Raw genomic sequence first — 57,671 nt, 5'->3', positions numbered from 1 at the left:
CCCGTTGCGCCGGGCGTCGAACGGCCTCGACGCGTGCTCCGGATCGTCGTTGTTCGGCGACGTCGCCTTGATCGCGTCGAAGCACGCGGACGTGATCGGTGAGATGGGCGCGTCGGTGGCGCCCGCGATGACGACGTCCGCCGCGCCCTCACGGATGATCTCCACACCGTGGCCCACCGCGTCCAGGCCGGACGTGCACCCCGTGGAGATCAGCGCCGTCGGCCCCTCCGCGCCGACCTCCCAGGCGACCTCGACGGCGAGCGTGCTGGGCACCATGTACCCGTACAGATGCGGGACGCCGTGGCGGTGGTCCACCAGCCATTCGCGTCCCTCGTCGGAGAGCACGGCGTACTCGGTCTCGAGGCCCATCGTGCATCCGACCGCGCTACCGATGCTCACCGCGATCCGGCCGGGGTCCAGCGCCGCCGGTTCCAGGCCGCTGTCCGCCACGGCCTCGCGGGTGCAGACCACGGCGAACTGCGCGGCGCGGTCCATCCGGCGGATCTCCCGTCCGGTGAGGCCGGCCGCGCGCGGGTCGAAGTCCACCTCCGCCGCGATCCGCGACCGGAACCCGGAGGGGTCGAACAGCGAGATCCTTCGCGTCGCCGTACGGCCGGCGGTGAGCAGTTCCCAGAACGCCTCACGCCCGACCCCTCCCGGCGCCACCGTGCCGATCCCCGTGACGGCGACGCTCCGTGACATCACGATCCCCCCACGACCGGATCGGCCAGGTCGGGCCGGGGCAGCGTCTCGGTGTCGACATGGCCGAGCTCGGGCCTCGGCGCCAGCGGGGACAGGTGGAACACCACGTGGGCGGTATCCGCGCCGACGTTGCGCAACCGGTGCCTGGTGCCGATCGGCACCAGGAGAGAGTCCCCGGCGCCCAGCTTCACCGGCTCGCCGTCCAGGGCCATCTCCAGCTCCCCGGAGACGACGTGGAGGAACTCCTCCGAGTACGGGTGGTAGTGCTCGGCGACGAACTCGTCCGGCGAAAGCCGCAGCACTCCGCCGAATCCCGATGTGCAGCCGACGGTCCTGGGACTGAGCGTCACCCTGATGTCGCCGCCGCGCCGGCGGTTGGCCGCCACGCTCTCCAGATTGATCGGCAGCCCGCGTGATTCGTTCACTGGATCCTCCCCTCGTCCGCCGTCCACACGTAGAACGACGTGGCCATGGCGTCCTTCGGCTCCTTCCAGCCGGGGTCGTACGGCGAGACGAACTCCGTGAGCCTGGTGTTGATGTCCTGGTAGAGCGGGTGGCTCCGCGCCTTGTACAGACGCGGGGAGATGTCCTCGTCGGCCTCCACGAGGTGGAAGTACAGGTCGTGGAAGGCGAAGAGCGAGCGTCGCGACACGCCGATCATGTGGGGCAGCCCCGTCGCGTCCGATTCGGCGAAGACGTCCGCGATCCGGCCGGGATCATCCGTCTTCAGCCTCGCCACTATCAACGTGCGATGCACCGTGACCTCCTGTGGGTCTCTACCAGCGGTGCGGTCAGTGTCGCCACCGCCGCTGGAGACCGGCTCGAACCGGGCTAGACGGGCGATGGAGCGGCGCCGGGGCATCGCCCCACCGGCCGTCAAGCACGCCTCGAGCCGCCGACCCGACCCTCGGAGGACGCACTCGCGCCGATCGGCGTACGCGCGACGACAGGAGATGTGATGGCCACCCATCTGGTGACGACCCTGCTCATCGGCCTCGCGGCGATCGTCGCCCTCGCCTCCGCACTGGGCGCCGTGGCCCGGCGTGTCGACCTGCCACCGGTGATCGGCGAGGTGTTCGCCGGGATCCTGCTCGGCCCGACGCTGTTCGGCGGGGCGGTGACGGAGACTTTGTTCCCCACCGACATCCGCCCGTTCCTCGCCGCGCTCGCCAACGTCGGCGTGGTGGTGTTCATGTTCCTCGTCGGCCTCGAACTGAACCACGGCCAGCTGCGCCGCGGCCTCGGGGTGGCGGCCACGGTGTCGGCCGGTTCGATCGTGGTGCCGTTCACGCTGGGCGCGGTGCTGGCGCTGGCGCTGGCCGACGGTCACCCGGCCCCCGACCGTCTGGCGTTCGTGCTCTTCATGGGCGCCGCCATGTCCGTGACCGCGTTCCCCGTGCTCGCCCGGATCCTCACCGACCGGAACATGCACCAGACCCCGACCGGCGGTCTCGCCCTGGCGTGCGCGGCCGCGGACGACGTGCTCGCCTGGTCGATCCTCGCCGTCGTCGTCACCGTCGTCGGCACGGGCGGCGAACAGTGGCGGATGCTGCTCCTGGTGCCCTATCTGGCGCTGATGTTCGGCCTGGTCCGCCCGCTGCTCAGGAAGCTGGCGGCCGCCGGCGGATCACCCGGCCGGCTCACCCCCGCCAAGCTCGGCGCCGTACTCGTCGGCCTGCTGCTGTCCGCGTGCCTGACCGAGTGGATCGGGCTGCACTTCATCTTCGGCGCGTTCCTCTTCGGCGCCGTGATGCCGCGTGAAGCAGCCGAGCGGATGCGTGCGGAGATACTCGACGGCCTCGGGCAGTTCACCGGCGTCCTGCTTCTGCCGATCTTCTTCGTCGTCGGCGGCCTCAACGTCGACCTGTCCCGGATCGGCGCGGCGGGCGTCGGAGAGCTCGGCCTGATCCTGCTGGTCGCGATCGGCGGCAAGTTCACGGGCGCCTTCCTCGGCGCGCGCATCCACGGGCTGCGCGCCCGCCAGTCGGCGACCCTCGCCGCGCTCATGAACACCCGGGGCCTCACCGAGCTCATCATCCTGAGCGTCGGTCTCCAGCTTCACCTGCTGGACCGCACTCTCTATTCGTTGATGGTGGTCATGGCCCTGGTCACGACGGCCATGACCGGGCCGCTGCTGAGGCTGTTCCACCCCGTGCCGTCCACGCCCGAGGTGGCGGACGTCCGCCAGCCCGTGTCGTGACGGCCCGCGTCACGAGGCCCGGCCGGCTCCCATGACGTGAAAGCCGGCCGGGCACCCGCGTCGTGAAGACCGGCTAGATGTTCCCCGACATCGCGCGTCCCAGGCCGGCCAGGGCCTCATACGCGCTGCGTCCCTCCGCGACGGCCTCCAGCTCGAAGACGCCCACCGATGTGGGCGGGTAGCCGATGAGCTCGACCGCCCTGCTCACCCGCGCGGGACCGTCCATGTGCGCGGCGGAGTCCCACAGGTAGATCGCCCCCCACACCTGGCGATCCGGATTGGCGAACCACAACTTCAACCTCATGCCGTCGAGCACGGAGTACGCGTCCACCGCGTAGTCGCGCAGGTACTCGCGAAGGCTGTCCACGGTCTGGGCGGATCGGCTGAGATCCCACGCGACGATCGAGACGTACATTGCCGTGCTCCTCGCTCAGGGGAAGGGATGCGGGTGGGGGTTGATACCGGCCGCGCCCCCTGCGGGACGCAGCCTCGGCAGGCCGTGCACCCGCCGGTACGCGTGTCCGAAGGTCATCGGCACCATGCCGGGGATGACGACCTTGACGCAGGAGAGGCCGCCGATCCGGTGCTCGGGCGTGGTCTGGTCCACGACGACCACGTCCAGGCCGCTCGCGAGATAGCGGTCGAGCAGCGCGCCCAGATCGTCCCGGAGGTCGGCGTTGCGGAAGGCCGCGGTGTCTCCCACATCGGCCGTCCGGCGTACCTCCGGCGAGTCGAGGAGGAACCCGAGCCGCGCGGCCGCCCCCGGGTCCCCGTAAAGAGTGGAATGGTGCGCCATGTCCGTCACCAGAGACGGGTCGTCCGCCATCCTCCGCGCGAGGTCGCGCTGGGCAGGATGACGGCGGATCCGGTCGGTGAGGATCGGGCCGAGCTCGCTCAGCGCGTTCTCCACCGCGCGTTCGGGATCGAGATGGGCGCCCGCGGCGCACACCGCCGCCGGCCGCTCCCCGTCCCCGATCGGGTCGACCGCCATCGCCCACACGCACGGGACGCCCTGCTCACGCGTGGTGTCGAAGGCCATGATCCGGTAGCCGGTCTCATGCTCGATCGCCTCGGCGACCAGGGATGTGGACTGCCCGGCGGAGCCGAGGTCGATCCGGGGCGCGGGCGTGCGGAGATACCACGTCATGAGGAAGGCGTCCCGCTCGGCGACCTCCAGGACGCCGTGCAGGATCGCCTCCTCCAGGCAACCGCCGAGCGCGCACCCGTTGGAGGTCTCGTACACGAAGGGCCCGTCCGGGTCGCCTACCGGACGCGTCCGGTAGTACGCGTAGGACTCGGGGACCAGGATCGGTTCGCGGCGGGCGAAGGAGTACCCCCACACCCACGGGATGGAGGTGGTTTCCCGGAACGGCGGATGGCGAAAGCCAGGCGCCCGGTGCCATTCCTCCGGGTAGAGCCCGAGAAGCCGGGGATCGAGCGCCCGGTCCGCGATGTCGGCGTACGCGGCGCGGACGGCGGTGCGTTTCCCACCGGGACGCATGCCGCCGTAACGCTCCAGGGCCTCAAGCAGCGCGGTCAACCGACTGCTGCGATATCCGCGGCTGCGGCCGTAGCCGTGCTCGACCCCGCCGTCCCGCAGCCCCATGGGAGCTCCGGCGACGGGGAGACCGCCGTCGTCGCTCTCGACGACCTTCCGGATGAGGCCCGTCTCCTCGTCGACGTAGAGCGCGAGGAGGTCGTCCAGCTCGTCGGCCACGTCCCGGATCCGGTACGCCCGTGGGCCGCGTTTGGGCTGCGGCACCGGCGTGATCTCCGCGAGCGCCGCCGCGTCCACGGGCAGGCCGCCGCAGTCCGGGCAGAGCGGATCGGGCAGGACACGATGCTCCCCGACCCGCAGAATGTCCAGATCGACATAGAGCAGCGCCCCTCGGGTGCGCATACGCGCCGGATCCACGGCCAGCAGCTCCAGCTCGCCCCCGACGAGGGCCGCCACGAGGAAGGCGGCCTGCGGGGTGAGCCACGATGACGGCCGCTCCGCGAGCTCCGCGCCGTGCCGTTCCCGCACGGCCGCGTGACCGAGGGAATCGGGGCGGGCCAGCCGGCGGCGAAGCTCCGCGCAGCTCCAGCAGCCCGGTACGCCGGGGAGTTCCACGGGACCGAGGACGACCCGGCCAAGCTCGGCATGGACCCCGAGCCACGGCACTCCCACTTGGGCGCACGCTTTGCGCAGGCCGGGACGGCCGCCGACGTCCCAGGCGTCGCTCGCCACGACGACCGGAACGCCGACGCTCGCGACATCCTCCGGCACGGGACGGGGACGTCGAAGAACCTCACCGGAACCGGACAGCACCTCGGCGATCGCGTCGGCGATGAGCCCGTCGCCGAGCAGGACGGCGCGAGGCCCGTGCTCACTCATGCCCCGGCACCTCACGCCCTGCCATCACGTGCCCCGGTACCCCACGAGCCTGCGCCCTACGAACTGACACCTCAGGAGCCGGCATCCCAGGCCCCGGCACCACGTGGACGGCGTACGGCATGACGTCGGCGACCTCCGGATCATGGTCGAGCGGGACCGCCACGGGCCCCATGCCCCGGCGCTCCAGCGCGGCCACGATGTCCGCCACGGAGACGGGGGGACGGACCTGTCGCGTGATCCCGCTCGTCGTTCTCTCAGGAAGGCGTGCCGGCGCTCTCTCAGGGAGGCGTGCCCGCGGTGTGGGGGCGTATCCCGGTCGTCCGTCGGCCTGGGACTGGGATGTGAGCACCGCCTGTTCCAGCGCGTCGCGTACGGCGTCCTCCATCGTCAACCCGGCGGCCTCGCCCGCCACGGAGCCGTCCAGACTGCACACCACGGCGGGCACCCCGAGCGGCCCGGTGATGTCGTGGAGCGCGACGGCCCGCCCCGTCGCCGCGAGGATGGTCCGATATCGGTCACCCCGCGCGTCCAGGGGCATGGCGGTGAGGTCGAGCCGCGAGCGGAAGGCGCCAAGCGCGTCATCCTCCGAGTGCAGGTCGTCCAGGGTCAGGTTGAGGCACAGACCCAGCAGGCCGGTCACGATCGCCTGCCGCCAGGCGTACCCGGCCGCCACTCCGGAGGTGACCGGGGCGGCGGCGCCGAGCCCAGGGAAGACGGCGAGGGCGTTCACGAGGATCGGCTCTCCGTCAACGAGGCCACTCCCCCATACGTATCCCGTGACCCTGCCGGATCTCAGGTTCGCCAATGCCTCCCAGGGGTCGTCGTCCGGCCCCACGAGCGGTTGTCCGTACGCGTCGACGAGCCGCCGTGGATCGACAGCCAGCGCGCCGTACATCGCGAACGCCTTGAGCGCGGCGGCCATGCGTGCGGCGGGGAAGTCCACGCCCGCTCCCGTGACCACCGGCCTCGCGGACCGGACATCCGCGCTCACCCCAGAGACCACCGGCCTCGCGGACCGGACATCCGCGCTCACCCCAGGGGCACCCGGCCTCATGGACCGTACGTCCGATGAGGTGAGGAGGCGGCCCGGGTCCGACACCTCGATCTCGCAGACGTGCAGGGGAATCTGTGCGTACTCGCGTTCGGTCGGCCGGCCGAGCACGCCCGCCCGGGGTCCCACGTAGGCCATCGTCCGGCGGGCGAGCGACTCGGCGTCGAGGGCGGGGCCCCGGACGAGGGCGCTGACGCGCTTCACGAGGTCCTCGGCCGTTGCGGGCTCGACCGGCACGGTGAACGGGTGCGGCACGAACGCGTGCGACTCGGTGCGCAGCGTCATGAGGTCCGTCCGCGTCATGCGCGCCGCCTCGCCCGCGTCGAGAAGGCCGGTGACCGCTTGGAACGCCCGGTGGACGAGCTGGGCGGCCAGGACGGCGGCGACCGGCCCCTCCAGTGCCGGGTACGAGGCGGTGCCACCGTCCGCGAAGGCGAACCCGCCCTCAGTCGAGGCGGTGCCGCCGTCCGCCACGACCGCGCCGCCGTCCGCGTTGGCGTGCTGCCGGGACAGGACGCGGAGCCAGCCTGCGGTCCAGCTCGGTCCTCCGACGGTCACCCGGCCGATGGGCCCCATCCACGCGGCCTCCCCCACGACGACCAGTTGGACCAGCCGCGCTCGCCCTCCCGTACAGATCCGGTCGACTTCCCTCGCGCGATCGGGGCGGTCGGAGACGTGAACGACCAGGTCGGCATCGCTCAGCCGTGCGGCAAGCGACCCACCACACAGGTCATCTGGCGGCATCACGAACGACCCGCCACGCATGTCGCCCGGCGGTGCGGCGAACGACCCGCCGGAAAGGTCGTGCCGGGGCGGCCGCTCGGCTCGCTCACCGGGCTCCGGCGGCACATCACCGGAAGGAGGATCTCGGAGGTCGATCACCCGTACCGATCGCAGGCCGGACCGGAGCGCCGCCCGGGCCGCGGCCGCGAGCAGAGGGCCCTCACCCACCACCACAACGGACTGGTCGCGATAGCCGCGCAGCGTACGGGTGCCGGAGCCGGTGAAATGGTCCAGATACCTGTGGAGCGCCGACTCCCTGTCCGGAGGCGGAGCCGGCGGAGCCTCGCGCGCCCTCTCCGTGACCACGTCGCGGGAGATCAGGTCGGTCAGGAAACGCTCGACCGTCTGACGCCGGTCCGGCGCCAGATCGGCCGTCAGTTCCGCCATGGTGAACCGGCCGTCCAGGTACGGCGCGAGCCGTACCAGCAGCTGGTGGACGGACCCGCCGGTGAAGGAGACAGGACCCCGATGGGTGAGGACGTGGAGCCCTTCGGGAGAAGCGGCGTAGTAGACGTCGGGGCGTAGGAGCAGGCCCATGTTCTCCTCCACAAGGTGTGATCAGGTGAGGGGACGGCTGCCGAGCGCGAACTCGCCGACGCTGCCCTCGTCAAGGTCCTCAAGCCCGGTGGCGGCGGCGAAGGCCGAGGCGTCACCGCCGCCCAGCGCGCACGCCGCCAGTCCCATGGCGGTGGCCGCGAGGTACATGGTCTGCTGCAGCACGCCGACGTGTTTGAGTACCAGCGAGTACGGCATCTCCTGGTAGGTCAGCATCAGGCGGCCGAACCGCGCCGCCATGATGATCAGCACCTGGGGCCGCGTCTCCGTCCCGGCCGCCCAGCCCGCCGCCATGAGCAGCCGGTCCACGTCAGGACCCGCGGGCCGTACCAGCCGAAGCCGATGTTCCTGCGCGTCGTAGTGGTACATCCCCGGAGTCAGACCGGAGGCCAGGCGGACGACGGGATACAGCTCCAGCTCGTGTGCCGCGCCGCCCGAAGGATAGGGGCGGTCGAGCTTCTCCTCGCCCTCCTCCATGCGGCTCCCGCGGATCCGGGCGCATCGGTAGAGCAGCTCGCCGAGCTGGGCGACCGTGATCGGGTTGCCGTCGTCGTGGACGCGCGTCGATCGGCGGTCCTCGACGACGGCCGCGAGCGGAGGGTCCAGGCGCCGCAGCGCGTCCACGTCCGGCCGGGGAAGATCGACGGAGATACCGGAGTACGCGGTACGACGAGCGGGCAACGGGTCGAAGACGCCCTTTCCCCAGGACGTGCGTCCCCAGCCCCGCTCGGGCGGCAGCCGGTCGCGCATGCGGGTCCGCTCGTGGAACCACAGCTCGTGCGGGGTCCACTGCCGGAGGTTCCTCGTGGTGTCCTCCGAACCTCCCGCCGGTACGACGAGCCCGGCCCAGCGTAGGTCCCGCAGCGTCCGTGCCACCGCCGGAGCGGGCAGCGATCCGACCGCGTCAGCGGCCGTCGGCTGCGCCAGCCCGCCCAGCAACGCCATCACGCGGGGATCGTGCACGCGGACCCGCCCCCACGCCAGCGGCGATTCCAGTGTCATCTGCCGCTCATCCCTGCGGATGACCGCGAAGCGTGACAGGACGAGTTCCTCCCCGGCCGCCTCCATCGACGACGGAGGCGGTGGAGGCGGACACAGCGCGCGCAGGGTGTAAAGAGGACGGCCCTGGTAACCGACGGTCGTCTCCAGCCAGCCTCCCCTGAGCAGAACGTCAAGGAGTTCGCGAGTGGTGCCGCCGACATCGTCGAGAGCGGTGACGCCGTGGCGGGCGCCAGTGACACCGTGAGCCCCACCGACGACACCGTGAGGCTCGCCGATGACACCGTGAGCACTGGAAGCAGCAGTGGAGGCGGTGGTGGTGTCGGTGTCGGTGTCGATGACGTCGTGCCGTGCCGCCAGGTCGAGCAGTTCCTGGACCGTCGCCGTCTCCGCCGCGAGCCTACGCAGCAGCGCACGCCGTCCCACGTCCAGTCGCCCCAGTGACTGCCCGCGGCCCCAGCGCTGCACGAGATGCACCGTCCCACGATCGTCCACGACGCTCCACACACCGGGTCGCAGCCGCAGCCTCTCCTCACAGTCGTCTGTCGTCACGAGGACGCCTCCCGGTGAGTGTCGAATCGGGCACTGTCGCCCTGGGCGGTATCCACGTGGCCGGAGCCGAGCCGGTCCGCGTCCACCTGGCCGGAATCGAACCGGCCAGTGTCGAACCCGGCAGAATCGAACCGGCCAGTGTCGAACCCGGCAGAGTCGAAGACGGGCACCCGCTCGACCGGCACCGAGGCCACGTCGAGCGCCGAGACGCCGAAGTGGTCCTCAACCGTGCCCGCGATCAGATGGCACAGCAGATATCGCTCCACCGGCGTCACCCCCAGCCGTGTCAGGTGGAGATAGGTGTAGTTCGTCATGAGGCGGTACACCGTGAACCAGGTGGCCGAACGGGTCTCGGCCCAGGCCGGGGTGGAGTACAACTCGCGGTGGAACGGGCTGTCATCGGACGTTCCGGTCCAGGTCGACCGCCGGGACGCGCCGTCGGGATCCAGAGAGAGCCGGCCCTCCTCGATGTATCGCGCCGCCCTCGGCCGGAACGGGGCGAGCGCCTCCACCCAGGCACGCGCGTACGGCGTGGCCAGAGCGCTCCGGTCCGGTCTCGCTTCGGGTCGCGGCGCCCGCCCGTCGGGTGCCTTCGCGTCCAGCACCGCGAGCACCGCCCGCAGCCGTGCCGCGAGCTGCCCCGCGTTCCTCCGCCGGTGCTCCTCCCAGCCGTGCCGCACTCCGCGCCCTTCGGGATGCAGTTCGAGGAACGCCTCGGCGTGCGAGCGGAAGGAGACGAACCCGTTGGCGACGCCGATCCCGGACAACGCGTGCGCCGTGGCCACCATGAGGTCGAAGGCGATGCCGAGCCGCTGCCCGCCCCGCCTGACGGCATCGGTCATCTGGAAGGCCAGATCCGTCGTGACGGCGTAGAAGTCGGCCAGCAACTCCGCCGCCTCGACGCCGCCCAGCGTGTGCAATCGCCGGTCATACTCGGCGCGCCGTACGGAATTGTCCTGATACCAGGGCAGGAGCGGCCCCGGCTCGTCCTCCAGGTCGGCGAGCCGCCGGTGGAGGGCCAGGTGTTCCTCGGGGACGAGCCGGGCCGTGGACGGGTGTCTCTTCAGGAAGCCGCCGATCACCTCCTGTACGGCCGGCCACACCAGGCGGTCCACGGTCCGCGCGTCGGCGTGTACGTTGACCCGCACATGCGGTCCGCGCTTCCAGTGCCGCACGTAGAAGGCGCCTTCGACCTGCCCGCGAAGCCGGGCGAGGAGCGGGCGCACGCCGTCCAGGATCAGGTCGTCCTGGACGCCGTGATAGTGGATGTGGAAGCTCTCCCAGCTCATCGCGGCACTCCATCACCTCGAACGGCCGCGTCGCCCACACTGAGCTCCACGTCCACGGCGCGTTCTGTCATCCCGGCGGACCCCGTCTCTCCGGCGAGTTCGCTCCTCCCAGCGAACCCCGCCTCCTCGGCTGGTTCTGTTCTCTCGGCCGCCCCCGTCTCTCCGGCGAGCGCCGCGACGGCGCGGGCGGCCATGCCCCGTACGGCGGCTTCCTCGGCCGGTGAGACGCCGAGCCGGTTGCACACCAGATGGGCGCAGATGTCCGTCACCGCGACCGCACGTACGCGGGGGATCTCGGCCGTGACCTCCCCGGATCCCTCCCATCCGCGCTCCGGGGGGACGAACGCGCGTGCGGCGATCTGCGCCTCGAGCACGTCGGTGAGGGTCCGGACCGACCGGGACCAGGAGGCGAGCGACCCACCGTCCGCCAGCTCCGGCGCGTGCCGGGCCAGCCGGGCCATGTCCCGCGCCAGGCTGAGAAGCGGACCGCGCCGTGCCTCGAAAGCCGCGTCCGGCCGCCACCCCACCTCCCCCAGCGTCCCGGCGGCTCTCGTTTCGCCCGCCTCCCCGAGGCCACTCGCCCGCACGAAGGCCGCCGCGTCCCTCGCCTGCACGAAGGCTTCCGTTTCCTCCGGCTTCGCGACGGCTTCCGCGTGGCCCGCCTGCACGAAGGCGCGCACGTCCGTGCCGCCTCTGCCACCTCCGGCGCGTCCGAAGGCAGGGACGGCGAATTCGGCGACGTCAGCGGGATCGGGCCGGCACGCGAACCACGCGAGCAGGATCATCGCGAACGCCGCCGTGGCGCGCCGGGCGGGCGACGCCTCCCTCCGCAGCACCGACATCGCGATCGCGCTGGACTCCGTGAAGTGCCGCTCCACGGCCTCCATCGAGGCTCCGTCGCCGTACCGCCGGTGTTCCCGCCGGTACGGCACGAACCCGAGCGTGTCGGTGGGCCACAGGCGCGGCGAGTACGACGACAGCCCCTCCCATTCGGCCAGAGCCCGCGCGAGCCGGCCGTAGTCCGCCTGACCGATGCGCTCCGACGAGGGGTGCACCCGGACGTACGTGTCGAAGCGGGCGGTCAGCAGTCCCTCGATGTCCGAGCGGGCGCGGCCGGGAGTGGGCAGCACCCGAACGCGTACGTGCGGCCCGCCGTCCCAGTAACGCAGGAAGAACCACTGTTCGACCAGGCCGTCCGCCACGAGTTCCGTGATCAGCGGATCGATCAGGTCCACCAGGAGGCGGTCCAGGTCTCCCTGGTAGAAGGCGTGCGCGCTGATCCAGTCCCGTTCAGGCCGCACGGCGATCCCCCCGCTCCGAGATCTCCAGCAGGAACTCCGAGACGCTGGGGTCGGCGGGATCGCCGCCGACGGCGTCCTCCGGCACCGGCAACGCCTCCTCGAAGATCACGGCACCGGCCGCTCCGGCCACCGCGCGCTCGAACACCGTCACCAGCAACCAGTTGGTGAAGTCCACGTAGAACGGCTTGCGCGACCGGTCGAGATACCACGCCGCACTGGCCCCGCCGTGCTCCTGAACCCGTACGAAGCACCGTGCCGGAATCCGATGGTCCGCGAGCCACTGCGCCATCCTCAGCAGATGGCCGGCGTCGGACTCACCCTTGCCCCGCGCCGGAACCTGTTCGATCGGCGCCGTCCACCGTGCCCGGCGTACCACCAGACGGCCGATCTCCACGCGCGGGAGGGCGATGACCGGGCCGGACGGCGCCTCCGCCCCGTCAGCCAGCGGCGAGACGCTGGGGTGGAGGTAATAACTCCCGCCGAAGCCGAGTGCGAGCAACCGGGCGAGCGGCGGCAGCAGCGCCTCGGTCATCATGCCGACGTGCAGCGGCCGCACCTCGGCATTCAGCCTGTCGGAGAACAACCGCGCCAGGCCGGTCAGCGGGTCGTGCGCCACCGTGAGCTCGCCCGGCGCCACGCGTTCGGCCTCGGGCCGGGCGCTGACCGTGAACGGATAGTCGATCTCGTACGGCAGTCCGGCCCGGCGCACGTTGAGCGGAGTGCCGAACAGCCCGCCCAGCTCGGCGGGAACCGGCTGCTCCGCACTCCAGCCGCCCTCGGACGGCACGGCGCCGCCCGCCTGCTCGAGCAGGTGCGTCAACCGGGTACGGCCCCTGCCGTACCCGGAGTAGGCCACGTTGAGCACCAGCCGCAGCGGGTGCTCCGCCCGGACGATCTGGAGGTAGCAGGCGAGCGACCGGGTGGGCTCGATCCATTCCGGCCAGGATCCGGCGGCACCGGCCATCGCCGCCGGATCGACGCGGACGACCCCGTCCGCGTCCGGCGCTCCGTTGATCACCCGTAGAGCCTCGCGCCGGAGCCGGTCCAGTTCCCGGAGCCGCGGCAGGCGCCCCTCCGCCCGCACCGCCGTACGGGGAGACGCGTTCTGGAGCAGGCGACGCAGGTCCCACGCGGCCCCGCCGAGGTCCACGCCGTCCCGCACACCCGCGCCGAGGTCCACGCCGTCCCGCGCGGCCATCTCTTCCTGGACCACCCGGTGGAAGGTCAGGAGGGGCACCCGCGCGCCCGGGCCGAACCGCTCCTCGCAGAACGCCCCCAGGGCGACCCGCAACGGCAACATGCCGTCGAAGACGGCGAGCCAACGCCGTACGGCGTCCAGGTCCTCCAGTGCCGGCCGCCAGCGCGGTAACGAGCACGTCACCCGAGGCCCGACGTAGACAGCATTCTCATGAAATATGTGCTTATCGGGTTCGACGCCGGGATCGTCGATCATGCCCGTGCGAACCGCGAGGTCGCCCACTGTCCGCCGCAGTGCGCGCTGCCGGTCGTCGTGTCCCACGACGTCGTGCACCGGGACGGGCCGGCGCAGTTCCGCCCTGGCCCGGTCCACGAGGCCGACGACGTCGTTCCGGACGTCGGCCCGGACGTCGGCCCGCGCGGCCAGCCAGCCGCTCCACTCGCCGAGCGGGTCCCCGGAGAGGTCGGGCACCGGCGACTGCTGTTCCAGCAGGCCCGCCCGTACCAGCCCGGCGAGGAACCGCTCGACCCGCTCGCCCGCCCCGTGCCGGGTGGTCAGGTGGTCGCGGAGGCCGGTCAACGTCCATCGGGGATTCTCCGCGACGGCGGCGAGGCACGCCTCGATGGCCGGGGTGACCGGCAGCGTCACGATCGGCTCGTCCGGTGGACGGCCGACGAAGCTCAGCGTCTCCCCCGTCACGGTGACGCTCGGGTTGACACGCAGCCGCAGCGAGGCCGCGAGCGCGGCATCGGCCCCCACCACCCGGCCGAAGCCCTGAGTCACGAGAGCGCTGAGTTCCAGCACGCCGCTGACCTCGGCCGGCCCCTCGAACCGCAGCGGCGCGTCATCCGCCGCCCAGCCGGCCGCGCCGCTGACGGTGAAGGTGCTGTACGGGCTGGTCCTGGCGGCCGCCCGCGCCACGTACTTGGCCAGGCGGACCAACGACTGCCGGCGCGGACGATCGTTCCCGTCCGCCAGCCACTTGGTCAGTTCCCCGAACAGCGCCGGGCTGGCCTGCGACAACGCCCGGCGGAACGCGGGGCTGGCGGCGGCATCCCTGATCACGGCCATCGCGTCCACCGCCTCGGCCGCCAGCACGTCAGGCAGTCCGGCTCTGAGCCGTTCGCTCTCGTCCAGAGTCGCCAGCCACGTGGTCACCCTCCGGCCCACGTCCTCCGGCAGACACGCCGCCACGCTCTCGTTCCATTCACCGGCCCCGGGCCTGCGCCCCCGGTGCAGCGCCCGGCGCAGGCCGACCAGCCGGGGTTTCAGGTCGCCGTCCAGCGGTGCGCCGATGATCTCGTACAACGCCGCCGCGAGTGCCTCGCCCTCGCTCGCGGTCACTCTCCTCAACCGGATGAACCGCTCAATCCGCGTGGACAGCCCCGTGGACCGCAGCCGGGTCAGGACCGACGCCGGCAATCCCGCCGTCCGTATCACCAGCGACGGTTCCACCCGTACGCCATCGGACAGCCTCAAATCGATGCTCATCGTGTTCCGCCAGGCCTCTCCGCTCATGCCCGCCCGCGTGCCCCGACCGCGGGAACGGCCCCGCACGGCGTCACGGTGCCGCACGGCGTGAACGGTGCCGCCGGATCTCCCCGGCGGCACCCACGCTCAGCTGCTGCTACTGCTGCTGCACGCGATGCTGCACGAGCAGAGAGCGCACCCGGAGGCTCCGCCCTCGACCAGGCCGTGTCCGGCCGTCAGCGACTCGATCGTGAGACCGCTGTCGGCCAGTTCGAACACGTCCATCGGCAGATTCTCGAGATCGAAGTCGAGCGCCTTGGAAGCACCCATTCCGGTTCCCCTTTCGTAGCCGGCTGCCAACGACCTGGATCGTGACCCGGCGCACTCAAGCTCCGCTCAACCCCCGCTGAACGCGGACCCCCACCTGGAAGGGCGCTTCTCGTGTCGATCAACCGGCATGACGGCGCCGCGGACGGCTTCGTCCATTCGGTCGACGACGAGGTGGTCCTGCGGTTTACGCCGTTGGCGCGACGGGGTCGGAAGGGCGCCGACCCCGAGCGGTGGAAGGCCGTGATGAAGCAGGTCGGCCTGGGGCGTCACATGTCCGATCCTCCGATCGCGTGCGCGTTCGCCCTGGCCGAGAAGATCACCGGTGTCGCCCTCTCCGAGGACGTGCTCGGCATGCGGTTCCTCGTCGCGAGGACCGTCGCGGACGAGCACTGACCGTTCTTTTTGATGCGCGTATACCCTCTCACCTGCGCATACGACGAGCGGACCCGACCGATCTGAATTTTCTTTTCCGAATGGCCGCCGGGATGTCGAGAATGGGACCACGTGCTTCGACCTGTGGGTGAAAGCGTCGAGGAACGTAAGGAGCGAGACATGAAATACATGCTGCTGATGCAGTTCAGCGAGCAGACCGACCTTCCGCCGATCCACACCTGGCCCCCGGAGGACGTCAAGGCCCACATCGAGTTCATGCACGCCACGAACAGCAAGTTCGTCGCGGACGGCGTGTTCGTGGACGCCCAGGGACTGGCGGGTCCGGACCAGGCCAGAATCGTGCGGGCCGGCGGCAGCGCCCCCGTGGTCACCGACGGCCCCTTCCCCGAGACGAAGGAGTTCCTGGTCGGCTACTGGATCGTCGACTGCGAGAGCCCGGAGCGGGCGGTCGACCTCGCCGCGTACGTCTCGGCCGCGCCCGGCCCCGGCGGCAAGCCGCTGAACATGCCGATCGAGGTCCGCCAGGTGATGTCGGGCCCGCCTGAGGAGCTGTGACCCCTGGCTGGCCCCAGCGTCGACGACCTGCTGCGCGAACTGGCGCCGCAGGTCGTCGGTGTGCTCACCCGCCGTTTCGGGGACTTCGACGCCGCCGAGGACGCCGTACAGGAGTCCATGCTGGACGCCGTGGCCCAGTGGCCGGAACAAGGCGTTCCCGACAATCCACGGGGCTGGCTCATCCAGGTAGCCCACCGCCGGATGGCCGATCAGGTGCGCAACGAGCAGGCGCGCCGCCGCCGGGAGGAACTGGTGGCCGCACAGGCTCCCCCGGAACGGCGTACGGCCCCACCGGCCGAGGACGCACGCGAGGCGGAACGGGACGACACACTGATCATGTTGTTCCTGTGCTGCCATCCCGCGCTGACCTCGGCCTCCGCGATCGCCCTCACTCTCAGGTCCGTGGGCGGCCTCACCACCGCCGAGATCGCCAAGGCGTTCATGGTGCCCGAGGCGACGATGGCCCAGCGGATCAGCCGGGCCAAGCAGCGCATCAAGGCGTCCGGCGTCCCGTTCCGGATGCCGGACCCCCAGGACCGGGCGAAGCGGCTCGGCTCGGTACTGCACGTGCTGTACCTGATCTTCAACGAGGGCTACGCCAGCAGCGTCGGTCCCGACCTGCACCGCGTGGAGCTGTCCCGCGAAGCCATCCGGCTGGCCAGGATGGCCCACCACCTCCTCCCCGACGACTGCGAGGTGGCCGGCCTTCTCGCGCTGATGCTGCTCACCGACGCCCGGCGCCCCGCGCGGGCCGACGCGGCAGGCACCCCGATCCCGCTCACAGAACAGGACCGGAGCCTCTGGGACGGCCAGGCCATCGCCGAGGGGATCGCGCTCGTCACCCGCACTCTGGCCAGGGGCGCCGTCGGGCCGTACCAGCTGCAGGCGGCGATCGCCGCGCTCCACGACGAGGCGACGACGGCCGAGGAGACCGACTGGCCGCAGATCCTGGCACTGTACGGCCTGCTGGAGCGGATGTCCGACAACCCCGTGGTCACGCTCAACCGCGCCGTCGCCGCCGCCATGGTGCACGGCGCCGCGACCGGCCTCGACATGCTCAGGGCACTCGACGGCGACGGCCGCCTCACGGGGAACCACCGCTTCTACGCCGCACGGGCCCACCTACTGGAGATGGCCGGCGACCGCCGAGCCGCCGTCGAGGACTACCGCGCGGCGGCCGGCCGGACGACCAGCGTCCCCGAACGTGACTACCTGACCACCCGCGCCGCCCAACTCGCCCGCGACGCCGCCGCGAGCGGATCCCCTTGAGCAGGGGCACCCGGCCCGCTTCGGCGATAAGGGGTCGCGGGCGGCCTACTGTCCGGACGGGCGCACCAGCCCCGTCTCGTACGCGAAGACCGCGGCCTGGGTCCGGTCACGTAGGCCCAGTTTGACCAGGATGCGGCTCACGTGTGTCTTCACGGTCTGTTCCGCCACCACCAGCCGCTCAGCGATCTCCGCGTTGGACATGCCCTGCGCGATCAGGGACAACACCTCGGACTCGCGTTCCGTCAGGTCGCCGACGCGCTCCTTGAGCGGGGCGCGGGGGGCACCGGTCATCCGCGAGAACTCGGCGATGAGGCGCTTGGTGATGTTCGGGGCGAGCAGGGCGTCGCCTGCCGCCACCACCCGTACCGCCTGGGCGAGGTCCGCGGCCGAGGCGTCCTTCAGCAGGAAACCGGACGCCCCCGCGCGCAGCGCCTCGTACACGTACTCGTCGAGGTCGAAGGTGGTCAGGACGAGGACCTTGACGGCGGTGCCGGCCGGCTCCGTGATGCGGCGGGTCGCCTCGATGCCGCCGAGTCGAGGCATCCGGATGTCCATCAGGACGACGTCGGGCGCGAGTTCGGCGACCTTGGTGACGGCGTCGAGGCCGTCCACGGCCTGGCCGACGACCTCGATGCCGGGTTCGGCGTTGAGCAGCACCGTGAAGCCTTGGCGGACCATTATCTGGTCGTCGGCGATCAGTACGCGGATGTTCCTCATGGGGAGTCCTCAACCGGGGTCGGCGGGCAGTTTGGAAGGGGTGGCGGGCATAATCGCGGTCACCTCGTAGCCTCCGTCGGGTGTGGGGCCGACGGCCAGTTCGCCGCCCAGCATGGCCGTGCGTTCACGCATGCCCAACAGTCCGTGTCCGGCGACCGTGGAGGACGGCGCGGGCTCGTCCGGCGCGGTGTTGGTGACCCGGATGGTGAGAGCGTCCGGCTGGTACCCGATCTCCACCCGTGCCTCCGTTCCGGACGCATGCCGCATCACGTTGCTGAGCGCCTCCTGAACGATGCGGAACGCCGACAACTCGACGCCCGGTGACAGCGGACGCGCTTCACCGGTGGTCCGGGTGGTGACCGTCTGCCCGGCGTCGCGCACATTGCCGACCAGCTCGTCCAGCCGGTCGAGGGTGGGCTGCGGGGTGTGCCGCGCCCCCTCCGACTGGGGGTCCTCCGACCGCAGCACACCCAGCACCCGGCGCAGCTCGGTCAGCGCCTCCACCGCGTTCTCACGGATCCCCGCGAGGTTCTCCTTCAACTCCTCGGGCGGGTCCTCGACCAGGTGCGGAGCGACCTGCGCCTGGATGGAGATCAACGACATGTGGTGGGCGAGCACATCGTGCAGTTCGCGGGCGATCCGGTTGCGCTCCTCCAGCAGGGTGCGCCGGGCCCGCTCCTCGGCGGTGAGCTCCTCCTGGATGACCAGTTCCGTACGGGCCACCCGGCTGCCGCGCAGCGCGGCGCCGACCACCACCACGGCGGTGAGGATCGCGGCGGCGACACCGGCGTCGTCGTTGTGCGGCCCGGACACGAACGCGCCGCAGGCCAGTCCCGCCAGAATACTGATCGTCAGCGCCTCTACCGCGGCCCGGGGGCGGACCCTCAAGGCCAGCAGGAGCAGCACCCCGGCCTGCAGTGCGAGCCCGGGGCCGGTCCATGGGAACAACCCGTCCGGGGTGCGCGGCTCCGCGACCACCGCGATGATGACCATGGCGATGGTCACCGCCCACCACGCCGGCACCGGCCGGAAGAGCGCGAGGACGAGCGCCACCCCCTGGAGCCCTCCGAGCAGCACGGCGTACGACGTGTCCAGCCCGTAGAGCGAGCCGAGCTGATTGACGGCCGGGATGACGATGGACGCCGCGGTCATCACCAGCAGCATCACGAACGCCGGCATCCAATCCAGCCAGCTGGGCCGCTGCGTACGCGGTAGCGGGTCGTTCGCCGTCGTCCACAGGTCGTCGCGCAGGTTACGCGGCACCGCCCGCAATGCCGCCACCAGCCGCGTCTTGGCGCCCGTCTCCTCCTTTTGCACGGGAATCACCCTAGGCACGCCGCACCCCCAGCTCCCGGGCGGGCCGACTCTCGCTTTCGGCGCCGCCGGGACGCCCACGCTCGTGGGCGTGGAACGCGGCCCAGCACACCAGCAGGGCCAGCATGAAGGCCGGTAGCCAGGCCAGCCGGGCGAGCAGCCAGCCGTAGCCGTCGGGGACGGTGTGCAGGCCGGGCAGGGGCCTGTCCGCGAGCAGGCCGAGCGCGGTCACCGCCATCATGGCGGTCTGGTGCCAGAGGAAGATCGTCATCGCGGACAGGTTGACCATGGCCACTGCCGCCCAGACGGCGGGGCGGCGCAGCGTCCTCCGCAGCGGCCCGGCCAGCAGCAGCGCCGCACCGCACTGGGCCAGCCCGAAGGTGACGGCGGTGAGGGTGGGCGGGTCGAGGTTGGAGACGGCGGCGCCGGGCACCCCGACCATCGCGGCCGGATAGCCCGCCCACAGGACGAGCGCGGAGGTGGCCGCGGCGCCGCCGAGGAGTAGCGCCCATCCGGCCCCGCGACCCCGCGGCCCGCGCAGCCTGTGCAGCCTGTGCGGGTCGCGCAGCGCTCCTCGACCGGGCAGACCACGCAGGTCGCCGCGCTCGTGCAGGTCGTTCCGTGCCCAGGCCGCGCCCAGGCAGTATGGCACCAGCCACCCCGCCACGACATTGATCCAGCCAAGCCAGGCGGGCCCGCCCAGCCCGAACCGGGCCAGGTCCACCAGCGCGACGACGGCGAGTGGCCACAGCGGGTGCAACCGGACCGCCAGCGGGGTCACCGCCGTCAACACCGCGAAGACCAGCAGGAACCACAACGGGGAGTACACCAGCTTGACGAGCACCCGCACGGTCTCCAGACCGGCCCCGGAGGCGAGCATCGCCACCGCCGCCACGCTCCAGACCACCAGCACGGCCGTGACCGGTCGCGACAGGCGGGTCAGCCGCCCACCCAGCCACCGTCCATAACTCACCCCTCGACCGCGGGCCGAGGCGTACCCACTCGCCCCGGTCCGCCCGCCCACCAGGAAGAACACCGCCAGCGTCTGGAACGCCCAGGACAGCGGAGCAAGCTGGGGCAGGTACTGCAGCGGGCTCGCCCCGTGCACCGCGCCACTGTCGACCACCAGGCCGGTCACCAGCCAATGGCCCACCACCACACCACCGATGGCCAGGCCACGCAGCGCGTCCACCGCACGGTCGCGCCCGGCGGGAGTCACCGCGTCGATCCCCGCGACCAGACCGCGTAGCAGCTCCACCGCACGGCCACGCCCGGCAGAAACCGTGCCCCTCCACACGACCAGGTCACGCGGCATGACCCACCCCCGGCGGGAGCTGCCCGCGCACGATCCTGGCGATGTTCACCAGCGCCGGCGACCCCGCCCTCAGGTAGTCGCTGTGCCCCCCGTCACCCGCCGCGAACACCCGCGCACCGAACTCCGCGGACACCGGATCGGCCCCCAACCCGACCGTGACGAAGCCGAGCCCCACCCGGACATGCGGCACACCCGCGATCCAGTCCCCGGCCCCCCGACCGGCCCACACGCTCGCCCGCGTACCCAACGCGGCGACACTGCCGACCCCCATCCCGGCACTGCCGTACACGACGATGTCCGCCACATCCAACCCCGGCGCCGCCCGGCCGCAGACCACACTCCCGTAGGAGTGACACAGCAACGACACCCGCGCGCCGGGCCGGGCCGCCCGCAACTCCCGCACGAACCCACGCAGCCCCGGGGCCGCCTCCTCCGCACGACCCGACGTCAACGCCTGAAGACTCACCGTGCTGGGCGTGCGATACCCCAGCCACGCGATCACCGCCGACCCCTCACCGAGCTCGCGCAGCAGCCGCAACGCACCACCACGCAGCAGCCCGTACTTGTCGAGATTGGTGTCGGAGCCGGGAACCAGCACGGCGACCCGCTCCGCCACCGACAGGTCACCGTAGACCTCGACCGCACGCCCCCCGTCACGACCGTCGAAGGACAGGAACTGCCGCCCCGGATCGGCCATGCCCCGCAGCATCGCGGCCCGCCACCGGTCACCGTGACCGGCGGCCACCCGCTCGGCCGCCCGAATGGCCGCACGCCCGGCCGCGTACCGACCGGCCAACGCCGCGAACGTCACCACCCGCAACGGAACCGAGGCGGCGGAGACGGCGGGGGCAGGGGCGGGAACAGCCGCGGAACAGGCCGCACCCGACACCGGCACCGCCACCGCCCCGGCGACGAACGCGGCCAGCAGCGTACGGCGCAGGCGACTCCCGCGCAGGTTGGGCACCATGGGGGATGGTCCTTCCGTAGTGGATCTCTTGCCTCGGGTACCGAAGCTATGGATCACCCCTCGTGGTCGGCGTCCTGCCAGGGATTGCACTTCTCGCGTAGCTCTGAAGTACTACGGGTAGGGGTGCCGGGTCCGGTCGGTCGCTCCCGTCGACATCCTGATCGACGCACACCCGTGGAGAAGTCGACGCCGCTTCGCCGACGCCCGCGCTCTGCAGGCTTACGCCGGCTCAGCGCCCATCGCCCGCGCCTCCGGCGAGAACCTGTTCGTCCACCATCGCGAGGAGGTCAAAGACCAGCGCCCGGCCGCCGACGGCCATGTGTGAGGCGTCGCCTCCCTACGAGCACCCGGCCCTTGAGCACACGACGACCGCCGCCCACCGCCCCATCGTCAATCGACGCGACTCAGCCACGCGTCCTGAGCGTCGGCCAACCGCACTACCAGCGGCATCGGGACGAAGCGGCACGCGAACTCAAGACCGGCGTCCTCGCCGTCACCGCGAACATGGTGGTGCCATGCGTCGGCGCCATCTGTGTGGACCGTGAGCTGGAAGAACGTCGTCCGCCGCGGTTGCCCGGTATCGGGGTGAGGACTGTCGTCCACCGCAATGGGTCGGACGACGGAGACTTCGGTCAAGCCGGTCTCCTCTGCGACTTCTCGCAGGACGGCCCGTTCCAGGCTTTCATGTGGCAGGACCCCTCCCGCCGGCACTTGAGTGCCGGCGTCGGGCATACCGACGTGATCGAAGACAAGGAGCTCCGGGGCGGATCGGTAACGGATCACGTAGGCGGCGACGCGGATTCGCGGACGAGACATCCCTTGACCACTCTTAAATGATCTTGAAAGCATTCCCATCCAGTGCGCCTCGCTCGCAGCGCGACGGCATATCAGGCTCGGGAGCCGTAGGCCGGGCCGAACACGACCAGCAGTGCCAGATTCTCGGAGATGTCCACGAAGCGGTGCTCCTCACCTGCCGGGACGAAGATCACCGCGCCGGGGCCGACCTCCGCCTCACCGCTCGACGCCACGATCCGGGCTCGCCCCGCGGTCACCACGTAGATCTCGTCCTCGGTGTGGGGACTCTGGTTGTCGACCCCGCCCGCCGGGATGCAGTACGTCCCGACGGACAGCTCGGGCACCCTGAGCTGCTCGGTCCAGTCGTTGGCGCCTCCGGCGGCGGGCTGCGCCCACTCTCCCGCACCCTTGATGATCTCCATGACGGCCAGCCTACTGTCAGCCCGGCCCCCCGGGGCGCCGGCAGTGGTATCGCGATCCCAGGTCGAGCCGGCGGGTCGCGGCACGTGGGACGTTCGTCGCGAGCGCGGCCGGGTGGCGGGGGTGGCCGGCCGAGGTGGTCCCGTTGGAGGTGATCGTGTTCTTCCGTGTGCTGATCGCCTGGGCGAGTTCGGCGTTCAGGCGGGCCCGGCGTAGGGACGACATGCCTTCCGTCAGCGTTTCCCGAACCACGGCGTGGGCGAAGCCGAAGCGCCCGGGGGATCGTTCGGCGATGAGGGCGGCGGCCATGGCGGGTTCCAGCCGGTCGAGTGCCGCGCCGAGGGACAACCCGGCGACCCGGGCGACCTGTGCCAGGTCGAACTCCCCGCCGGTCGTCGCGGCGAGGCGCAGTAAGTCGGCGGTGAGCCGGGGCAGGCGCCTGATCCGGCCGAGCGCCACGTCGCGCACCCCGGGCGGGAGCGCGCGGGCGGAGCCGACGGCCCGGTGGTCGACGAGTTCCTTGGCGAAGAAGGGGTTGCCGCCGGTGCGCTCGTGCAGGGATCGCACATCTTCTGGTGTGTCGGCGGGGACCAGTTGGGCCAGTTCGGGCAGGGTGAGGCCGGCCAGCGGCAGCCGCACGGCCCGGCGCCGTGCCAACGCCTCGAAGGCGTCGCTGAGCGCTCCGGCGGAGGTCGTACAGTCGCGTGCCGTGCCGACGACCGCCACGCGACCGCCGGTGAAGGTCTGCGCCAGGTGGCTCAACAGGCGCAGCGAGGAGGGGTCGGCCCAGTGCAGATCGTCCAGGACCACCAGCACGGGACGCTCGCTCGCGGTGGCGGCGAGCAGCCGCGCGGTGCTCTCGTACATGCGGAATTCCGTCTCCTCCGGACCGGCCCCCGTGGTGAGCCGGCCCAGCAGGTGCGTCCAGGCCCAGAACGCGGGGCTCGCGGCCGCCGGGCAGCGCGCGATCGCCACCCGGTGGCCGCGCTCACGCGCCCGGACGGCCACCTCCTCGGCGAGGCGGGTCTTGCCGATCCCCTGCTCCCCGGTGATCAGGGCGAACCCCGGCCGCCCCAGCGACACCTTCTCCAACAGGTGATCCAGCGCGGCGAGTTCCTCACGCCGGCCCGCCATCACGCGTCCGCTCGCGCCCGCCCCCTGGGGGCCCGTGCCCCGCGCCCCCTCCCGCGCGGGGACCGTCGCGAGGCCGAGCGTGGGGCGAGTACGGTCCGGCCGCAGGTGGGACGCCTGGCGGAGGATGTCGCGCTCCAGGTCGCGCAGCTCGTCGCAGGGGTCGATGCCGAGCTCATCGGTCAGGATCCGGCGTGCCGAGCGCAGCGCGTCCAGGGCCTCGCCCTGCCGCCCGCACCGGTACAGCGCCAGCGCCCGCAGCGCCCACAGCCGCTCCCGCAGCGGATGCTCGTGCGTCAACGCCTCCAGTTCCCCCACCACCTCGTGATGGCGGTTCTGGCCGATGACGGCCGACACCCGCAGCTCGCGGACCCGCACCCTGGCCTCCGTGAGGTGGGCCAGGGTCGCGGTGAGGTACTCGTGCCCGGCCAGGTCGGCGTACGGCTCGCCCCGCCACAGCCGCAGGGCCCGGGTCGCGGCCCGTTCCACCTCGGCCGGATCGGCGGCCTGCTCGGCCTCGGTGACCAGGTCGAGGAACCGGGTGACATCCAGATCCCGCGGGTCGACGGCGAGCCGATATCCGGCCGGACCGAACGTCAGCACGCGGCTCTGTGCGCGGGGGCGGCGCCCCGGCTCCAGCGCCCGGCGCAGGTTGGACACATACACCTGAAGCGCTCCGAGCGCTTCGGCGGGCGGGGTGTCGCCCCAGATCCTGTCGATCAAGGTTGCCGCGGGCACCGGCCACCCGTCGGCGAGCACCAGGATGCTCAGCAGCATCCGCTGCTTGTGCGTACCGACCTCGCGGGCACGGCCGTCGTCACCGACGACCTCCAGTTCGACGAATCCGCGAATCTCACCTGCGCAGGAGCGTGACCAGGCGGAGCCCGGCGAACACGCCCATGGCCAGATGTCCCGCGACGAGCGCGACCTGGAACACCCTCTGGGCGGCGGTGAGGTCGGCGGCGTAGCCGCCGTCGGAGAACCCGGACAGGAAAGCCAGGATCCCGGCGATCATCAGCAGGACGGCGGCCGGAGCGGCGACGGAGCGGCGCCGCCGGCTCACGGCGAAGGCGAGGACCACCTGGGCGATCATCATCGGGATCGGCGCCGACAGCCGCGCCTGCGGCCCGAGGGCGTCCAGGAAGGTGGGGTTGAGCCCGGCCGACAGCGATATCAGCGCGCCCGCCACGTCCATGACGAGCAGGATGCCGACGGTGGCGACGACGGCGCGGGCGAAGGGGCGGCCGGCGGACGCGGACGTGGCCGGCGGGGTCAGGGAAGGGGACGGTACCGATGACATGGGTTCTCCTCGAAGGGTCGGATCCCGGCGGAGGACGGCCGTGTACGAACACGGACGGTTCGTCCAGCGACTCGGGAACGGCGGGCACGGACGGTTCAGGCGGCCCGTCGTGCGCGGGCCGCCGCGACGACCCCCCGGAGGAGGTGTCTCGGTGGCGGTTCTTCGAGCATCCAGGCCGGGACGATCGGGCGTCGTGAGGCGCCGGTCCCGACGTCGACGGGACATCTCGTCCCGTGACGTCGGGACTCGCGGATGGCACCATCACCTTCGTGGCGGACAGAACGGCCTGGCGCGTGATCGTCCCGGTGACCGTGTTGGTGCTCCTGGTGGCGATGGCGCTCATCGTCGAGCCCCGGCTGCGGCATATCGGCGTGACGGGAATAGTGGAGCGTTTCGACGCCTTCCGATGCGTGGCCGGCCTGGCGTTCGGCGTGCCCGGCGTGCTCGTGGTGGCGCAGCGGCCGGCGAGCCGGGTCGGGTGGCTCATGGTCGTCGTCGGTGCGGCCCAGGCCATGGGCGTCGCCCTCGGGGCGTACGGGCTGCTGGGTATCAACGACGGCGGGCTGCCCGGCGACGACTGGGCGATGTGGGTGTCGAACTGGGTCTGGGTGCCGGCCTACCTCGCTGTGCCGACCGTCCTGTTGCTGCTCTTTCCTGATGGGCGGCTGCCCTCGCCTCGATGGCGGCCGGCGTTGGCGGCCGCCGTCGCCGGGATCGCCGTGGCCACGCTCGACTGGATTCTCCAGCCGGTGACCCTGATGGGCGAGGTCGGCCGGATGTATCCCCCTGGCTACAAGGGAGTCTTCGCGCACCTGACCGGAGTCCCTCCGGCGGTCCGCGTGGCCGGGACCGTGTGCTCGCTCATCGCCGTGATGGCGGCCCTCGCCTCGCTGGTGGTGCGCTACCGGCGATCCGATGAGCAGATGCGCCGTCGGTTGCAATGGGTTGTGGCCGGGGCCCTGTTGACGGTGAGCATGCTCGGCTTGGCCCTGATGGTCCCCTGGGGGGCGCCGATCGTCGCCCTGGCCTGCGTGCCGCTGCCGGCCGGGGTGGCCGTGGCCGTGGTGGCCCACCGACTGTGGGATCTCGACCTGCTGCTGTCGCGCGCGCTGGCCTTCAGCGCCGTGAGCGTGCTGCTGCTGGCGGGCTACGCGCTGATCGCCTTCACGCTGGGTGGTGTCCTGGGAGCCGGAGCGTCGGCGGTCCTGGTGGCGCTCGCGGTGCATCCGCTGTACTTGCGGGCCGGCGCGGCCGCCAACCGTCTGGTCTACGGCGACCGGGACGACCCGGCAAGGGCGCTGCGCCGTCTGGGGGCGCGGCTGTCGGACGCGGGCGCCCCCGGAGACCTGCTGGAGCGGATGGCCGCCGAGGTCGGCCGCGTCCTGCGGGTGCCGTACGTGGCGGTCGAGGAGCAGGGAACGGTCGTGGCCTCCTGGGGCGCCCGCGGCGCGGTCGCTGAGCGTGTCCCTCTGCACCACCGGGGCCACGACGTCGGCACGCTGGTGGTCGGCGAGCGGCTGCGCCCCAGGGACCGGGCGTTGCTGGCGGAGCTGGCCCCCCATGTGGCGGTGGCCGTCCACGCCCATCATCTCGGCGCCGACCTGGAACGCTCACACGCCCGGCTGCTGGCCGCCCGGCAGGAGGAGCGCGACCGGCTGCGGTACGAGTTGCACGACGGGGTGGGCCCCACTCTCGCCGCCCTCGCCCTGCAGATGGATCGCGGGCGGCGCCTGGTGGACACCGATCCCGGAAAGGCCAAGGAGATCATGGACGACCTGTCCGCCCGGATCCGGGCCACCGTCGGCAACATCCGGGCCATCGTCAACGACCTGCCGCCACCCCCTCTGGACGACCTCGGGCTCGCGGGCGCGCTCGCCGAGCTGGGAAAGGGGTTCGCCGGCCACCTGGCCGTCGAGGTGGAGGCCGACCTGCCGGACCTGCCCGCGCCGATCGAGCTGGCCACCTACCGGATCGCCGCCGAAGCCCTGACCAACGCCGCACGCCACGCCAAGGCCTCCCACTGCACCGTCCGCGTACGCGCCCGCGACACCCTGGAGCTGCACATCGACGACGACGGAGTGGGGCTCTCCTCCCTCGGATCCACCCCGGGGCAGGGGGTCGGCCTGACCTCCATGCGGCGCAGGTCCGAGGAACTGGGCGGCACCTTCGAGCTGCGCAGCGGCGACGGGACGGGCACCCACCTGACAATCCGGCTCCCCCTGGCGACCCCATGATCCGCATCATCGTGGTCGAGGACCACCCGATCTTCGCCGACGGACTCCTGGCGCTGTTCCGCGACCTGCCCGAGGTGGAGGTCGTCGGCGTCGCCGCCACCGCCGAGGCCGCCATCGAACTGGTCGAGCGGAACGCCCCTGATGTGATCCTGATGGACCTGCAGCTGCCCGGGATGAGCGGCGTGGAGGCGACCGCCCGTATCAGGGCCCGCCATCCCGCCGTGGCCGTGCTCGCCCTGACCATGCTGTCGGACGACGAGACCATCATCGCGGCCGTCCGGGCCGGAGCCCGCGGCTACCTCCTCAAGGAGGCACCGCCGACCGAGATCATCCGATCGCTCCAGGCGGTGGCGGCCGGCCAGGTCGTCTTCGGCTCCTCCGCCGGCAGCCGGGTGCTGGCCGCCCTGTCCGCCGAGACCGTACGTCCCCGCCCGCTGCCCGAGTTGACCGACCGCGAACGGGAGGTGCTCGACCTCGTCGCCGCCGGGCTCACCAACCACGCCATCGCACAGCGCCTGTTCCTCAGCGAGAAGACGATCCGCAACCATGTGTCGAACATCTTCGCCAAACTCGGCGTCTCCGGCCGCGCGGAGGCCGTCGCCCGGGCGCGCGACGCCGACCTCGGCATCTGAGCCCTCACCGGGTGGCCGACTCCCCGTGCCGGGCGCCCTCGTCGGTACGGCAGGGCGGCTGTCAGCCGTGGCCGTTGCCGACGCCGCCGTGGTCTTTGGTCATGCTCGCGGAGCATGCGCAGGACGGTCGAGGGTGCGGGGTGCTGGGTGAGCATGGCGCAGTTTGATTTCATGATTCGCTGACCTCTGGCTTGGGCTCAGGCGCCGGACATGGTCCACTTTGCGGGTGAGCGCTGTCCTTGGGGGCCTGATCGCCGTCCTCGGGACCCTGCTGGGGTCCTTCAGCACCTACCTGTTCCAGCAGCGGACCGCCATGCGAACTGAGGCGGTCACGCATGGGGAGCGGCTGCGCCAGGAACGTCTGGCCGCCTACAGCGAGTTCGCCGGCGCGGTGACCGAGCTCAAGCGCGCTGTCGTCGCCGCGTGGCTGCGGCGGTCGGATCCTGCCGAACTCAATCAGGCGCGCATCGAGGCCGACCGCCTGGGAGCCCTGGCCGAGACCGCGCGTTTCCGGCTGCGGTTGGTGTCAGGTCAGCCCGAGCCGCTCGCCGACGCCGCATTCGCCCACATGGACGCGCTGCGCGGCGCGGCCGACCAGGCCGAGCTCAAGATCCGTGAGGCGGAGTTCGAAGCCGCGGTGTCAGCGTTCATCACGGCCGCCGCAGAGCGCCTCGTCGCCCCTCGGCGCGCCGCACTGTAGCCCAGCCACCGCAGCGGCGAAGGCCGGAGTGTCAGTGCCCGTTCGGCCTGCTCCAGACTGGAGCAGTGCACGACTGCGTCGTCGGCGTAGCGCTCGAACACCACACCCGGGAACGGTGATGCGACGTCCAGCCGAAATTCTTCCCTGCGACCGCCTTGAACTACGCCGATGGCAGGAGAAGGACATCGATGCGCTGACTGAGGCGATCAGGGACTCCTACGATCATCTGCTCCCCTGGTCACGCCTTGCGGTGGGAGACAGTCGCGAGGTTGCGACCGGGCTGGTGACCACGGCTCTTTCGGAGTGGGAGCGGGACGAGGCGTACAAGTACGCCATCACCGTGGATGGCTTGGTGGTTGGCGGCTGCGGGCTGATGCGCAGGGTCGGGCCAGGCGGCCTGGAGATCGGTTATTGGCTGCGCGGGGACTGGACCGGCCGGGGCCTGGCCACCGAGGCCGTCGCCGCGCTGATCACGGCGGGGTTCGCGCTGGACGGAGTCAGGTGGCTGGAAATTCGGCACGACGCGGCCAATCTTGCCAGCGCGGCCGTTCCCCGACGCCTTGGCTTCGAGGAAGTGAAGCTCCAGACAGCCCCGGATGCTCCGTACCCGCTGATGCCGGGTGAGTCCGGGGTCGTCATGGCATGGCGGAAGGCGTGTCCATCGGCTTGACATGGAATCGCGCAACGGTGACCTGCTCGGACACGCCTTTGGTCAGGACCAGGCGCGGCAGAACCGCGGATCGACGCTCAGACGGCCGGCGACCGGCGCTGAACGCGGTCGGCGTCCTCAGCACGGTTCTGGGTTCGGTAGAGCCGTAGCGCCTGGCACCACGCGTTGCGGGCCTGCTGCTGGTCACCGATCGTGGCGTGGACGTCTCCGAGGTGTTCCAGGGTGTTGGCTTCGTCGAAGGCGTTGCCGATCTCTTGGAGCAACCTGAGAGCTTCGTTGTAGTAGCTCAGGGCTTGGTCGTACCGACCTGTGTGGTGGGCGATGTATCCCAGGCTGTCGAGCGTGTTGGCTTCTCCGTCGCGGTGCCGGTGGCGGCGGAACAGGGCCAGGGCGGCTTCGCAGTGGGCGAGGCCTTCGGTGTGCAGTCCGAGCCTGCTCGCGTACCAGCCCATGTCGTTGAGCGCGTCGGCCGTCTGCACGGGGTCGTCGAGGGCTCGATAGCGGTGCAGGGCCTGGGTGGTGTGCTCCAGAGCCTGCCGAAGATCCTCCCGCTGCGCCCAGGACATCGCCAGACCTTGATGGATCTGGGCCTGGGCGGCGAGGTCCCCGGTGCGCTGGGCGAGGGTGAGCGCTTGCTGGAAGTGATCCATGGCCGGGCCATGCCGGCCCAGCCGCGCGCAGGCGTGGCCGAGGACCCGGTGAGCCAGCATCTGAGCCTCGGGATCGTCGAGATGGCGAGCGGCTTCCAGTCCCGCCAGCCAGTCGTCGAACTGGTCCTGAAGGGTTCCGCGCCGGAAGTGGAAGGTGTCCAGGCTCCAGGCAAGCTGCCATACCGCCTCGTGCCAGTTGTGCTTCGCGGCGAGGCGTTGGGTGGCCAGCAGACAGGCGTGTTCGTCGGCGAACCACGTCCAGGCGGCGGTGTGGTCGGCCGGCGGCCCCTGCCACCATCCGGGAGCGGGATCGCCGAGCTTGATCGGTGTGCGATGCGGCGCGAGAAGCCGTTCGGCGGCGTAGGCGGTGTGCAGGTGGAAATCGACCAACCGCCGAAGCGCGGCCTGCCGAGCGGTCTCGGGCTGGTCCTCGCCGGCTTGTTCGGCGGCGTAGAGGCGGACCAGGTCGTGCATGCGCCACCGGCCCGGAGTGTGCTGATGGATCAGCGACATCCCTTCCAGTTCTCGCAGCGGTCCGCGTACTCGGGCGGGAGCGAGGCCGGTCAGGGCGGCGACGGCGCCGAGGCCGATGTCCGGGCCCGGCGCCAGGCCCAGCAGTCCGAACACCTCGGAGGCTTGCGCGGAGAGGCCGAGGTAGGACGTGGTGAACACGGCGCGCAGGTTGGTCCGCAGGTCCCCGGAGTCCCACGCGTCCAGCCGGTCGGTGGTGTCCCATAGTTCGACGGCGAGTGCGGCCAGCGGCAACTGCGGGCTGAGCACGGCACGGGCGGCGAGGACGGCCAGAGCCAGCGGTAGACCCGCGCAACAGGCCAGCAGGTAGGCCACGGCTTCCGGTTCCGCCGCCAACCGGTCGGCGCCGAGTCGGTGGAGGAGCAACTCGTGGGCCTCGGCGTCGTCGAGTGCGTCCAGAGCCACCGGCCGGGTGCCAGTGACCGCGGTCATTCCGGCCAGCTGATGGCGGCTGGTCACCACGACCGTACAGGTGGGGCTGCCGGGTAACAGGGGGGCGGCCTGGTCGGCGTCGCGGACGTTGTCCAGCACGATCAGCATCCGCCGTCCGGCCACCAGACTGCGGTAAAGGCCCACCTGCGCGTCCAGGTCTGTCGGCATCCCCTGGGGATCGACGCCGAGTGCCTCCAGGAAGCCGCGTACAGCGGTGACCGGGGACGTCGGCTGCTCGATCGGATCGAAGCCCCGCAGGTTGGCGAACAACTGTCCGTCGGGGAAGCGGTCGATGTTCTCGTGCGCCCAGCGCAGGGCCAGCCACGTCTTCCCGATGCCCCCGATCCCGCCGATGGAGGAGATCACCACCGTGCCTCCTGGCCGGCCGGATTCGTCCAACGCTCTGCTGAGCTGACCGAGTTCGGCTCTTCGGCCGGTGAACCGGGCCGGCGGAGCCGGCAACTGACGCGGCACGATGCCAGGCGGCCCGGACAGTGTGGCCGGTGTGGAGGCAGGCGGTGTCGTCGTGGGGTCGGCGGTCAGGATGCGGCGGTGCAGGTCCTGCAGCGACGGGCCGGGGTCCGCGCCGAGTTCCTCGACCAGGTGCAGCCGGATCCGCTGGTAGTGCCGCAGGGCCTCGGCCGGCCGGCCGCTGCGGTACAGGGCGAGCATGAGCTGACCGGCCAGTCGCTCGTCCAGCGGATGGCGTGCCGCCCGTATCGTCAACGCGGGCACCAGTTCGGCATGCCGCCCCGAACGGAGATGGACGTCGGTGAGGTCGAGTTCGGCGGCATGACGCTGTTGGACCAGCCCTTCGCGCAGCGTGTTCAGCCAGGGGGTGTCCAGGTTGGCGAGGGCGTCCCCGCTCCACAGGGCGAGCGCCTGCTCCAGCAGATGTCGGGCGTGGGGGTCCGCGGCGGTTCGGGCTTCTCCGACCCAGCGCTGGAACCTGTGCACATCGACCGTCATGGGATCGACGCTGATCACATAGCCGCCGCTCTGCCATGCGATCCGCGCACCGTCGACCGCCGCCAGCATCCGCCGCAGGCGGGACAGATAGCTGTAGAGCGTGTCGCGGCCATGCCGAGGCGGGTGGTGGCCCCACACCCGGTCCAGGAGCTGATCGATCGACACGCGCCTGCCGGCCTCGACCAGCAGTACCGCGAGTACGCACCGTTGGCGGTGATGCCCGAGTTCGACGCGCCGGCCGTCCACGCGAACCTCCAGGTCACCCAGAAGTCGGAACTCCAGCGGCACGCCACACCCCTATCTCTCGATCACCCGTGTGTAACGGTTCCGATCTGCCGATTCAAGGTTGTTCGCAAGGATTGTCCAGGGTCGGCCGCGCATCGTCGTCTACGAACCGTGATGCGGTCGCCGACGGATCCGCTCCCCGGACCGAGGTGACCGACTGTTGCCGACGAAGGAGATCCCATGAAGCGCACGTTGCTACGCCTGGCGGCCGCCATGTTGTTCGCCGTGTCCGCCACTGCCGGTGGGGTGGTCGTCGCGTCGTCCGCCTCGGCCGAGTTGTACTGCTGCTGATGAACACGCGGTGAAGAGAAGTGCCTTTGTGCGGGAAGCGCAGCGGGCGCCGAAGGTCCTGTCAGCGCCCCGTCAAAGGCACTTTTCCCGTTCAGGAACGGGGGCCGGCGACCGCGGGACCACAGCTGTCGCCGACTGCCATGATCGAGGGCATGCGTACCGAGCCGGGACCCGGTAGGTCGCGCTCACCTTTGACAGGGCGCCTCCCTGCTGATGCCGATGGCCGTCCCGGCACGGCACAAGAAGCCGGAGAACGTCCGTCGCCACTTCACACCATCCTCCGAGGCCCCCGCCGGAGGCAAATTCGGAGACATCAGCCATCAACCTGCACCAGGCCGGGCACGAGATCCGGCCGCACGCCCTCCACCCGTGCCGGGCAGCGCCGACCTCTGCCTGATCACCCACTCGCCCTTGGACCAGGTGGCGAGGGTCTAAAGCATCAGGACCCAGTGCCGCACGTACCGGTTCCCTCGCGGTGCGCGGCGAGGAGAAGTCGGAAGAGCGGCCGATCCTCACCGCGGCGAAGGTCTTCGAACTGGCCGACCTCGTCCCCGTACGGCTCCGCGCGCTGATCCTGCCGGCGACCTTCGCGAGCCTGCGATGGGGCGAGGTCGCGGCACTGCGGCGGACGGACCTGGACCCTGAACGTCGGGACCGTCAGTGTTCGGCAACAGCACGTCGAGTTGGACACGGGCGAACTGGTCGTCGTGCCTCCCAAGTCGTCACCCAGTCGCTGTCGGCGTAGCCCGTACCGAGAGGCGCACGACGCTCTCTCGGCAAGCTCCACTCGCCAGCCCTGGTCGGCAGCGCAGTGAACCCCGTGCGGTAGCCTGACAGGGGTAGAAGCCAGGGGTTATATTCCAAGGTCTGGCCTGGAACGTCGTACTGCTAGAGCCGGTTGAGGACTGGTTCCTCAAGCTCTGCGAGACCGACCCTCACACTGCAACCTTGGTTGAACGGGCCATCAACCGGCTGGCCGAGGTCGGTCCGGCTTTGGGCCGTCCGCTCGTGGATACCTTGGAAGACGACGACCTGAACAATTTGAAGGAGTTGCGCCCCGGCTCCCGAGGCCGCTCAGAGATCCGGATCGTGTTCGTTTTCGACCCGGAGAGGGAAGCCATCCTTCTGGTAGCCGGAGACAAGGCGGGACGATGGTCGCGCTGGTACCACGAGGCAATCCCTCTGGCCAAGCAACGCTACGCCCAATACCGCGCAGACAAGGCGAAGGAAGACCGAGATGAGCCCTGCTCGTAGCTGGCGCGAAGTCAAGGCGGAGGCGCACCGCCGCCATCCGGAGCTGGCCGATCCTTCCCGGCAGGCCGCAGCCGACGCTGAGCTGGATGCGTACGTGGCCGGACATCACCTGAAGGAACTGCGTAAGGCACTAGGGAAGACTCAGGCCGATATTGCCGCCGCCCTGGGCATTTCGCAATCCCGTGTCTCCCAAATCGAGAATGGCGATCCTGAGGTTATGGAAATAGAAACCCTTCGCGCCTATGCGAACGCCCTGGGAGGACACCTTCAGGTGACGATCAGCGTCGGCTCTCATTCCGTCAAGGTCGCCTGAGCCGCCGCCCCCACAAGCAACCAAGGCGAACCACCCCTCCCACGGCTCCGAGATTTCGGACTGTTCACCGATGCCCGGCAGTCGAGAGTCAAGGCCAGTGGCACGTTAATGGCACGAGGCCCGCTTTCCCCTGACGGAAGGTGGGGCTCTTCACGCTGGTGGGCGGTACCGGGTTCGAACCAGTGACTCCTCGCTTGTAAGGCGACCCAGGAAGGGGTAGGACCAGCCCGGACACTCGCCCTGACCTGCACATACAGTCCATGACGGCCTACCGCTGTCCAGGTTCGTCCATGGCCGCTGTCACCCAGATAGTCACTCAGTACGGCGATGCCTGCGATCAGGCGGGAAGCAACGCGAACCCCTCCGCATGCCGTCGTCGGCGCTCGGCGTTCAGTTCACGTCCTTCGGCGGCGATCTTCTCATTTGCATACCCCACGCTGCGCCAGGCTCTCACGCACAAACCGCATGCTGAACATCGATCCGTGATATGTCGCTGACATGGCCAAGAAAGGGACGGCGCTGGGCGCCCTGGGCGCGTTGCTGGATAGGTCGCTCGTGCAGATCGCGGAGGCGTCAGCAGATGCACGGATGTACGACCGGCTAGCGATCTACGAGGTCGCGGATGTGTGGGACAACAACACCTTCCCGTTGTTCCATGCCGCCACCGCCTTCACCTCCATTGGGCGGGAGCGGCGTGCCAGCGCTGCCCTCGCCTGGATGGCTGATCTCGGGCCGGGGCGGCGGAGTTGGATGGTCGAGCAAGCCCAGGCGGCGGGGCAGCCACTGGAACAGATCTTGCCGCCATCGGTTGCGGAGCCTCTTCACAGCAGGGACTCCCGAGGACGGGTGAGGCCGCCGTTCATGCCGCTGACGGCAGAGTCTGCACTCGAACTCGGCACCGATTACGACCTGGCCGCCGCCCAGGTCCGCACTCTACTGCTCGAACGTGTCGGCACCCGGCTGACCGGGTCTCTCGTCATGACCGCCCCGCGCCGCTACGACGCTGGCCTACAGGCGGGGGCACCGCCCGAGTTGTTCCTAAGGTTGAAGGACGTCACCGACGTTGGTTTCGACTCCGACGATCGCATGGGAGTCGCCCTGCAATGCGGGACGGAGGGGATAGTCGTCGGCGTCGGCGCGGGCGGTAGAGTGCGCGCCACCAGCGGCACCGCACACCCCGATGACCCGGCCTGGCATCTTTCCACCGCAGGCCGGGCCGCCGACCAGCGGACCCCAGCCCGTGAGGAACAGACCCGCCGCACACCTGAGCGACGGCGACCACAACCAGAGGGCGCGGTCCTGGTCGCCGCCAGGATCTTGCACAGAGTGATGCTGGAGATCCGCATGGTCGGCCACTCCCACCTCGCCGATCGGATCCCCGTCCAGTTGCTCGCCAGCGCACTCGCTGGCGCGGGTACCGACATCCTGGCAGCAGGCGCCCGCCGAGGCGGCCGCCGCGAGAAGGCATTCCATTACCTGGTCGAGACCTGGATCAAGAACGGTGGCCCCGCACTGACGCCCTGGTTCACCGATGAACTACGTCGCATCATCCGCGAGGAGCGACTCCCGGACACCACCAAAGCATGGGTCGAAGGAATCACCGCACCAGGGGCGACGCGCCCACACCTCGTCATAGCACCGGATCTCGACCTACCTCCAGAGGGTGAGCTCCGGTTCGCCAAGTACACGGTCGCACACACCCGTCACGAGATACCGCAAGACTCCTTCGCCACCGTAGTTCTCGCCCACCCGCCCACTGAACAGGACTCCCCGAATCGGCCTTGGCGGCTGCGCGCTCTCAAGGTCGACGATGTGAGCCGGTTCCGACTGCGGGCCGATGCCTTCGACGGCCCACACGGATTACGGACAGTCGGTGAGACACTCAGCGTGGAGGCCCTGGTCCTCGGCCACGACGCCCTCAATGTTCACGGGGGCAAAGCGGGTCCTTGACGCCATAGCCCATAGCCCCGCATCGGGGACCGCTGTTCATGGACGGTCGCCTGCGCCGAACATGCCTTGTCCATAGCAGGCCCGCCCTTGCCACTGAGCGAGATCGCGCCCTCGACGATTGGCACGTTAGTGGCACGGAGCCCCGCAGCACGATCGCTACGGGGCTTGTCTTCGCTGGTGGGCGGTACTGGGTTCGAACCAGTGACCGCCCGCTTGTACGCCAACCCAGGAAGGCAACGGCGAATGTGCTCCGCACAGGATGCCGCCGTCGGCTCGATGGCCAGTCCGGTGTATTCGGCGCGTATGAGTTCTATCGCCCATGGGCCTAGCGTTCACCGCGAACTGGTATCAGGGCCACCCGGCGAGCGCGCCGATGGCCCGCGAACGGAGGAACGGAATGATCGATGTCATCGGTCGCTTCGCCGACCACCTGCTCACCCGTCTCGTACCCCGTGGCGAGGCGTCGGCGTCAACCTGCGGAACCTTCTACCAGCTCTGCTACTGCTCGGGCGGGCTGCGCTACAGCAAACTCTGCGACGGCGGGTGCAACGGAATCCCGGTCTACTGCTACTCGTGCACGGTCATCACTGGTACGTGCTGAGCCACCGATGTCCCCGGCTCGCGCGGAAGGACCGCAGATGAGCGGAGGCGGTTCGTGGTGAAGGTGGTGGCCGGCACGCTGGTGTTCCTGATGCCGGCCGCCACTGTCTCAGTGGTCCTCCTCCGGCGGCGGTGGCTGGTTGTGGCGGTACGCGGCGAGAGCATGCTCCCAGCACTCCACGATGGCGACACGGTGCTCGTCCGCCGGCGGCGTGCGAACGAAGTCTCGGTCGGCGACATCGTGGTCGTGGAGTCGCCAGGTCGTGATGGCCGATGGGCGTCGCCGCCTGCCCACCGTTACACGCCTGATCGCCATTGGATGGTCAAGCGGGTCGCCGCGCTCGGAGGTGACCGGGTTCCCGACGGCGTGCCCGCGCCGTCACCGGTCGTTCCGCTGGGGGCGCTGGTCGTGCTCGGCGACAACGGCGGATACGACTCGCGCGTCTTCGGACTGCTGCCCGCCGACCGAATGCTCGGCACCGTCGCCCGCGTCCTGGCTCCTGCCCGTCCACGCGAGGAGCCACGACGTGGCTTGCGCCGATGACGTTCGATCGTCGTGGCGAACGTCGTTGGACGTCGCTGTTGTGCCTCAAACGTGCGCGGGCGCGTGTATCAGCGGTGTATCAGTCCTGTCGCCGGCGTGCTCAGCCTTCGTTGTCTCGGGAGAAGGACGAGGTGGGTCTTGCTGATGGAGTACATCGTCGTAGGCTGCCGGAGTCTGGTCGCGCTGGTCTTCCTGATCTCGGCCGTGAGCAAGCTCCGCGACCGGCGGTCGTACGCCGGCTTCGTCTGGGCATGGCGGGCGGGCCGATCGCCGATGCCGCACCCGACCTCGCCGGTGCGATGACAGCGGTGGTCACGGGTGGTGTGATCGCCGTTCTGGTGGCGGCCGCCGAGGACATCGCCGACCTTTTCCGCTCCCCCCGCATGAGGCTTCTTCCGGTCCATCGCATAAGGCCGGTGTGCCTGGCCTGCCCCGGGTTCTGCAGCTGAAAGTCCTCGTATCTACTGCTTGGAGGCCACAATGGCTTTCGTCGTCGCTCTCGTCGTCCTGGTGGGCGTCATCTGCCTGCTCGATCTGATCCTCACGGTCGGTGTGATCCGTCGCTTGAAGGTGCACGCGGAGCTCCTTTCCAAGATGCCGTCCGGAGTAGTCACGACTCCTGAGCCGATGCTCGGCAGCGGTGAGGTCGCCGAGCCGTTCGAGGCGACCACGACCGACGGCGAGGCCGTTTCCCGAGAACTGCTTTCGGGAAACACCCTGGTCGGCTTCTTCTCGCCTTCCTGCAGCGCCTGCCACGAGCGGCTCCCGGAGTTCGTCTCACACGCCGCGGATTTCCCCGGCGGGCGCGGCCAGGTGCTCGCCGTGGTCGTCGGGTCGGACGAGGCCGCGAGACCCCAGCGTGAACAGCTCGAACCGGCCGCCCGTGTCGTGGTCGAACCCGAGCAGGGCCGGATCGCCACGGCTCTGCGGGTCCAGGCATTCCCCGTCTTCGCCGTACTGGACTCCTCGGGCAAGGTGCTCGTCAGCGGGTTCCAGCTCGACCAGGTACGCATGGCGACCGCAGGGGTCTGAGGCGGCCATGTCAGAGGGACTCGGTGGTGCGAGGGCGACCCCGCGAGGGCTGATCACCGCGCTGGCCCTGGCCTGGCGCGCCGGATGGCACCTGATGCTCGGGTACGGGCTGCTCGCGCTCGTCGAGGCGGCCGTCCCGGTGGCGGTGGCGTGGCTGACCAAGCTCGTTCTGGACGTGATCACCGATCACCCGACGGGGCAGACGCCCTTGCTGGTCGCCGGCGCCGGGCTGGCGGCGGCCGGGGTGGCCGCCACCGCGCTGCCGCACGCGTCCGGTTACCTCCGCCAGGAGCTGGAGCGGCGGGTGGGACTGCTCGCGCAGGACCGGATCTTCGCCGCGACCGAGCGGTTCGCCGGGCTGAGCAGGTTCGAGAATCCCGAATTTCTGGACCGGCTAAGCCTTGCCCACCAGTCGGGCGGCGCCGCCCCCAGCATGGTGGTCTGTGGCGCGCTGGCGATCGGCCGCGCGCTGATCACCGTGACCGGGTTCCTCGTGGCGCTCCTGGCGGTCACTCCGTGGCTTGCGGGCGTGGCGGTGCTCGGGGCGGTGCCCGCGATCTTCGCGGAGCTACGGTTGTCACGACAGCGTGCCGCGATGATGTGGCGGGTGGGGCCGGTCGAGCGGCGGGAAATGTTCTTCCGGCAGCTGCTGACGAGTGTGCAGGCCGCCAAGGAACTGCGCCTGTTCGGGATCGGCCGCCACTTCCGGTCGCGGATGGCCGCCGAGCGTCATGCCGCCAACGCCGAGCGCCGCCGCATGGACCTGCGCGAGCTCGTCACCCAGTCCGGACTGGGGGTGGTCGCAGCCGGGGTAGCGGCCGCGGGCCTGCTCTGGGCACTGTTCGCCGCCCAGAGCGGGCAGATCAGTCCCGGCGACGTCGCGCTGGTCATCGCGGCGGTCGCCGGAGTGCAGTCTGCGGTCGCCGGTCTGGTCAGCGAGGTGACGCAGGTGCATCAGCAGCTGCTCCTGTTCGACCACCACCTCATGGTGACCGGCAGCGAGCCGGACCTGCCGGTGCCTGCCGCGCCCCTCGACGCGGGGCCGCTACGGCGCGGGATCGAGTTCCGGGGAGTGTGGTTCCGGTACTCCCCCGACCATCCGTGGGCGCTGCGCGACGTGACGTTCACGATCCCGTACGGTCGGTCGGTCGCGCTGGTGGGCCGGAACGGGGCCGGCAAAAGCACGCTGGTCAAGCTGCTCTGCAGGTTCTACGACCCGGATCGGGGGGCGGTGCTGTGGGACGGGGTCGACGTCCGGGACATGGACCCCGCCGAGCTACGCCGCCGGATCGGTGTCGTGTTCCAGGACTATATGGAGTATGACCTGACGGCCGTGGAGAACATCGGCCTCGGTGATCTGGAGGCCCTCCGTGATCTGAAGGCTCAGGGTGAGAGGGAGCGGATCGAGGCGGCCGCGCGCCGGGCGGGCGTACACGAGACGGTGGCGAGGCTGCCGCGAGGGTACGACACCATGCTCACCCGGATGTTCTTCGGAGCGGCGGAGGCGGAGAACCCGGACAACGAGGCGGGGGTGGTCCTTTCCGGAGGTCAGTGGCAACGGCTGGCCCTGGCCAGGGCTCTGCTTCGTGACCGGTGTGACCTGCTGATCCTTGACGAGCCGAGCTCGGGTCTGGACGCGGAGGCCGAGCACCGGATCCACGTCGCGCTGCGCGACCACCGGGCCGGACGGACCAGCCTGCTGATCTCCCACCGGCTCGCCGCGGTGCGCGACGCCGACATACTGCTCGTGCTCGACGAAGGCCGGGTGGTGGAGCAGGGGAGCCATGACGAGCTCATCGCCACGGACGGCGTGTACGCGCGGCTGTTCGGCCTACAGGCAGAGGGGTATCTGCCTGGACAGCTGTCCGATGCCGCGTCTTCGTGAACCGGCGTACCCACCAGGTGCGGCGGCGTTCCCTCGTCGGGTGCCGTGCCTGCCGGTTACCGGGCCGGCATGCTGGCCGGGTCACGCAAGCGGACGTGCTGCTGCCGGTGCACACGGTGCCGGAGCGGGGCAGTAGGCGTCGACGAAGCAGTTGAGGACCCTTTCGAGTGCCTGTTCACGCTGTTCCGGGGTGTCGCCCCTCATCGCCTGTTCCCTGGCGAACAGCCGTATCAGGTCGAAGACCCGGTAGCGACCAAGGGGCGCGGGCTCGATCAGCCGGACGTCGGCAAGTCGGCCCAAGGCGGCTGATGTCAGAGTTACACACTCGTCAAGTAGCGCGGCGGCGATCGCGGCGTCGAAGTCCCGTGCGGGCAGCAGGCCCAGCCGGCGGAACAGCACGGCGGCCCGGAGATCCGTCCGGGTAGGACCGTCCAGCAGTGCCTGGTAGCCCGCCGCGAGGCTGAGCCGGATGGAGAGGTCCCCGCACTGCAGTGCGTCGAGCCGCTGTCGCTCGTCCTCCAGCACCTCGGCGTATGCGGCCGGCGACCACTCCCGACGGGTGGCCAGGCGGGTACCTGCGATCCGCAGTGCCAGCGGCAGCCTGCCGCACAGCGCGACGATCCGCGTGGTATGGGTGAGATCCGCCTGAACCCGCTCCAGGCCGCACCGGGCCGCCAGCATCTCGCGAGCCTCGTGGTCAGAGGGCGGCCCGAGGTCGAGATGGACGGCCCCGTCCAGGGCGCAGAGCATGGGACGGCTGGTCACCAGGGTCGCGCAGCCGGGACCGGTTGACACGAGGGGCCGTACCTGTGATTCGTCCACGGCGTTGTCCAGCACGACCAGCATGGTGCGGTGGGCGGTGACGGACCGGAAGAGCAGCATCGCTTCGTCCTGATCGGCCGGTATCTCAGCAGCGGGCACGCCCAGGCCGCGCAGCAAACGGCCCAGTGCCGTGACAGGGGTGAGCGGGGTCGAGCCGTGGGTCGAGCCCAGCAGGTCGACGTAGATCTGCCCGTCCGGGTAGCGCCCGCTTACCGCGTGAGCCGCCTTGAGTGCCAGCGCCGATTTACCCATGCCCGCAGCGCCGTGAACGGCGACGGTCTTCCCGCCCTGGCCCGAGGTGAGCCTGTGTACCAGGCTGCGCAGGGCCTTCACGCGTCCCACGAAGGTTCGAGGCTCGGCTGGCAGTGTCTCCCCGGCCAGGCTCTGCCGCCGTTGCGGCTGGCAGCGGTAGCCGTCGGATTGCCGGGGAGGCCCTGCCAGCACGGGCGCGCGGTCGAGAATGGCGCGGTGTAAGTCCCTGAGCCCGGGCCCGAGCTCCACGCCAAGGTGCCTGTGGATCGTACGGCCCGCCTCGGCGTATGCGGCGAGGCTTCCGGCATGATCGCCCGATCGGTACAGCGCCACCATCAGATGGCTCCACAGTCGTTCACGGGTGGGATGGGCCGCGAGCGTCTCCTGGAGCTCCCCGATCAGCTCGTAATGCTCGCCCAGCGCGAGCCTGGCCTGAACGTGGCTTTCCAGCGCGAGGTAGCGCTGCTCGTCCAGCGCGTCGAGTTGCGGTGCCACGCCAAGCGTCCGCGGGACGTCCTCGGCTGCGCTGCCGCGCCACAGTGCCAGTCCCGCGGCCAGGTGCCGCGCGGCCGACCGCGGGTCACCGTCGGTGAGCGCGGCACGGCCCTTTCTCAAATATTCCCTGAAATCTGTTATATCCAGCTCGCCCGGACGAACGCAGAGCAGGTATCCCGAGTGACGATTGACGATGCGTTCCTCGCCTGAGTCGACAGAAGGACCGGCCAATACATGGCGTAGCCGATTCGCGTACGTCCGCAGGTTGGCGAGCGCCGAGCGAGGCGGAGAATCCTCCCAGAGCGCCGTGATCAGCCGCCCGTCCGAAACCGGCCGGTTCGGCTCCAGCAGCAGGGCCGTCAGCAGCAGCCGTTGCTTGGTCGCACCAAGCGTGGCGATCTCGCCGTCCTGCCATACCTGCAGAGGGCCGAGCGCGCGAAACCGAAGAGCCATTCGCCCTCCTACGTGCGATGACTTCGACAGGGGGTCCGGACAATGGCGTCGATCACATAGGAGCATCGGGAAGAAAAGCGACGACGCGTGGCTGCCCCTTTAGACTGATTAATCACCTTAGATCAACTTTTCCCGACGCAACATGATCGCCTTTCTTCCGTAGGGGTCCCTCAACGCGGTGCATTTCGCCGGCGCGCGAGGCGGGGATGAAGTCGGGAACGGCTCGGGCAGAGCATCGGATGCGCCGGTATAGGCGAGGTATAGGCGGCGCAGGTAGAGCGCCCTGTGATGCGTGAGGATCAGTGCGTCGCAGGCACGGACGCGCAACGGACCTTGGGGCCCCCGATGGCCGGAGTTACCGTCCGCCCATGAACGAGCTCGACGTCGACCAGCCCGCCCCGCATCTGCCTACGATCGCCGGTGAGGCGCCCCGCGGGCGCGATCATGCTCCTCCTCGACGACCACGGGCGGCATGGAAAGCCTACGGCCGCGAGGGTTCTCCACCGCAGAGCGATGGACAAGACCTTCGGGAGTTGGTCACTCAGACCCCGTTTCCTTGATTGGAAACGAGGCGTTCTGACCGGTCCCAACGCGAGCAAGGTATCGAACCGCCCCGACCGAAGCGCCTTGGAATCCCGTCGAGCCAATAGTCCGGAGCCATGTGAAGCTCCCTGATGTACGCTCACGATCACGGCTCAATTGCGACCCTGATGTCCATGCTGACGTGGGAGGATTCCATTGGTCCGCAGCATCAAGCTCCTGCCCTTCAGTTCCGCACCGTGACCAAGGAGAAGGGACGAGACGACCCCGACGACTTCTCGGGGATCAGCCTCGGCGGCATGGCCTTCATATTGACCGTCATGGCCCTGAGACACCCTTGGCAGTCGCTCAAGGAACTGCTCAGGGTGGTCCGTCGACTGGGCCGCTCGGCGCTCAGGCTCGCAATGGCCCCTGCCGCACTGGTGGCCGCAATCGTGTTGTCGCGCCGAAGGGATCGACGCCCCACCTTCGAGGACCACCTGCATGGCCGCGACGAGGAATGAGACCACTCGTGACCGAGATCTTCCCCAGGATCGCCTGGTACAACAACCGGCGAAGGCACTCCGCGACCGAGAACCCACCTCAGGCCGTCTACGAAGATCGGCTTGCTGGGCGCGATCCGCGCGGCACATTCCTCCCCCGCTGATCGCCGCCTGACTCGATTCACCGCCGTAGGACGGCAGCGATCAGCCGGCTCAGAGGGCCATCGGATTAGAAGTGGATGGTTCTTTCCCTCAGCTATATGCCGCTGACCTGCCCGACAAGCTGTTGGCGCACGACGGGCAGAGAAGATCATCCCGCACATATCCCGCACGCCCGATCCGCTACCGTGACGACGTGTCGAGTAGCGAGCGTCATCTGTCAGTCGAGGAGCAAGCCGTCATCCTGGCACTCCTCGCGCAGGATTTCCCCGGCGCGGACGAACTTCGCGCTCAAGTTCCTTCGGCAGTTGTCAGCGGGCGATGCGCATGCGGATGCGCGACAGTGGACCTTGGCGCGGGCACAGGACCTCGCGCGCTCACCTCGCCGGTGCAAGACGGCGTGCTGATCTCCGCCGACGTACGCGGGCGCAGTGATGGCGTCTTGCTCTTCGTCGAAGAAGGCCATCTCTCGTGTCTTGAGGTCTACTCCATCAAAGACGAGCCGGCCACGCTCCCCCAGCCTGAAGATCTCATCGTTGACGCGCCACGCTCCTGGGAGTGATGTCCCACGAGAGGAGCAACTCCGAAGGCCAACTCATGAACAGCGGATTAAAAGATCAATTGTTGCTTGCCGTTTGCTATCCGCGCGTGCCGATTCGCGTCACCCTGTCCGCCGTTGTCGCCGTTTTCGTATCGGCTGGTGACGGTCTATGTCATGCCGTATCCCACAAACGCGAACAATCATCGAGCAACCGGCCGGGGCATCCACACGAGCGACCAGGGCCCCTGTGAGGGATCAACGACCGACCACCGAGCAGCCAACGAGCAACAGAGCTCGCTTGACCTGATAGCTGGGGAACTCCTTCACACTCTCGTGATTGGGCAGCGCCCACCTCGACGAGCAACCAGCAATGCCGGGTGGACTTTACCCCACCCACTATGGCTATACGTTCTGCGGCGAACTCTCATCACCGATGTTCAAGGCGGACTTCTGGTCACTCCGGGACGAGGCCGGCTTCGGTGAATCGCTTGATCAGACTGGGCTTGCTCCGGTGCCGTTCCCGAAGGTGGGTAAAGCGTTGAGTGAAGGTGCCGACATGGTCGTCGCGGATGGCCAGGGCCTGCAGGTCGCGGAGGAGATCGACGGCCTGGTCGTACTCGCGTGGCTTCTTGGTGTCGATGAACACCTCCACCCGTGCCCACGCGGTTTCGAGATCTTGGGCGAGCCGGTTCAGATGAAGTTCCCGGGCCTGCCGCCGCTCCTGTTCCTGGCGTGCCAGTTTTTCGGCGCGCCGGGTTGCTGACCGCGGCGGCAGATCGCCACGATGCCGCTTCCTACGCGGAAGTCGATCGCGGTGACGGTGACCTGCAGGCCGAGCACGTTCGTCTCGAACGGCACCGCCAGGTTGTCACCGATCACCATCTGGAAGCTGGAGAGCTGCTCATCGTCACAGTCACCTGCTCGATCAGCTCGTCCAGGCGATCTTACGAGGGGCGGCGAGTCACAACCGCACACGATACTCTGCCGAGGACCCCCTGCGATCATGCTCGGGCAGGGGATGCCTTGACCGTCATGGCTTCGCAGGGGTGATGTCCGTGTGCGGAGAATCCTCGCCTTTGAAGAGCAGGGGTTGGTCCAGGTCCTTGGGGAGAGCGTAGGCGAAGCAGCCGCGTCTATATCCACGTCATGAGGTTGCGTTCGAACCGAATCACAGGTTCTCTTCACACATATTCCCCAACAGCGGCATGCCAGGCCCGCCAGATCTCCGGGCGGAGCCTGCCTCGGTCGGCGACCGGAAGCCCCTGTTCACGAGCCCACGCGCGCACGTGCGAAACGGCTTTGGGTGGCCACCGCCTGGACGCGCGCCCTACCCCATCGCCGGCGTGCTGAGAGGAATCGCTTTGCTGGTCGCGCTGCCCCTCATGATCCGCGCCATCCGCGCCGATGCCAGTGGCCACCGACGTCCGGAACGCACGACGCGGGGTCGCACTTCTGCGCAGAGACCGTTCTAACAAGATCCGCTTTTACCCGTTCGGGGAACGTTTCCGCAGGGGAGCCGTTCGATCTCGCGCTCACCCATGAAGCTGTCGCCATCCCCGCGCATGTGGTGCGAACGGTCAGGTGTACGCCAGCAGTGCGTTGATCTCGGCGTAGTCGAGGGCGTCGGTCAGCGTGGTGTAGGTGCCGCTGCCGAGCAGTTCAAGGGCCGCCCTCCTGGCGACCGCGTAGGCGGCCTGGGCGACGGAGGAGCCCATGCTGATCCGCGCGACGCCCCGCTCCGCCAGCGCCGCCACATCGGGTGCGCCCGGCCCGGCGAGCACGTTCACCGGTACGGCCGCCTTCTCGACGATGGTCGCGATCGTCGAGAGGTCGGTGAGACCGGGGACGAAGACGCCGTCGGCGCCGGCCTCGACGTAGGTCGCGGCACGGGCCAGCGTCTCGTCCAAGCGGGTGTCGGGGTCGCCCACTGAAAGGAGGTACGTGTCGACGCGCGCGTTGACGAACAACGGAACCCCGTTTTCGTCCGCGGCCCTGCGAGCGGCGCCGATCCGGACCGCCTGCTCCTGGACGGGCCGCAGCGGCGACGACCCGCCGTGGTGGGCGTCTTCCAGGTTGACCCCCACGGCCCCGGCCTCAAGCACGGTTCGTACGGTTTGCGCGACCCCGTCGGCGTCGTCGGCGTACCCGGCCTCGATGTCGGCGGTCACGGAGACGTCCACGGCCGCCGCGACGCGTGCGACGAGGTCGAGGGCGAGGCTGCGGTCCAGCCGGTCGCCGTCCGGGGCGCCGAGGCTCCAGGCCACGCCCGCGCTGGTGGTTGCTATCGCGGAAGCCCCGGCGGCTTCGACGATGCGCGCGCTGGCGGCATCCCAGGCGTTGGCCAGCAGCAGCGGACTGCCCGCGACGTGCAAGGAACGGAACAGCAGGGCCTTCTCAACGTGAGTCATCATGGTGAGAAGTCCACCAGTTCGCGACTCACGGGAGGCTAGCGGATTTCGGACATGACCGCAGCCTCGCCCCGTGGGCGACGGCGTGCGCCTCGACATCGACCGATGCGTACGCGCCGCACAGTCACGGGAAGCCGCACAGTCACGGGAAGGTGAGGGTGACGGTGAGGCCGCCCTCGGGTCTGGGGGTCGCGGTGACGGCGGCGTCGTGGGCGGTGGCGATGGCGTGGACGATGGACAGACCGAGGCCCAGCCCGTCCGGGTGCTCCGTGCGGGCGGTGCCGAGGCGTTGGAAGGGCTGGAAGAGGCGTTCGACCGCGTCAGGAGGCACCAGGGGGCCCGAGTTACTGATCGTGAGTACGGCATGGCCGTCCGCGGTTCGGGTCTCCACCTCTACCCAGCCGGGCGAGGTGTTGTGGCACAGCGCGTTGTCCACCAGGTTCGCGACCAGGCGTTCGGCGAGAGGGCGGTGACCGGCCGCCGGGGCGGCGCCGAATGACTGGCGGATCGCCACACCCCGTCGGCGGGCTTCCGCGCGGCGGGCGTCCACGACGTCTTCGCCGAGCCGGGCCAGGTCGAAGGCATGGCGGGCTTCGATGCCCGCCTGTCCGCGGCTCAGCGTGAGCAACGCCTCGATCAGGCGTTCCTGTTGGGCTCCGGCGGCGAGGATTTCCTCGTGCGCCTCCTGAAGCGACTCCACGGTGGGTGTGGGGTCGGAGAGGGCGACCTGGCCGAGCGCCCGCTGCCGGGTGAGCGGGGTGCGGAGCTCGTGAGAGGCGTTGGCGACGAACCGGCGCTGGGCCTGGAAGGACGCCTCCAGCCGGGCCAGCAGGCCGTCGAAGGTGTCGCCCAGCGCCTTGATCTCGTCGGCGGGGCCGTCGAAGGCCAGGCGCCGGTGCAGGTCCGTCGCCGAGATCTCTCTGGCGGTCGCGACGATCGTACGGAGCCTGCGCAGGATGCGTCCGGCGACGACCCAGCCGAGCACGACCGAGATCACCGACATGAGGGCGAGCGCGATCACGGAATTGATCAGGAACTGGTCCAGCACCTCGGCCCTCTGGAGCTCCAGGGCCTGCTGCAACTGAGCGGGGAGCAGCTCAACGGAGCGTAACTTGCCGGGCGGCGGCATGCCCGGAGAGGGGACGGGGACGTTGTCCGGCGCGGGGATGAAGCTCTTGACCGCCTGCCCCATGACCGCATGGCGCACCAGCACGTACGTGATCGCCAGCAGGGTGGCGCCGGAGACCAGGAACAGGCCTCCGTACAGAAGGGTCAGCCGCAGCCGCACGGTACGGCGGGGCAGGTGTGGACGGGCCAGGCGGCCGGCGAGCCGTGTGAGGGCCGACGGGGACGCCATCAGATGCGGTAGCCGCGCCTGGCGACGGTCTCAATGATCGGTGGATCGCCGAGCTTGGTCCTGAGCCTGCTGACGGTGATCTTCACAGCATTCGTGAACGGGTCGGCGTTCTCGTCCCAGACCCGGTCGAGCAGCTCCTCGGCGGCGACCACCCGGCCCTTGGCGGCCAGCAGCAGCTCCAGCACACCGAACTCCTTGGGGGCCAGCTCCAGCGGCCGATCGCCCCGGCTGACCCGGCGTCGCGCGGTGTCAAGCACGAGATCACCGTGGCGAAGCACAGGAGGCACCGCCGGATGGGCGCGACGAGCCAGCGCGCCGATCCGCGCCACCAGCGCGGGGAAGTCGAACGGCTTGGTGAGGTAGTCGTCGGCGCCCAGGCCGAGACCGTCGACCAGGTCCTCGGTCGTCGCCGCCGCGGTCAGCATGAGCACCCGGCTGCGGCAGCCGGCCTCGATCAGTCGCGCGCACACGTCGTCGCCGTGCATCCCCGGCAGGTCGCGGTCGAGCACGATCACGTCGTAGTCGTTGAACAGCGCGCGCTCCAGCCCGCCGGGCCCGTCGAGCGCCACGTCCACGGCCATCTGGGCTCTGCGCAGCCCCACGGCCACCGTCCGCGCCGTCACCTCGTCGTCCTCCACCACGAGCACCCGCACCCACGGCTCCCTCCGCCGAGACAGATCATCTCCGCCAGCATCCTCCAATCCCGGTTTCGGCGACGTTTCATCCGCGGGTCAGGGGCGGTGAAACCGCGCCGAAACCGCGGCTCCCCTACAAACGGTTCACGTTCCGCCAAACGCACCTTCTTGGCCTTGGGCGTACGGGCCGTCGGGACAAGAACCTCATCGGACGTGATGGAGAGCGACATGCGAAGCGTTACAGGTACGAACACGCGCGGGAAAGGCCGCGTGCGGCGGGACGGCGGGATGGCCGCCGTGTTGGCGTCCGTCGCGCTGGCCACCGCGCTGACCACCGCCGCCTGCGCCGGCGACGAGGGGCCGGCCAGGACCGTCGCGTCCGCGGCGCCCCAGGCAGGCGGCGCGAAGTCCCCGGACGCGACCGCCGCCAAGGGGGACGCGCTGGCCTTCGCCCGGTGCATGCGGGAGAACGGCATGCCGGACTTCCCCGACCCCAAGCCCGAGAAGGGGCTCGCCTTCTCACCGGAGCTGGCCGGCTCCCCGCAGTTCAAGGCGGCGGAGAAGAACTGCGCCCGGTTCCAGCCGCCGGCCCCTGACCGGCCGCCCGCGCCCGACGACTCCTGGCCGGTGTCGGACAAGCTCAAGTACGCCGCGTGCATGCGGGAGAACGGCGTACCGAGCTTCCCCGATCCCGACGACAACGGCGGGTTCATCTTCCCGCAGAACGGCACCGTGGACCCCGCCTCGGAGCAGTTCAAGAAGGCGGAGGGGGCCTGTAAGCAGTACCAGCCGCGGAACATGCCGCATCCGGGGCAGATGAAGGGCGGCACCTCGTGAGTGCTGCCCGGACGATGGACGCCGGCCCGGCGAGCGCGAAGGGCCGGCGTCCGCGCCGCCGTCGGCTCGGCCGGCTCGTGGCGGTCCTCGTGGGCGCGGCGGTGATCGCGGCCGGTTCGTGGTTCGCGCTGTCCCGACCGTTCGCCGCCGGGACGAAGGAAACACCGGCCCAGACCGCGGCCGCGACGGCGCTGGCACAGGTGACCAGGGGAACTCTGTCGGCCAGGACGATGGAGAACGGCACGCTCGGCTACGCGGGCGACTATCAGGTGGTCAACAAGGCCGACGGCACCGTGACCGGGCTGCCCGCGGTGGGCCGGGTCGCCTCCCAGGGCCGGGTGCTCTACCACGTGGACGGCAAGCCCGTGGTGTTGCTGCGCGGTGAGGTCCCGGTCTACCGCGACCTGTCCTGGGGCACGCAAGGCACCGACGTACGGCAACTGAACACCGCGCTGGTGGATCTCGGGTACGCCACCAGGGACGAGCTCGACCCCGGTTCCGAGTACTTCGGACGGCAGACCTACTACGCGCTCAAAGAACTGCAGGAGGCGGTGGGGCTGGAGCAGACAGGGACCCTGACACTGGGCCAGGCGGTGTTCGTGCCCGCCGGACGGATCCGCGTCACCAAGGTCATGGCGGTGCCCGGTGGCATGGCGGCGGCCGGGTCCGTGGTGCTGCGGGCCTCGTCGACGGCTCGCCAGATCACCGTCGAGCTGAACGCGAGCCGGCAGTCCCAGGTCGCGACCGGCGACAAGGTGACCATCACGCTGCCCAACGGCGCGACCACCCCCGGCGTGGTCTCCTCGGTAGGCAAGGTGGCCGTCAAAGCGGACAGCGGCACCACCGTCGAGGTTCGCATCAAACCGCTCAAGCCGCGGGCGACGGGACGGCTCGACCAGGCGCCCGTGCACGTGTCCATCGTGACCGACACGGTCGAGGACGTGCTGTCGGTGCCGGTGAACGCGCTGCTGGCGCTGGCCGGAGGCGGCTACGCGGTCGAGGCCGTGGAGACGGACGGCAGGCACCGGCTGATCCGGGTGGAAACCGGGCTGTTCGACGACAGCGCCGGCACGGTCGAAGTCGCCGGTGACGGCCTGGCGGCCGGTCAGAACATCGTGGTGCCGGGCACATGACCGGCGTTCAGGCGGAACCACGGCCGCTCGGCGACCGGCAGGGCGGTGAGCCGGTGCTTCGGCTTGAGCGGGTGACCAAGATCTACCCGGGCGCCACCCCGGTGGTGGCGCTCGCCGAGGCCACCTTCACCGTACGGCGGGGCGAACTGGTCGCCATCGTGGGCCCGTCAGGCTCGGGCAAGTCGACCCTGTTGCAGGTGATGGGCACCCTGGACCGGCCCACCTCCGGGACGGTGCACATCGTGGGCGACGATGTCGCGCGCATGTCCGACCGGGCGCTGGCCGGGCTTCGCGCGTCCCGGATCGGCTTCGTCTTCCAGCAGTTCTTCCTGGCCCAGCACGCCACCGCGCTGGAGAACGTGGCCGACGGGATGCTGTACTCGGGCGCCCGACATCGGACGCGGACGCGGGCCGCCGCGGCCGCCCTGGAGCGAGTCGGGCTCGGCCATCGCCTCCACCACCGGCCGCCGGAGCTGTCGGGCGGTGAACGGCAGCGCGTGGCGATCGCGCGTGCGCTGGCCGGCGACCCGGACATCGTGCTGGCGGACGAGCCGACCGGGAACCTCGACAGCGCCTCCGGGAACGCGATCTTCGCGCTGTTGCGGGAGCTCAACGCCGAAGGTGCCACCATCATCATGATCACTCACGATCGGGAGCTGGCCGCGCGGCTGCCCCGCCGCATCGAGGTCCTCGACGGCCGTGTCGTCGCCGACACGCGAAGGGACCGACCATGACACCCCCTCACCGCGACGGGGCGGCCCCCAGGCGGCTACACCCGGCCGACCTGGCCCGCACCGCCGTCGTCGGCCTGCGTACCCGTCGCATGCGCGCCGCCCTGTCCGCTCTAGGTATCGCGATCGGCGTCGCCGCGATGGTGGCGGTGCTCGGCCTGTCGGCCTCCTCGCAGGCCGGGCTGCTGGCCGAGATCGACAAGCTCGGCACCAACCTGCTGACCGTCACCCCCGGCCAGACCATGGGCGGCGCCGACGCCAGGCTGCCCGTGGACGCTCCGGCGATGATCGCCAGGATCGGCCCGGTGGACATGGTCGAACACACCGGGAAGGTGGAGGCGAGCGCCTACCGCAGCCCACACATCCCGAGCTTCAACACCAACTCGATCAGCGTCCACGCCGCCAGCCTGAGCCTGCCCGCGGCGGTGCGCGCCACCGTCGCCCAAGGTCGCTACCTCAACGCCGCCACGGCCGGGCAACCGGTCGCGGTGCTCGGTTCGGACGCCGCCGCCCGCCTGGGCATCGCCAGGATCCACTCGGGCGCGCGCATCTGGGTCGGCGGCCAGTGGTTCTACCTGGCCGGGATACTCAACCGGGCCGCGCTGACCCCCGAGATCGACTCCTCGGTGCTGGTCGGGTATCCGGCCGCGCGGAAGTACCTGAATTTCGACGGCCATCCGTCCAAGGTGTACGTGCGCGCCCAGACCGAGCAGGTGAGCGACGTGCAAAAGGTGCTCGCCGCCACGGCCAATCCGCGCAATCCCGGCGAGGTCGGCGTCAGCCGCCCCTCGGCGGCCCTGGTGGCCCGCGCCGCGGCGCAGTCGGCGCTGGGCGGTCTCTTTCTCGGCCTCGGCGCGGTCGCCCTGCTCGTGGGCGGCATCGGCGTGGCCAACACCATGGTCATCTCCGTACTGGAGCGCCGGTCGGAAATCGGGCTCAGGCGCGCGCTCGGCGCGACCAAGGGACATATACGGCTGCAGTTCCTGTCCGAGGCGATCCTGCTCGCCGCGCTCGGCGGGGCCGCCGGAGTGGTCATCGGGGTGGCGGCCACGGCGGTCTATGCCCATGTCAAGGCGTGGGCGACCGTGGTGCCGTCGCTCGCCTGGGGCGGCGGGCTCGGCGCGGCCGTCGCCATCGGAGCCGTCGCGGGGCTTCTTCCCGCGCTGCGCGCCGCCCGTATGCAACCCACCGAAGCTCTGCGAACCGTCTGAGCCCGCCGCCCCGACCGCCACCCGGCGCCGCGGACGAACAGCGCGGCGCCGGGCACCCTCGGCATGCCCTGTGACCAGGCAGAACACCCTGGCAGAGCGCGGCCGCCGCCGGACGCGCATGAAACTCTCCCGAAACCGCCGCTCCCGTATACCTGTCAGCTGTCGAGTTCGGCATCCGTCAAGCCACAACGGCCACGACCGCGATTCGCGCGTGATGCCGCCCTTCGTTGCCGAACTCCTGATCCCCCGACGAAAGGACGCCCAGTGAGGCTACGAGTCCACGAACATCACTCCTCCACCAGATCTCGCACCGATCGCCTGACCGCCCTTCTCGGTGCCGCGTTGATCCTGGCAGCGGGCACGGCCGTCCCGGCCCACGCCACGTCCACGAAGAGCAAGATCAACTGGCATGCCTGCGAGGACGCCGAGGCGGCGGTCGAGTGCGCGACCATCAAGGTGCCGCTCGACTGGTCCCACCCGAATGGTCAGACCATCGAGATCGGCCTGGCCCGCCGCAAGGCCACCAAGCCGAGCGCCCGCATCGGCTCCATCCTCATGGACCCGGGCGGCCCCGGGGTCTCCGGGGTCGACGAGGTCAAGCGGAAGCCGAATCTGTTCACCTCGGCTATCAGCGAGCGCTTCGACGTGATCGGCTTCGACCCACGCGGTGTCAACACCAGCACCCCGGTCACGTGCGCCACGGAATTGATCTTCCAGGCGGACGAGGCCAAAAGGCGGGCCAGCCGGAGCGCGGCCGACTTCGCCGCCCTCAGACGCGCCAACCAGAAGCTCAGCCGGAACTGCCGCAAGCTCACCGGCCCGCTGTACGACCACCTCGACAACCTGCACGTCATCCGGGACATCGACGCCATCAGGACCGCCCTGGGCGAAGACAAGCTCACCCAGGTGGGGTACTCCTACGGCACCCTCATGATCCAGCAGTACGCCGAGAAGTTCCCCCAGCACGTGCGAGCCCTGGTCGCCGACGGCAACGTGGACCGCAGCCTGCGATCCGCGTGGGACTTCCTGGATGGCCAAACTGCGGCGATGGAGAAGAACTTCGTCCAGTGGGCGGACTGGTGCGACAAGACCTCCGACTGCGCCCTGTACGGAATGGACGCCAAGAAGGTCTACAGCGTCCTCCGCGAGCGTGCCAAGAGCGGGAAGCTTGTGGACCCGGCCGCCGGCATGAAGGTCGACTTCGACATGCTGACCGGGAGAGCCCAGGCCGTCAACGCGCCGGAGTACTGGAAGGATCTGGCCACGCTCTTCAAGTCGCTGTACGACGGCACGGATTCATCCTCGCCTTCGCCGGCGTCGCAGCAGCCCGACCTGCCCGAAACCATGACCTACCCGCGGCAGGGGATGTGGTGCCAGGACTGGACCTTCGAGATCAAGAACTACGCCGAGCTCAAGAGCACCATCGCGCGGCTGTCCAAGCGCTACCCCAACGTCGAGTGGAACCCCAACGCCACCGACGGCGCGCTGGACTGCGTGGGATGGCAAGGCAAGGCCACCAACCCCCAAAAGCCCCTGAGGGTGAAGGACGGCCTGCCGCTGGTCATGATCGGCAACCTCAATGACCCCGCGAGCGTGTACGCCTGGTCCAAGAACTCCGCCAAGCAGAGCGGAGCCTCTCTCGTGACCTACGAAGGCTTCGGGCACACCATCTACCCCTCCACCGTCGCCTTCGGATCGAGCACCTGCATCAACGACGTGATCGACGCCTTCCTCATCGACCTCAAGACGCCCAAGGAGGGCACCAGCTGCCCGGCCATCGAAGTACCGGGCGAAGGCACCAAGCCGACACCCCGCCCCGCCTCGACAAGCTGACCCCCTGGCCTCCCCCGCCGCTGCTGGGGGCCTTCGCCTCCACTGGCGAGGACCCGGGCCTGGACAAGGCTCTCGCCCTGCTCAAGTAGGCGAGCGGCTCCGCTGAGGAAGCGAGGCGGAGGGCGTACCGCCCCGGTCCCCTCCGCCGAACCTCTGAGCCGCTCGAAGCCCGCCGGTGAGGTTCCCCGGGTTCGAGCTCCGGCGGGCCAGGAACTCCTATCGCGATCTACGTCTGGCGGTCGGTCCGGCAGAAGGGCAACACCAAGACCGTGAAGTCCCGCCGATCACTGAAGCTTCCCCGTCTCTGCGTGGAAGCGCTCCGGGCGCTCCGGGAGAAGCAGCAGGACAACCTCGTCGAGTCCGATCTCGTATTCCGTACCAAGACAGGAACCGCGCTCACCGCGCACAACGTCCGGCGTGACTTCCGCAAGGTGCTCAAGCTCGCCAACCTCGCCGAAAAGGACCGGTCTCCGCGGGAGATGCGGCACAGCTTCGTCTCGCTGCTCTCAGACTCCGGCGTCCCGATCAAGGACATCTCCCGGCTTGTCGGCCACAGGAACACGGTCGTCACTGAGACCGTCTACCGCAAGCAGATCCGCCCCGTGCTCATGCAGGGCGCTGAGGCCATGGATGACATCTTCATGGCTTAGTCACTCACGCCCCGTTTCCTTGATCGGAGACGGGGCGTTTTTCCTGGTGGGCGGTACTGGGTTCGAACCAGTGACCCCTCGCTTGTAAGGAGCCATGATCGCAGGCGGTAGGCCTCTGACCTGCGGGCCGACCTCGTAGGCTGTCACCCTCGCCCCCTACTCGGCCCGGCCTAATGGCACGCTAATGGCACGGTGATCAAGCCCTCAGAAGCCCGGACCTCGGCCGGTTCGATCATCGGAAGCACGCAGAACCGGAGTCGGATGGCACGCTAATGGCACGCCCCTCGCCCCCGCGAGCAAGAGGGGGCGCAAACCCGCGCACTCCTCCCCTGCCTGATCTCCCGTCTGCCTCGACCCACCGCGAAGCGGCAGCGGGCCGGCGACGGAAGGGCAGGCCCGTCTTCGCGTGTGCGTCAGCCGGTCGCCGTTCCTCGGTCATCGGACGCCAACGGTCACAGACGGGCTTGAGCTGTAGGAGGCGGTCTGCTGGGCTTGCCTGGGTCGCGGCGGGCGGGACGATCAGGCTCCTACCCCAGCCAGCTACGGACTCCGGCTCATGCTCGTGGCGATCATCCCGGAGCCGAGGCCCCCGCCGGAGGCTGTCTCTTGACCGGATGCGATTTGCAGGGAGAATCAGAAGGCTGGGCTAGGAGGTCGAATGCCAGGCATAGCGGAGCTAATCTATACGACAGCGGGCGGCCTGATCGGTTCATTAGTTACTATTGTGGCGAGCCAAAGTAGAGATCGACGAGCTAATCGCGCGGCTTGTCAAGCCCATCTTCATCGTCTCTTTGTCCTTGGTGCTGCAACCGAGATACTGGACGATCGAAGAGACCAGTTTCAGGAAGCACTTGTGACATGGGAAACCGCAGCGCTGACTGCTGGACTTCCCTATGGATTGGTTGACCTTCATGTTGAGGCTCGCGATTGGTTCTTCTATGTTCTATCAACCCATCAGCAACAACGGGACGTAGACCTCCTAACGGAAGAGCAATGGGAGAAGATAGTCAACGCCGTTTGTGACGTGCTAGTCGAGATCGAGGCTTTAGTCAAAAGCTACCTCTGGCACCCCTTGCGCGGCCGGATGCTATTACCGTTGCGGATACGGAGGATACGAACTCTCTTGCGCGCGACGATGGAACTTCGAGATCAGGTGGAGGCACAACGCATTCGAATTACAGATGCATGGATTGCAAGGAAGAACGCTGAACTCGAGAGCGCATCCAGCGAAGTCATGAATGGCAGCCCCGGGAAGGATTTGGATGTGCCATGACTCCGCGGCCCGAGTGGCGGGCGCGCGCGAGAACGGCCCCCAGGCCGCACGCGCAGCGTGCGGCCCGCAATCTCGGGCCGCGCGGCGGCGCGTAGCGCCGCCCTTGATATCTATAAGCGAAATTCGGCAACCGGCGGTGAGATTTGGTGAGACTAGTCGCCCTCCGCGTGGTCGAAATCCTTGATCACGCTCAGCGGGCGATATCCCTTACTTTCGAACATAGACGTAAGAAGAATATTACGGGGATCCCGTCCTAGAATCTTACGCACCAGAGTGCGCTCCTCGTTTACGGCCATTAGCCCCAACGCAAAATTGCGAAGCATTAGAGGGCTCGTCACATTGTCTATGCGGGCTCGGACAACATCGCGAACCAGACCAGAATCGACCATTCCAAGACGCTGAATGGCGATGGCTACTAGCTGTATATCATTGCTTTTCTCGAGCCACTCCGTTAAGCGGGACTTGAGAACGGATGAAGCTGCTAGCGTGGAATCAAATGTTAGAGCTGCCTGTGCTTGTACCCATGGAATGGATGCCCAAGGGCTCGCGACGAAGTCATTGAACCAGGATTCCAATCGATCCCAGCTCAAGTCGCTGTAGGGAAAGTGAACAGCATCGCGCAGATAGCGGCCGATTGAATCTGCGTGGTGCGGTAGTTTCCCTATGACTGTTAACCAGTGACCTGCCTTGTCGAATTCATAGTTGTCCTTGAGGCCTCGCAGGGCCAAGCGGACGACATGGCGGCTCCAAATCTGAGGATCTGCAAGGATCCGCTCTTCAAGATCTAAGACCTTGCTTGTGTCCAATTGAACCGCTACTGTTACGCCTGATGGTGCATCTACCTCTATTGGTGGGGTCTCAATCTCCTCGATCTTCTCCAGGTCAAATTCGCGGGCCAGCTCCGCTGCGGGAAGGAGATCACTTTTGCTTGCGTTCAACTCCAGGCCGAGCTGCCGCATGCGCTGATGTAACTCAAGATTTAGCGCAAAAAGCGGGCCTTCGTCGCCGAAGAGATAGATGTCATCCATCCATCGCACGGCCTTAGAAATTTTCCCCTTCTCCAGGCTGCGCACTATCAGATCGTCAACTGGACGCAAGAGAGAGTTGGCAATAATCGCGGATCCGTAACTCCGCTGGGGCAATCCCGAGTGCGATAGTAGAGTGTCATGAGCGCGCAAGATTGACCCGGTGACTGTTGCCGGCGCACACTTGCCGAGTTGGGTTGAGAGCAACGTGGCAACGTTTTCTACATTGACCGACGCAAAGAAAGAGGTGATGTCGGTTTTAAGAACCCATCCTCTCGCCCCATCTAGACTAAACTGGTTGAGGTATTGTCGCCACTCGTTTGAATTGTGTGCAATGAAGTCATTTCCTCGAATTCGCCACCCATGGACCCATTCTGGAAGATTGGCGTGTAATTTAGGGGCAACTGATGCGATACTAGCCAGATAGAGGAGGTGCGCATCAGCGGACATAACCACTGCTGGGCGAATTCCTAGCAGACTCTTAGGGACTTGCAAGGGGCTAAATTCTGGAGTGTTTCTAATCTCTACACCATCTTTTGTCTTTTTTAGCAGTTCATCTAAAGGCAACTTGCTTGGTTCCTCTTTCGCCCACAGAATCTCTGCCCATCCCCATGGGTCTCGATACCAGTCGCCATACATTTCTGCGCGACACAACTGAGCGCTTTTGAGAAAGTCCAAGCCATAGTCTCTAGCTGTCATGCGGCTGCCATATCCTTCGCTTGTTTGGATGTTTCATCCGAGAGTCGGTTGGGGATGAGGTATCTTACTGCATAAATCGCGCCGTCTAATACGGACAACCATTCGGGGATTAACCTCGATCTTTCACGTCTATCCGGTGGCTGGCTGAGCGGTTCGGCTGGAGTTTGAAATCGGGGCCGT

General features: G+C 69.4%; 51 protein-coding genes (1 of these 51 running past the window's edge). 26 read left to right on the top strand and 25 right to left on the bottom strand.

Annotated elements, in window-relative coordinates:
• The 3 genes in view from IMZ11_RS28930 to IMZ11_RS28920 are tightly spaced (each overlapping or abutting the next) and all read right to left on the bottom strand, a layout consistent with a single transcriptional unit that may run on beyond the window.
• A protein-coding gene (locus IMZ11_RS28930) for a beta-ketoacyl synthase (protein ID WP_228645612.1) crosses the window boundary here: on the bottom strand, positions 1-702 show its 5' portion. 552 nt of this gene lie to the left of the window's left edge; 702 of the gene's 1,254 nt are visible here — the first part of the coding sequence; the start codon lies at positions 700-702; its stop codon lies off the left edge, out of view.
• The gene (locus IMZ11_RS28925; protein WP_061257457.1) at positions 702-1,127 is read right to left on the bottom strand and encodes a cupin domain-containing protein; all 426 of its coding nucleotides are present in this window, start codon (positions 1,125-1,127) and stop codon (positions 702-704) included. The genes IMZ11_RS28930 and IMZ11_RS28925 overlap by 1 nt, the downstream gene beginning before the upstream one ends.
• Positions 1,124-1,459: a TcmI family type II polyketide cyclase gene (locus IMZ11_RS28920; RefSeq protein ID WP_061257456.1), complete on the bottom strand. Its 336-nt coding sequence runs from the start codon at positions 1,457-1,459 to the stop codon at positions 1,124-1,126. Before IMZ11_RS28920 ends, IMZ11_RS28925 begins: the two co-directional genes overlap by 4 nt.
• A gap of 201 nt (positions 1,460-1,660) precedes the next feature.
• Between IMZ11_RS28920 and IMZ11_RS28915 the strand changes: the two genes are divergently transcribed.
• A complete protein-coding gene (locus IMZ11_RS28915) occupies positions 1,661-2,902 on the top strand; it encodes a cation:proton antiporter (protein WP_228645611.1) in 1,242 nt (413 codons plus the stop codon).
• A gap of 73 nt (positions 2,903-2,975) precedes the next feature.
• On the opposite strand, the gene IMZ11_RS28910 is transcribed toward IMZ11_RS28915, so the two are convergent.
• From IMZ11_RS28910 to IMZ11_RS28875, 8 genes are all read right to left on the bottom strand, one after another.
• A complete protein-coding gene (locus IMZ11_RS28910) occupies positions 2,976-3,317 on the bottom strand; it encodes a YdhR family protein (protein ID WP_228645610.1) in 342 nt (113 codons plus the stop codon).
• Positions 3,318-3,332: 15 nt separating this feature from the next.
• Complete coding sequence (locus tag IMZ11_RS28905) at positions 3,333-5,279, bottom strand: TOMM precursor leader peptide-binding protein (protein WP_228645609.1); 1,947 nt, start codon at positions 5,277-5,279, stop codon at positions 3,333-3,335.
• Entirely contained in the window at positions 5,272-7,650 is a 2,379-nt protein-coding gene (locus IMZ11_RS28900) for a YcaO-like family protein (protein ID WP_228645608.1), read from the bottom strand. Before IMZ11_RS28900 ends, IMZ11_RS28905 begins: the two co-directional genes overlap by 8 nt.
• 21 nt (positions 7,651-7,671) lie before the next feature.
• On the bottom strand, positions 7,672-9,219 hold the full coding sequence (locus IMZ11_RS46380) for a SagB family peptide dehydrogenase (RefSeq protein ID WP_228645607.1): 1,548 nt from the start codon (positions 9,217-9,219) through the stop codon (positions 7,672-7,674).
• Positions 9,216-10,508: a thiopeptide maturation pyridine synthase gene (locus IMZ11_RS28890; RefSeq protein ID WP_228645606.1), complete on the bottom strand. Its 1,293-nt coding sequence runs from the start codon at positions 10,506-10,508 to the stop codon at positions 9,216-9,218. The genes IMZ11_RS46380 and IMZ11_RS28890 overlap by 4 nt, the downstream gene beginning before the upstream one ends.
• Positions 10,505-11,809 (bottom strand): thiopeptide-type bacteriocin biosynthesis protein, encoded by a 1,305-nt coding sequence (locus IMZ11_RS46375; RefSeq protein WP_228645605.1) that lies wholly within the window; start codon positions 11,807-11,809, stop codon positions 10,505-10,507. Before IMZ11_RS46375 ends, IMZ11_RS28890 begins: the two co-directional genes overlap by 4 nt.
• Positions 11,799-14,498, bottom strand: a complete 2,700-nt coding sequence (locus IMZ11_RS28880) for a lantibiotic dehydratase (RefSeq protein WP_228645604.1) — start codon at positions 14,496-14,498, stop codon at positions 11,799-11,801. The genes IMZ11_RS46375 and IMZ11_RS28880 overlap by 11 nt, the downstream gene beginning before the upstream one ends.
• 126 nt (positions 14,499-14,624) lie before the next feature.
• Positions 14,625-14,807 (bottom strand): thiomuracin/GE37468 family thiazolyl RiPP peptide, encoded by a 183-nt coding sequence (locus tag IMZ11_RS28875; RefSeq protein ID WP_061257447.1) that lies wholly within the window; start codon positions 14,805-14,807, stop codon positions 14,625-14,627.
• A gap of 111 nt (positions 14,808-14,918) precedes the next feature.
• Here IMZ11_RS28875 and IMZ11_RS28870 point away from each other — a divergent pair, with 111 nt between their 5' ends.
• The 3 genes from IMZ11_RS28870 (at position 14,919) to IMZ11_RS28860 (ending at position 17,024) form a co-directional block, all read left to right on the top strand.
• Positions 14,919-15,200 (top strand): DUF6461 domain-containing protein, encoded by a 282-nt coding sequence (locus IMZ11_RS28870; RefSeq protein ID WP_228645603.1) that lies wholly within the window; start codon positions 14,919-14,921, stop codon positions 15,198-15,200.
• Between the two features lie 159 nt (positions 15,201-15,359).
• Positions 15,360-15,755: a YciI family protein gene (locus IMZ11_RS28865; protein ID WP_228645602.1), complete on the top strand. Its 396-nt coding sequence runs from the start codon at positions 15,360-15,362 to the stop codon at positions 15,753-15,755.
• A gap of 3 nt (positions 15,756-15,758) precedes the next feature.
• Positions 15,759-17,024 carry an RNA polymerase sigma factor gene (locus IMZ11_RS28860; protein WP_228645624.1) on the top strand — a complete coding sequence of 422 codons (1,266 nt, stop codon included), beginning with the start codon at positions 15,759-15,761 and terminating at the stop codon, positions 17,022-17,024.
• Between the two features lie 45 nt (positions 17,025-17,069).
• Here IMZ11_RS28860 and IMZ11_RS28855 read toward each other — a convergent pair whose 3' ends face one another.
• From IMZ11_RS28855 to IMZ11_RS28815, 8 genes are all read right to left on the bottom strand, one after another.
• Positions 17,070-17,741, bottom strand: coding sequence for a response regulator transcription factor (locus IMZ11_RS28855; protein ID WP_228645601.1), 672 nt, complete (start codon positions 17,739-17,741; stop codon positions 17,070-17,072).
• Positions 17,742-17,750: 9 nt separating this feature from the next.
• A complete protein-coding gene (locus IMZ11_RS28850; RefSeq protein WP_228645600.1) occupies positions 17,751-19,058 on the bottom strand; it encodes a sensor histidine kinase in 1,308 nt (435 codons plus the stop codon).
• A gap of 10 nt (positions 19,059-19,068) precedes the next feature.
• The gene (locus tag IMZ11_RS28845) at positions 19,069-20,370 is read right to left on the bottom strand and encodes an acyltransferase (protein ID WP_228645599.1); all 1,302 of its coding nucleotides are present in this window, start codon (positions 20,368-20,370) and stop codon (positions 19,069-19,071) included.
• On the bottom strand, positions 20,360-21,337 hold the full coding sequence (locus tag IMZ11_RS28840; protein WP_228645598.1) for an alpha/beta hydrolase: 978 nt from the start codon (positions 21,335-21,337) through the stop codon (positions 20,360-20,362). The genes IMZ11_RS28845 and IMZ11_RS28840 overlap by 11 nt, the downstream gene beginning before the upstream one ends.
• A 390-nt stretch (positions 21,338-21,727) precedes the next feature.
• The gene (locus IMZ11_RS28830) at positions 21,728-22,153 is read right to left on the bottom strand and encodes an NUDIX domain-containing protein (RefSeq protein WP_228645597.1); all 426 of its coding nucleotides are present in this window, start codon (positions 22,151-22,153) and stop codon (positions 21,728-21,730) included.
• A gap of 71 nt (positions 22,154-22,224) precedes the next feature.
• Positions 22,225-22,554: a cupin domain-containing protein gene (locus IMZ11_RS28825; protein WP_228645596.1), complete on the bottom strand. Its 330-nt coding sequence runs from the start codon at positions 22,552-22,554 to the stop codon at positions 22,225-22,227.
• Between the two features lie 16 nt (positions 22,555-22,570).
• Positions 22,571-24,517, bottom strand: a complete 1,947-nt coding sequence (locus IMZ11_RS28820; RefSeq protein WP_255707270.1) for a BTAD domain-containing putative transcriptional regulator — start codon at positions 24,515-24,517, stop codon at positions 22,571-22,573.
• A gap of 19 nt (positions 24,518-24,536) precedes the next feature.
• Positions 24,537-24,983 (bottom strand): hypothetical protein, encoded by a 447-nt coding sequence (locus IMZ11_RS28815; RefSeq protein ID WP_228645594.1) that lies wholly within the window; start codon positions 24,981-24,983, stop codon positions 24,537-24,539.
• 269 nt (positions 24,984-25,252) lie between these two features.
• Between IMZ11_RS28815 and IMZ11_RS46370 the strand changes: the two genes are divergently transcribed.
• From IMZ11_RS46370 to IMZ11_RS28795, 4 genes are all read left to right on the top strand, one after another.
• Positions 25,253-27,217, top strand: coding sequence for a sensor histidine kinase (locus tag IMZ11_RS46370; protein WP_228645593.1), 1,965 nt, complete (start codon positions 25,253-25,255; stop codon positions 27,215-27,217).
• The gene (locus IMZ11_RS28805) at positions 27,214-27,849 is read left to right on the top strand and encodes a response regulator transcription factor (RefSeq protein ID WP_228645592.1); all 636 of its coding nucleotides are present in this window, start codon (positions 27,214-27,216) and stop codon (positions 27,847-27,849) included. Before IMZ11_RS46370 ends, IMZ11_RS28805 begins: the two co-directional genes overlap by 4 nt.
• Before the next feature lie 226 nt (positions 27,850-28,075).
• A complete protein-coding gene (locus tag IMZ11_RS28800) occupies positions 28,076-28,549 on the top strand; it encodes a hypothetical protein (RefSeq protein WP_228645591.1) in 474 nt (157 codons plus the stop codon).
• Positions 28,550-28,667: 118 nt separating this feature from the next.
• Positions 28,668-29,219 carry a GNAT family N-acetyltransferase gene (locus IMZ11_RS28795; protein WP_228645590.1) on the top strand — a complete coding sequence of 184 codons (552 nt, stop codon included), beginning with the start codon at positions 28,668-28,670 and terminating at the stop codon, positions 29,217-29,219.
• A gap of 77 nt (positions 29,220-29,296) precedes the next feature.
• On the opposite strand, the gene IMZ11_RS28790 is transcribed toward IMZ11_RS28795, so the two are convergent.
• The gene (locus tag IMZ11_RS28790) at positions 29,297-32,089 is read right to left on the bottom strand and encodes a BTAD domain-containing putative transcriptional regulator (RefSeq protein ID WP_228645589.1); all 2,793 of its coding nucleotides are present in this window, start codon (positions 32,087-32,089) and stop codon (positions 29,297-29,299) included.
• Positions 32,090-33,325: 1,236 nt separating this feature from the next.
• On the opposite strand from IMZ11_RS28790, the gene IMZ11_RS28785 reads away from it, so the two are divergent.
• The 8 genes from IMZ11_RS28785 (at position 33,326) to IMZ11_RS28750 (ending at position 39,955) form a co-directional block, all read left to right on the top strand.
• Positions 33,326-33,631, top strand: a complete 306-nt coding sequence (locus tag IMZ11_RS28785; protein WP_374462907.1) for a type II toxin-antitoxin system RelE/ParE family toxin — start codon at positions 33,326-33,328, stop codon at positions 33,629-33,631.
• Complete coding sequence (locus IMZ11_RS28780) at positions 33,615-33,944, top strand: helix-turn-helix domain-containing protein (protein ID WP_228645588.1); 330 nt, start codon at positions 33,615-33,617, stop codon at positions 33,942-33,944. Before IMZ11_RS28785 ends, IMZ11_RS28780 begins: the two co-directional genes overlap by 17 nt.
• Before the next feature lie 498 nt (positions 33,945-34,442).
• A complete protein-coding gene (locus IMZ11_RS28775) occupies positions 34,443-35,894 on the top strand; it encodes a hypothetical protein (RefSeq protein WP_228645587.1) in 1,452 nt (483 codons plus the stop codon).
• Between the two features lie 397 nt (positions 35,895-36,291).
• Positions 36,292-36,495 carry a hypothetical protein gene (locus tag IMZ11_RS28770; protein ID WP_228645586.1) on the top strand — a complete coding sequence of 68 codons (204 nt, stop codon included), beginning with the start codon at positions 36,292-36,294 and terminating at the stop codon, positions 36,493-36,495.
• A gap of 54 nt (positions 36,496-36,549) precedes the next feature.
• Positions 36,550-37,038 (top strand): S26 family signal peptidase, encoded by a 489-nt coding sequence (locus tag IMZ11_RS28765; protein ID WP_228645585.1) that lies wholly within the window; start codon positions 36,550-36,552, stop codon positions 37,036-37,038.
• 144 nt (positions 37,039-37,182) lie between these two features.
• A complete protein-coding gene (locus tag IMZ11_RS28760) occupies positions 37,183-37,341 on the top strand; it encodes a hypothetical protein (RefSeq protein ID WP_228645584.1) in 159 nt (52 codons plus the stop codon).
• Positions 37,342-37,518: 177 nt separating this feature from the next.
• Positions 37,519-38,070 carry a TlpA disulfide reductase family protein gene (locus tag IMZ11_RS28755; protein ID WP_228645583.1) on the top strand — a complete coding sequence of 184 codons (552 nt, stop codon included), beginning with the start codon at positions 37,519-37,521 and terminating at the stop codon, positions 38,068-38,070.
• A gap of 7 nt (positions 38,071-38,077) precedes the next feature.
• Positions 38,078-39,955, top strand: a complete 1,878-nt coding sequence (locus IMZ11_RS28750; protein ID WP_228645582.1) for an ABC transporter ATP-binding protein — start codon at positions 38,078-38,080, stop codon at positions 39,953-39,955.
• A gap of 81 nt (positions 39,956-40,036) precedes the next feature.
• On the opposite strand, the gene IMZ11_RS28745 is transcribed toward IMZ11_RS28750, so the two are convergent.
• The gene (locus IMZ11_RS28745) at positions 40,037-41,977 is read right to left on the bottom strand and encodes a BTAD domain-containing putative transcriptional regulator (protein WP_228645581.1); all 1,941 of its coding nucleotides are present in this window, start codon (positions 41,975-41,977) and stop codon (positions 40,037-40,039) included.
• A gap of 716 nt (positions 41,978-42,693) precedes the next feature.
• Between IMZ11_RS28745 and IMZ11_RS28740 the strand changes: the two genes are divergently transcribed.
• The 3 genes from IMZ11_RS28740 (at position 42,694) to IMZ11_RS28730 (ending at position 44,462) form a co-directional block, all read left to right on the top strand.
• On the top strand, positions 42,694-43,020 hold the full coding sequence (locus IMZ11_RS28740) for a hypothetical protein (protein ID WP_228645580.1): 327 nt from the start codon (positions 42,694-42,696) through the stop codon (positions 43,018-43,020).
• Positions 43,021-43,354: 334 nt separating this feature from the next.
• Positions 43,355-43,720 (top strand): hypothetical protein, encoded by a 366-nt coding sequence (locus IMZ11_RS28735; protein ID WP_228645579.1) that lies wholly within the window; start codon positions 43,355-43,357, stop codon positions 43,718-43,720.
• Positions 43,721-44,036: 316 nt separating this feature from the next.
• Positions 44,037-44,462 (top strand): hypothetical protein, encoded by a 426-nt coding sequence (locus tag IMZ11_RS28730; RefSeq protein ID WP_228645578.1) that lies wholly within the window; start codon positions 44,037-44,039, stop codon positions 44,460-44,462.
• A gap of 814 nt (positions 44,463-45,276) precedes the next feature.
• On the opposite strand, the gene IMZ11_RS28720 is transcribed toward IMZ11_RS28730, so the two are convergent.
• The 3 genes from IMZ11_RS28720 to IMZ11_RS28710 all read right to left on the bottom strand — a co-directional run bounded on the left by IMZ11_RS28720 (position 45,277) and on the right by IMZ11_RS28710 (position 48,117).
• Positions 45,277-46,110 (bottom strand): isocitrate lyase/phosphoenolpyruvate mutase family protein, encoded by an 834-nt coding sequence (locus IMZ11_RS28720; RefSeq protein ID WP_228645577.1) that lies wholly within the window; start codon positions 46,108-46,110, stop codon positions 45,277-45,279.
• Between the two features lie 139 nt (positions 46,111-46,249).
• Positions 46,250-47,464, bottom strand: coding sequence for a cell wall metabolism sensor histidine kinase WalK (locus tag IMZ11_RS28715; RefSeq protein ID WP_228645576.1), 1,215 nt, complete (start codon positions 47,462-47,464; stop codon positions 46,250-46,252).
• Entirely contained in the window at positions 47,464-48,117 is a 654-nt protein-coding gene (locus tag IMZ11_RS28710; RefSeq protein WP_228645575.1) for a response regulator transcription factor, read from the bottom strand. The genes IMZ11_RS28715 and IMZ11_RS28710 overlap by 1 nt, the downstream gene beginning before the upstream one ends.
• Positions 48,118-48,327: 210 nt before the next feature.
• On the opposite strand from IMZ11_RS28710, the gene IMZ11_RS28705 reads away from it, so the two are divergent.
• The 7 genes from IMZ11_RS28705 to IMZ11_RS28675 all read left to right on the top strand — a co-directional run bounded on the left by IMZ11_RS28705 (position 48,328) and on the right by IMZ11_RS28675 (position 55,767).
• Positions 48,328-48,936, top strand: a complete 609-nt coding sequence (locus IMZ11_RS28705; RefSeq protein WP_228645574.1) for a hypothetical protein — start codon at positions 48,328-48,330, stop codon at positions 48,934-48,936.
• Positions 48,933-50,069 (top strand): peptidoglycan-binding protein, encoded by a 1,137-nt coding sequence (locus IMZ11_RS28700; protein ID WP_228645573.1) that lies wholly within the window; start codon positions 48,933-48,935, stop codon positions 50,067-50,069. Before IMZ11_RS28705 ends, IMZ11_RS28700 begins: the two co-directional genes overlap by 4 nt.
• Positions 50,066-50,803, top strand: a complete 738-nt coding sequence (locus IMZ11_RS28695; RefSeq protein WP_228645572.1) for an ABC transporter ATP-binding protein — start codon at positions 50,066-50,068, stop codon at positions 50,801-50,803. Before IMZ11_RS28700 ends, IMZ11_RS28695 begins: the two co-directional genes overlap by 4 nt.
• Positions 50,800-52,011, top strand: coding sequence for an ABC transporter permease (locus IMZ11_RS28690; protein WP_228645571.1), 1,212 nt, complete (start codon positions 50,800-50,802; stop codon positions 52,009-52,011). The genes IMZ11_RS28695 and IMZ11_RS28690 overlap by 4 nt, the downstream gene beginning before the upstream one ends.
• A 264-nt stretch (positions 52,012-52,275) precedes the next feature.
• Positions 52,276-53,844 carry an alpha/beta hydrolase gene (locus tag IMZ11_RS28685; RefSeq protein ID WP_228645570.1) on the top strand — a complete coding sequence of 523 codons (1,569 nt, stop codon included), beginning with the start codon at positions 52,276-52,278 and terminating at the stop codon, positions 53,842-53,844.
• A 269-nt stretch (positions 53,845-54,113) separates the two neighbouring features.
• Complete coding sequence (xerC, locus tag IMZ11_RS28680) at positions 54,114-54,494, top strand: tyrosine-type recombinase/integrase (protein ID WP_228645569.1); 381 nt, start codon at positions 54,114-54,116, stop codon at positions 54,492-54,494.
• A 658-nt stretch (positions 54,495-55,152) separates the two neighbouring features.
• On the top strand, positions 55,153-55,767 hold the full coding sequence (locus tag IMZ11_RS28675; RefSeq protein ID WP_228645568.1) for a hypothetical protein: 615 nt from the start codon (positions 55,153-55,155) through the stop codon (positions 55,765-55,767).
• A gap of 152 nt (positions 55,768-55,919) precedes the next feature.
• Here the strand turns inward: IMZ11_RS28675 and IMZ11_RS28670 are convergent, their stop codons facing one another.
• Positions 55,920-57,491: an RNA-directed DNA polymerase gene (locus IMZ11_RS28670; RefSeq protein ID WP_228645567.1), complete on the bottom strand. Its 1,572-nt coding sequence runs from the start codon at positions 57,489-57,491 to the stop codon at positions 55,920-55,922.
• Between the last annotated feature and the right edge of the window lie 180 nt (positions 57,492-57,671).

Origin of the sequence: Microtetraspora sp. AC03309, assembly GCF_020826795.1 — a bacterium.
Classification (GTDB): domain Bacteria; phylum Actinomycetota; class Actinomycetes; order Streptosporangiales; family Streptosporangiaceae; genus Microtetraspora; species Microtetraspora glauca.
This window is presented reverse-complemented; position numbering and strand designations above follow the sequence as displayed.

Bases quoted from the DNA above. Each gene is read 5' to 3' on its own strand.
- IMZ11_RS28805 (WP_228645592.1), top strand. From the start codon at position 27,214: ATGATCCGCATCATCGTGGTCGAGGACCACCCGATCTTCGCCGACGGA.
- IMZ11_RS28740 (WP_228645580.1), top strand. From the start codon at position 42,694: ATGCTGACGTGGGAGGATTCCATTGGTCCGCAGCATCAAGCTCCTGCC.
- IMZ11_RS28675 (WP_228645568.1), top strand. From the start codon at position 55,153: ATGCCAGGCATAGCGGAGCTAATCTATACGACAGCGGGCGGCCTGATC.
- IMZ11_RS28815 (WP_228645594.1), bottom strand. From the start codon at position 24,983: ATGTCATCGGTACCGTCCCCTTCCCTGACCCCGCCGGCCACGTCCGCG.
- IMZ11_RS28715 (WP_228645576.1), bottom strand. From the start codon at position 47,464: ATGGCGTCCCCGTCGGCCCTCACACGGCTCGCCGGCCGCCTGGCCCGT.
- IMZ11_RS28840 (WP_228645598.1), bottom strand. From the start codon at position 21,337: ATGGTGCCCAACCTGCGCGGGAGTCGCCTGCGCCGTACGCTGCTGGCC.
- IMZ11_RS28900 (WP_228645608.1), bottom strand. From the start codon at position 7,650: ATGGGCCTGCTCCTACGCCCCGACGTCTACTACGCCGCTTCTCCCGAA.
- IMZ11_RS28890 (WP_228645606.1), bottom strand. From the start codon at position 10,508: ATGAGCTGGGAGAGCTTCCACATCCACTATCACGGCGTCCAGGACGAC.
- IMZ11_RS28670 (WP_228645567.1), bottom strand. From the start codon at position 57,491: ATGACAGCTAGAGACTATGGCTTGGACTTTCTCAAAAGCGCTCAGTTG.
- IMZ11_RS28830 (WP_228645597.1), bottom strand. From the start codon at position 22,153: ATGTCTCGTCCGCGAATCCGCGTCGCCGCCTACGTGATCCGTTACCGA.
- IMZ11_RS28705 (WP_228645574.1), top strand. From the start codon at position 48,328: ATGCGAAGCGTTACAGGTACGAACACGCGCGGGAAAGGCCGCGTGCGG.
- IMZ11_RS28910 (WP_228645610.1), bottom strand. From the start codon at position 3,317: ATGTACGTCTCGATCGTCGCGTGGGATCTCAGCCGATCCGCCCAGACC.
- IMZ11_RS28770 (WP_228645586.1), top strand. From the start codon at position 36,292: ATGATCGATGTCATCGGTCGCTTCGCCGACCACCTGCTCACCCGTCTC.
- IMZ11_RS28855 (WP_228645601.1), bottom strand. From the start codon at position 17,741: ATGAGGAACATCCGCGTACTGATCGCCGACGACCAGATAATGGTCCGC.
- IMZ11_RS28875 (WP_061257447.1), bottom strand. From the start codon at position 14,807: ATGGGTGCTTCCAAGGCGCTCGACTTCGATCTCGAGAATCTGCCGATG.
- IMZ11_RS28690 (WP_228645571.1), top strand. From the start codon at position 50,800: ATGACACCCCCTCACCGCGACGGGGCGGCCCCCAGGCGGCTACACCCG.
- IMZ11_RS28695 (WP_228645572.1), top strand. From the start codon at position 50,066: ATGACCGGCGTTCAGGCGGAACCACGGCCGCTCGGCGACCGGCAGGGC.
- IMZ11_RS28845 (WP_228645599.1), bottom strand. From the start codon at position 20,370: ATGCCGCGTGACCTGGTCGTGTGGAGGGGCACGGTTTCTGCCGGGCGT.
- IMZ11_RS28880 (WP_228645604.1), bottom strand. From the start codon at position 14,498: ATGAGCATCGATTTGAGGCTGTCCGATGGCGTACGGGTGGAACCGTCG.
- IMZ11_RS28780 (WP_228645588.1), top strand. From the start codon at position 33,615: ATGAGCCCTGCTCGTAGCTGGCGCGAAGTCAAGGCGGAGGCGCACCGC.
- IMZ11_RS28750 (WP_228645582.1), top strand. From the start codon at position 38,078: ATGTCAGAGGGACTCGGTGGTGCGAGGGCGACCCCGCGAGGGCTGATC.
- IMZ11_RS28865 (WP_228645602.1), top strand. From the start codon at position 15,360: ATGAAATACATGCTGCTGATGCAGTTCAGCGAGCAGACCGACCTTCCG.
- IMZ11_RS28720 (WP_228645577.1), bottom strand. From the start codon at position 46,110: ATGATGACTCACGTTGAGAAGGCCCTGCTGTTCCGTTCCTTGCACGTC.
- IMZ11_RS28755 (WP_228645583.1), top strand. From the start codon at position 37,519: ATGGCTTTCGTCGTCGCTCTCGTCGTCCTGGTGGGCGTCATCTGCCTG.
- IMZ11_RS28905 (WP_228645609.1), bottom strand. From the start codon at position 5,279: ATGAGTGAGCACGGGCCTCGCGCCGTCCTGCTCGGCGACGGGCTCATC.
- IMZ11_RS28795 (WP_228645590.1), top strand. From the start codon at position 28,668: ATGCGACGTCCAGCCGAAATTCTTCCCTGCGACCGCCTTGAACTACGC.
- IMZ11_RS28775 (WP_228645587.1), top strand. From the start codon at position 34,443: ATGGCCAAGAAAGGGACGGCGCTGGGCGCCCTGGGCGCGTTGCTGGAT.
- IMZ11_RS28760 (WP_228645584.1), top strand. From the start codon at position 37,183: ATGGAGTACATCGTCGTAGGCTGCCGGAGTCTGGTCGCGCTGGTCTTC.
- IMZ11_RS28915 (WP_228645611.1), top strand. From the start codon at position 1,661: ATGGCCACCCATCTGGTGACGACCCTGCTCATCGGCCTCGCGGCGATC.
- IMZ11_RS28825 (WP_228645596.1), bottom strand. From the start codon at position 22,554: ATGGAGATCATCAAGGGTGCGGGAGAGTGGGCGCAGCCCGCCGCCGGA.
- IMZ11_RS28745 (WP_228645581.1), bottom strand. From the start codon at position 41,977: ATGGCTCTTCGGTTTCGCGCGCTCGGCCCTCTGCAGGTATGGCAGGAC.